The organism is Volucribacter amazonae, from assembly GCF_029783845.1.
Classification (GTDB): Bacteria; Pseudomonadota; Gammaproteobacteria; order Enterobacterales; family Pasteurellaceae; genus Volucribacter; species Volucribacter amazonae.
The window spans coordinates 115,343-173,013 of sequence record NZ_LWID01000001.1 but is presented as its reverse complement, the minus strand read 5'-3'; the positions used below and the strand labels follow the sequence as shown (position 1 = coordinate 173,013).

Annotated in this window: 55 protein-coding genes and 1 other annotated feature (2 of these 56 running past the window's edge); of the genes, 43 read left to right on the top strand and 12 right to left on the bottom strand. The window is 36.7% G+C overall.

Annotated elements, in window-relative coordinates; all coding sequences use genetic code 11:
• On the top strand, positions 1–218 hold the 3' end of the coding sequence (locus tag A6A20_RS00860) for a UbiX family flavin prenyltransferase (RefSeq protein WP_279571701.1). It extends 379 nt beyond the left edge of the window; 218 of the gene's 597 nt are visible here — the last part of the coding sequence; the start codon falls outside the window, past its left edge; it ends in the stop codon at positions 216–218.
• Between the two features lie 30 nt (positions 219–248).
• Positions 249–1,214, top strand: coding sequence for a helix-turn-helix transcriptional regulator (locus A6A20_RS00855; protein WP_279571700.1), 966 nt, complete (start codon positions 249–251; stop codon positions 1,212–1,214).
• Between the two features lie 30 nt (positions 1,215–1,244).
• Here A6A20_RS00855 and A6A20_RS00850 read toward each other — a convergent pair whose 3' ends face one another.
• From A6A20_RS00850 to A6A20_RS00830, 5 genes are all read right to left on the bottom strand, one after another.
• The gene (locus A6A20_RS00850; RefSeq protein WP_279571699.1) at positions 1,245–3,122 is read right to left on the bottom strand and encodes a DUF262 domain-containing protein; all 1,878 of its coding nucleotides are present in this window, start codon (positions 3,120–3,122) and stop codon (positions 1,245–1,247) included.
• Between the two features lie 2 nt (positions 3,123–3,124).
• Positions 3,125–4,492, bottom strand: coding sequence for a DUF262 domain-containing protein (locus A6A20_RS00845; RefSeq protein WP_279571698.1), 1,368 nt, complete (start codon positions 4,490–4,492; stop codon positions 3,125–3,127).
• Between the two features lie 62 nt (positions 4,493–4,554).
• The gene (locus A6A20_RS00840) at positions 4,555–8,154 is read right to left on the bottom strand and encodes a GmrSD restriction endonuclease domain-containing protein (RefSeq protein WP_279571697.1); all 3,600 of its coding nucleotides are present in this window, start codon (positions 8,152–8,154) and stop codon (positions 4,555–4,557) included.
• A 132-nt stretch (positions 8,155–8,286) separates the two neighbouring features.
• Positions 8,287–8,607 carry a hypothetical protein gene (locus A6A20_RS00835; protein ID WP_279571696.1) on the bottom strand — a complete coding sequence of 107 codons (321 nt, stop codon included), beginning with the start codon at positions 8,605–8,607 and terminating at the stop codon, positions 8,287–8,289.
• Between the two features lie 41 nt (positions 8,608–8,648).
• Positions 8,649–9,452 (bottom strand): ion transporter, encoded by an 804-nt coding sequence (locus tag A6A20_RS00830; protein ID WP_279571695.1) that lies wholly within the window; start codon positions 9,450–9,452, stop codon positions 8,649–8,651.
• Positions 9,453–9,758: 306 nt separating this feature from the next.
• Positions 9,759–9,888 (top strand) — a sequence feature (His leader region).
• 38 nt (positions 9,889–9,926) lie between these two features.
• Here A6A20_RS00830 and hisG point away from each other — a divergent pair.
• The 12 genes from hisG to A6A20_RS00770 all read left to right on the top strand — a co-directional run bounded on the left by hisG (position 9,927) and on the right by A6A20_RS00770 (position 21,102).
• A complete protein-coding gene (hisG, locus tag A6A20_RS00825) occupies positions 9,927–10,826 on the top strand; it encodes an ATP phosphoribosyltransferase (RefSeq protein WP_279571694.1) in 900 nt (299 codons plus the stop codon).
• Positions 10,827–10,847: 21 nt separating this feature from the next.
• Positions 10,848–12,134, top strand: a complete 1,287-nt coding sequence (hisD, locus tag A6A20_RS00820) for a histidinol dehydrogenase (protein ID WP_279571693.1) — start codon at positions 10,848–10,850, stop codon at positions 12,132–12,134.
• A 109-nt stretch (positions 12,135–12,243) separates the two neighbouring features.
• Entirely contained in the window at positions 12,244–13,302 is a 1,059-nt protein-coding gene (gene hisC, locus A6A20_RS00815) for a histidinol-phosphate transaminase (RefSeq protein WP_279571692.1), read from the top strand.
• A 33-nt stretch (positions 13,303–13,335) separates the two neighbouring features.
• Positions 13,336–14,424 carry a bifunctional histidinol-phosphatase/imidazoleglycerol-phosphate dehydratase HisB gene (gene hisB / locus A6A20_RS00810; RefSeq protein ID WP_279571691.1) on the top strand — a complete coding sequence of 363 codons (1,089 nt, stop codon included), beginning with the start codon at positions 13,336–13,338 and terminating at the stop codon, positions 14,422–14,424.
• A 67-nt stretch (positions 14,425–14,491) separates the two neighbouring features.
• Complete coding sequence (locus A6A20_RS00805; protein ID WP_279571690.1) at positions 14,492–15,529, top strand: PDDEXK nuclease domain-containing protein; 1,038 nt, start codon at positions 14,492–14,494, stop codon at positions 15,527–15,529.
• A gap of 12 nt (positions 15,530–15,541) precedes the next feature.
• Entirely contained in the window at positions 15,542–16,195 is a 654-nt protein-coding gene (locus A6A20_RS00800) for an MOSC domain-containing protein (RefSeq protein ID WP_279573709.1), read from the top strand.
• 14 nt (positions 16,196–16,209) lie between these two features.
• Positions 16,210–16,806 (top strand): imidazole glycerol phosphate synthase subunit HisH, encoded by a 597-nt coding sequence (gene hisH, locus A6A20_RS00795; RefSeq protein WP_279571689.1) that lies wholly within the window; start codon positions 16,210–16,212, stop codon positions 16,804–16,806.
• A 23-nt stretch (positions 16,807–16,829) separates the two neighbouring features.
• Positions 16,830–17,579: a 1-(5-phosphoribosyl)-5-[(5-phosphoribosylamino)methylideneamino]imidazole-4-carboxamide isomerase gene (gene hisA / locus A6A20_RS00790; RefSeq protein WP_279571688.1), complete on the top strand. Its 750-nt coding sequence runs from the start codon at positions 16,830–16,832 to the stop codon at positions 17,577–17,579.
• Positions 17,561–18,334, top strand: coding sequence for an imidazole glycerol phosphate synthase subunit HisF (gene hisF, locus A6A20_RS00785; protein WP_279571687.1), 774 nt, complete (start codon positions 17,561–17,563; stop codon positions 18,332–18,334). The genes hisA and hisF overlap by 19 nt, the downstream gene beginning before the upstream one ends.
• 23 nt (positions 18,335–18,357) lie before the next feature.
• Positions 18,358–18,975: a bifunctional phosphoribosyl-AMP cyclohydrolase/phosphoribosyl-ATP diphosphatase HisIE gene (gene hisIE, locus A6A20_RS00780; protein ID WP_279571686.1), complete on the top strand. Its 618-nt coding sequence runs from the start codon at positions 18,358–18,360 to the stop codon at positions 18,973–18,975.
• A gap of 559 nt (positions 18,976–19,534) precedes the next feature.
• Positions 19,535–20,266 (top strand): tetratricopeptide repeat protein, encoded by a 732-nt coding sequence (locus A6A20_RS00775; protein ID WP_279571685.1) that lies wholly within the window; start codon positions 19,535–19,537, stop codon positions 20,264–20,266.
• A gap of 131 nt (positions 20,267–20,397) precedes the next feature.
• Positions 20,398–21,102 carry a tetratricopeptide repeat protein gene (locus A6A20_RS00770; protein ID WP_279571684.1) on the top strand — a complete coding sequence of 235 codons (705 nt, stop codon included), beginning with the start codon at positions 20,398–20,400 and terminating at the stop codon, positions 21,100–21,102.
• A 97-nt stretch (positions 21,103–21,199) separates the two neighbouring features.
• Here A6A20_RS00770 and fbpC read toward each other — a convergent pair whose 3' ends face one another.
• The 3 genes from fbpC to A6A20_RS00755 all read right to left on the bottom strand — a co-directional run bounded on the left by fbpC (position 21,200) and on the right by A6A20_RS00755 (position 25,513).
• Entirely contained in the window at positions 21,200–22,249 is a 1,050-nt protein-coding gene (fbpC, locus tag A6A20_RS00765; RefSeq protein ID WP_279571683.1) for a ferric ABC transporter ATP-binding protein, read from the bottom strand.
• A 24-nt stretch (positions 22,250–22,273) separates the two neighbouring features.
• Positions 22,274–24,343, bottom strand: a complete 2,070-nt coding sequence (locus A6A20_RS00760) for an ABC transporter permease (protein WP_279571682.1) — start codon at positions 24,341–24,343, stop codon at positions 22,274–22,276.
• A gap of 132 nt (positions 24,344–24,475) precedes the next feature.
• Positions 24,476–25,513: an ABC transporter substrate-binding protein gene (locus A6A20_RS00755; protein ID WP_279571681.1), complete on the bottom strand. Its 1,038-nt coding sequence runs from the start codon at positions 25,511–25,513 to the stop codon at positions 24,476–24,478.
• A 194-nt stretch (positions 25,514–25,707) separates the two neighbouring features.
• Here A6A20_RS00755 and udk point away from each other — a divergent pair, with 194 nt between their 5' ends.
• From udk to rlmKL, 4 genes are all read left to right on the top strand, one after another.
• Positions 25,708–26,355, top strand: a complete 648-nt coding sequence (udk, locus tag A6A20_RS00750) for a uridine kinase (protein WP_279571680.1) — start codon at positions 25,708–25,710, stop codon at positions 26,353–26,355.
• 12 nt (positions 26,356–26,367) lie between these two features.
• Complete coding sequence (gene dcd, locus A6A20_RS00745; protein WP_132692366.1) at positions 26,368–26,952, top strand: dCTP deaminase; 585 nt, start codon at positions 26,368–26,370, stop codon at positions 26,950–26,952.
• A 15-nt stretch (positions 26,953–26,967) separates the two neighbouring features.
• On the top strand, positions 26,968–28,146 hold the full coding sequence (locus tag A6A20_RS00740; protein ID WP_279571679.1) for a hypothetical protein: 1,179 nt from the start codon (positions 26,968–26,970) through the stop codon (positions 28,144–28,146).
• A 197-nt stretch (positions 28,147–28,343) separates the two neighbouring features.
• Positions 28,344–30,497 (top strand): bifunctional 23S rRNA (guanine(2069)-N(7))-methyltransferase RlmK/23S rRNA (guanine(2445)-N(2))-methyltransferase RlmL, encoded by a 2,154-nt coding sequence (rlmKL, locus tag A6A20_RS00735; protein WP_279571678.1) that lies wholly within the window; start codon positions 28,344–28,346, stop codon positions 30,495–30,497.
• A gap of 83 nt (positions 30,498–30,580) precedes the next feature.
• Here rlmKL and nrdB read toward each other — a convergent pair whose 3' ends face one another.
• Together nrdB and asnS are read right to left on the bottom strand one after the other, a co-directional pair.
• Positions 30,581–31,711 (bottom strand): class Ia ribonucleoside-diphosphate reductase subunit beta, encoded by a 1,131-nt coding sequence (gene nrdB, locus A6A20_RS00730; protein ID WP_279571677.1) that lies wholly within the window; start codon positions 31,709–31,711, stop codon positions 30,581–30,583.
• Positions 31,712–31,767: 56 nt separating this feature from the next.
• A complete protein-coding gene (gene asnS, locus A6A20_RS00725) occupies positions 31,768–33,171 on the bottom strand; it encodes an asparagine--tRNA ligase (protein WP_279571676.1) in 1,404 nt (467 codons plus the stop codon).
• Positions 33,172–33,404: 233 nt separating this feature from the next.
• Here asnS and A6A20_RS00720 point away from each other — a divergent pair, with 233 nt between their 5' ends.
• The 3 genes from A6A20_RS00720 (at position 33,405) to xthA (ending at position 36,329) form a co-directional block, all read left to right on the top strand.
• The gene (locus tag A6A20_RS00720) at positions 33,405–34,622 is read left to right on the top strand and encodes an ROK family protein (protein ID WP_279571675.1); all 1,218 of its coding nucleotides are present in this window, start codon (positions 33,405–33,407) and stop codon (positions 34,620–34,622) included.
• Positions 34,623–34,725: 103 nt separating this feature from the next.
• A complete protein-coding gene (bioD, locus tag A6A20_RS00715; protein WP_279571674.1) occupies positions 34,726–35,436 on the top strand; it encodes a dethiobiotin synthase in 711 nt (236 codons plus the stop codon).
• Between the two features lie 92 nt (positions 35,437–35,528).
• Positions 35,529–36,329: an exodeoxyribonuclease III gene (gene xthA / locus A6A20_RS00710; protein ID WP_279571673.1), complete on the top strand. Its 801-nt coding sequence runs from the start codon at positions 35,529–35,531 to the stop codon at positions 36,327–36,329.
• Between the two features lie 114 nt (positions 36,330–36,443).
• Here the strand turns inward: xthA and A6A20_RS00705 are convergent, their stop codons facing one another.
• Positions 36,444–37,196 (bottom strand): SDR family oxidoreductase, encoded by a 753-nt coding sequence (locus tag A6A20_RS00705; protein ID WP_279571672.1) that lies wholly within the window; start codon positions 37,194–37,196, stop codon positions 36,444–36,446.
• A 166-nt stretch (positions 37,197–37,362) separates the two neighbouring features.
• Here A6A20_RS00705 and A6A20_RS00700 point away from each other — a divergent pair, with 166 nt between their 5' ends.
• From A6A20_RS00700 to A6A20_RS00610, 19 genes are all read left to right on the top strand, one after another.
• The gene (locus A6A20_RS00700; RefSeq protein ID WP_279571671.1) at positions 37,363–38,238 is read left to right on the top strand and encodes an EamA family transporter; all 876 of its coding nucleotides are present in this window, start codon (positions 37,363–37,365) and stop codon (positions 38,236–38,238) included.
• Positions 38,239–38,537: 299 nt separating this feature from the next.
• Positions 38,538–39,443 carry a transporter substrate-binding domain-containing protein gene (locus A6A20_RS00695; protein ID WP_279571670.1) on the top strand — a complete coding sequence of 302 codons (906 nt, stop codon included), beginning with the start codon at positions 38,538–38,540 and terminating at the stop codon, positions 39,441–39,443.
• 63 nt (positions 39,444–39,506) lie between these two features.
• Positions 39,507–40,148 (top strand): amino acid ABC transporter permease, encoded by a 642-nt coding sequence (locus A6A20_RS00690; RefSeq protein ID WP_279571669.1) that lies wholly within the window; start codon positions 39,507–39,509, stop codon positions 40,146–40,148.
• A gap of 10 nt (positions 40,149–40,158) precedes the next feature.
• Entirely contained in the window at positions 40,159–40,842 is a 684-nt protein-coding gene (locus tag A6A20_RS00685) for an ABC transporter permease subunit (protein ID WP_279571668.1), read from the top strand.
• Positions 40,817–41,581: an amino acid ABC transporter ATP-binding protein gene (locus A6A20_RS00680; protein ID WP_279571667.1), complete on the top strand. Its 765-nt coding sequence runs from the start codon at positions 40,817–40,819 to the stop codon at positions 41,579–41,581. The genes A6A20_RS00685 and A6A20_RS00680 overlap by 26 nt, the downstream gene beginning before the upstream one ends.
• Positions 41,582–41,633: 52 nt before the next feature.
• Positions 41,634–43,016 carry an aspartate aminotransferase family protein gene (locus tag A6A20_RS00675; protein ID WP_279571666.1) on the top strand — a complete coding sequence of 461 codons (1,383 nt, stop codon included), beginning with the start codon at positions 41,634–41,636 and terminating at the stop codon, positions 43,014–43,016.
• Between the two features lie 13 nt (positions 43,017–43,029).
• On the top strand, positions 43,030–43,287 hold the full coding sequence (locus A6A20_RS00670; RefSeq protein WP_279571665.1) for a hypothetical protein: 258 nt from the start codon (positions 43,030–43,032) through the stop codon (positions 43,285–43,287).
• Positions 43,287–43,850, top strand: a complete 564-nt coding sequence (infC, locus tag A6A20_RS00665; RefSeq protein WP_481584976.1) for a translation initiation factor IF-3 — start codon at positions 43,287–43,289, stop codon at positions 43,848–43,850. The genes A6A20_RS00670 and infC overlap by 1 nt, the downstream gene beginning before the upstream one ends.
• Before the next feature lie 106 nt (positions 43,851–43,956).
• Positions 43,957–44,154 (top strand): 50S ribosomal protein L35, encoded by a 198-nt coding sequence (gene rpmI, locus A6A20_RS00660; protein WP_132688461.1) that lies wholly within the window; start codon positions 43,957–43,959, stop codon positions 44,152–44,154.
• A gap of 58 nt (positions 44,155–44,212) precedes the next feature.
• Positions 44,213–44,566: a 50S ribosomal protein L20 gene (rplT, locus tag A6A20_RS00655; RefSeq protein ID WP_005546410.1), complete on the top strand. Its 354-nt coding sequence runs from the start codon at positions 44,213–44,215 to the stop codon at positions 44,564–44,566.
• 217 nt (positions 44,567–44,783) lie between these two features.
• A complete protein-coding gene (rnm, locus tag A6A20_RS00650; protein WP_279571664.1) occupies positions 44,784–45,629 on the top strand; it encodes an RNase RNM in 846 nt (281 codons plus the stop codon).
• Positions 45,630–45,753: 124 nt separating this feature from the next.
• Positions 45,754–46,377, top strand: coding sequence for an L-threonylcarbamoyladenylate synthase (locus A6A20_RS00645; protein ID WP_279571663.1), 624 nt, complete (start codon positions 45,754–45,756; stop codon positions 46,375–46,377).
• Positions 46,378–46,421: 44 nt separating this feature from the next.
• Complete coding sequence (gene rluB, locus A6A20_RS00640) at positions 46,422–47,360, top strand: 23S rRNA pseudouridine(2605) synthase RluB (protein WP_279571662.1); 939 nt, start codon at positions 46,422–46,424, stop codon at positions 47,358–47,360.
• Between the two features lie 18 nt (positions 47,361–47,378).
• Positions 47,379–48,350, top strand: a complete 972-nt coding sequence (cysB, locus tag A6A20_RS00635; RefSeq protein ID WP_279571661.1) for an HTH-type transcriptional regulator CysB — start codon at positions 47,379–47,381, stop codon at positions 48,348–48,350.
• A gap of 628 nt (positions 48,351–48,978) precedes the next feature.
• Positions 48,979–49,965: a TAXI family TRAP transporter solute-binding subunit gene (locus A6A20_RS00630; protein ID WP_279571660.1), complete on the top strand. Its 987-nt coding sequence runs from the start codon at positions 48,979–48,981 to the stop codon at positions 49,963–49,965.
• 2 nt (positions 49,966–49,967) lie between these two features.
• Positions 49,968–50,453 (top strand): DUF1850 domain-containing protein, encoded by a 486-nt coding sequence (locus A6A20_RS00625; RefSeq protein ID WP_279571659.1) that lies wholly within the window; start codon positions 49,968–49,970, stop codon positions 50,451–50,453.
• Positions 50,446–52,419 carry a TRAP transporter permease gene (locus A6A20_RS00620; protein WP_279571658.1) on the top strand — a complete coding sequence of 658 codons (1,974 nt, stop codon included), beginning with the start codon at positions 50,446–50,448 and terminating at the stop codon, positions 52,417–52,419. The genes A6A20_RS00625 and A6A20_RS00620 overlap by 8 nt, the downstream gene beginning before the upstream one ends.
• Before the next feature lie 177 nt (positions 52,420–52,596).
• On the top strand, positions 52,597–54,285 hold the full coding sequence (gene glnS, locus A6A20_RS00615; RefSeq protein WP_279571657.1) for a glutamine--tRNA ligase: 1,689 nt from the start codon (positions 52,597–52,599) through the stop codon (positions 54,283–54,285).
• A 209-nt stretch (positions 54,286–54,494) separates the two neighbouring features.
• Positions 54,495–54,944 carry a YcgN family cysteine cluster protein gene (locus A6A20_RS00610; protein ID WP_279571656.1) on the top strand — a complete coding sequence of 150 codons (450 nt, stop codon included), beginning with the start codon at positions 54,495–54,497 and terminating at the stop codon, positions 54,942–54,944.
• Between the two features lie 122 nt (positions 54,945–55,066).
• Here A6A20_RS00610 and A6A20_RS00605 read toward each other — a convergent pair whose 3' ends face one another.
• Positions 55,067–55,876: a 5'-nucleotidase, lipoprotein e(P4) family gene (locus tag A6A20_RS00605; protein ID WP_279571655.1), complete on the bottom strand. Its 810-nt coding sequence runs from the start codon at positions 55,874–55,876 to the stop codon at positions 55,067–55,069.
• Between the two features lie 215 nt (positions 55,877–56,091).
• On the opposite strand from A6A20_RS00605, the gene A6A20_RS00600 reads away from it, so the two are divergent.
• The 3 genes in view from A6A20_RS00600 to A6A20_RS00590 are tightly spaced (at most 21 nt apart) and all read left to right on the top strand, a layout consistent with a single transcriptional unit that may run on beyond the window.
• Positions 56,092–56,673 carry a LemA family protein gene (locus tag A6A20_RS00600; protein WP_279571654.1) on the top strand — a complete coding sequence of 194 codons (582 nt, stop codon included), beginning with the start codon at positions 56,092–56,094 and terminating at the stop codon, positions 56,671–56,673.
• A 21-nt stretch (positions 56,674–56,694) separates the two neighbouring features.
• Positions 56,695–57,138 carry a TPM domain-containing protein gene (locus A6A20_RS00595; RefSeq protein WP_279571653.1) on the top strand — a complete coding sequence of 148 codons (444 nt, stop codon included), beginning with the start codon at positions 56,695–56,697 and terminating at the stop codon, positions 57,136–57,138.
• Positions 57,131–57,671, top strand: partial view of a TPM domain-containing protein gene (locus A6A20_RS00590; RefSeq protein ID WP_279571652.1) — the 5' portion only. The gene runs 215 nt beyond the window's last position; only the first 541 of its 756 coding nucleotides appear in the window; it begins with the start codon at positions 57,131–57,133; its stop codon lies off the right edge, out of view. The genes A6A20_RS00595 and A6A20_RS00590 overlap by 8 nt, the downstream gene beginning before the upstream one ends.

The window sequence follows — 57,671 nt, the reverse complement described above, 5'->3', positions numbered from 1 at the left end:
TACGAGAAACCCCTTTGCACTTAGGGCATTTACGCTTAATGACCCAAGTGGCAGAAATTGGCGGCAAAATTATGCCACTAATGCCCGCTTTCTATCATCGCCCTCGTAGTTTATCAGAACTCATTGATCAAAGCGTCAATCGCCTTTGCGATCAATTAGGCATTCAATTACCTCAGGATTTGTTTATACGTTGGGGCGATTATAATAGCCCTAGATAAGTATTTCGTAGTTTAATGAGGTAAAAGAAAATGGTTACCCGCAAGAAAGATATTGATAGTTTACAAGTCTATTTAAAAATATTACAGCTTATTCCTCGTAAACCTAGAAAAATCAGTTCCAGTGAAATTGCACAGGCTTTACAACATAGCGGTCTTCATCTCCGAGATATTCAGCGAAAATTAAAATATTTAACAGAAAATTTTGATCAATTAGAATGCGATGATAGCTGTAAACCTTATACTTATAGTTGGTTAGAAAAAGCAAAAGGTTTTAATGTTTCTGAATTAAATGAACAGCAATCTTTAGTTTTAAGAATAGCCGAACAACAATTAAAATATTTATTGCCAGCCACTATTATTGATGGAATGAAACCCTTTTTTCAACAAGCTCAGCAAGTTTTGGCTGGAAATAATCAACAAGCAAAATTGGGCAACCAATGGTTAGGTAAGGTTTGCGAAGCCCCTACCAGCTTGCCCTTAGTGCCTGCCAATATTGATGAACAGGTATTTAATCAAGTTAGCATTGCCCTCTTTCATAATAAATGGCTAAAAATTCAATATCAAAATCAGTTTGGCAAATGCCATAATGGGAGCGTTATGCCCCTCGCTATCGTACAACAAGGAGCAAGTATTTATTTGATTGTACGCTATGAACATTTTTCCGATGAACGTTTGCTCGCTTTACATCGTATTCAACAAGCAACCGTTTCTACTCTTTCTTTTGAACGCCCAAAGGATTTTGATTTGAATAAATTTCAAGCAGATGGACGTTTAAGTTTTGGCAAGGGAGAGAAAATTAAATTGTCTTTTTATATTGACCGTTGGGCAGGCTTTCATTTAACCGAAACACCTTTATCTCAGGATCAAGTTATTTTACAACAAACGGAAGATTATTATTATATTCAAGCAACAGTGGCGGATAGTGAAATGCTAAATTGGTGGATCAGTAAATTTGGCGATGAAATTTGGGGAGTAACTAAGCAAAAAATAATATAGGGACAAATAATGTCCCTAGCTAATTATTAATCAAAGAGTTATTAGCTCATCATATTCTTCTAGTTGTTCTGGTTTATGATTAATTAACTTAATCATTTCTTTAGAATGATTTTTTATTTCATCAGCCTCCCAATTATCCTCGGTTAGCATTATAGCTTGCTTAATACTGACACATTGTAATTCGTTATGTTGATACTTCCTTTTTTTATCTTCAATACTATTATTACTCAAACTGGCGTTTTGATTATGAGGAATTAAACAAAGATTTCCAAAATCATTAATAAGGTTATCTTGTTTTTCCTTTTCACCTAATTTATTTTCTTTACTTTGTGGTAAATAATGCTCAATAGAATTTCTACTGGTTACAAAGCGGAAATTATTAATATCAAGATAGGTTTTAATGTTATGAAATTCATTATCATCTTTGTTATCTTGATATTTTTGCCATAATAAATAATCAAGATAGAAAAATACATAATGGGGTGTATTAGTACCTTGATGAAGAAAATTATCCTCTATTTTATTTGTTTCTTTTATTTTTTCATATTGTTTATAAGCAAAATGTTGTAAAAATTTAATATAGTCTTTCGCTTCTATTTTATTTTTGAAAGACAAATATTTTAAGGTGTAATATAACCAGTTTTTATAGGTTTTCGCTCTAAAAGAAACGTCAAACATTGATAACAACATAATAATATTATTATGTTCTTTCTCATTCTCAAAGGTGTTTTTGTACTCATCTTTATTATTATAACTATAAAGAACAAAGTTTCTTGCATTGTTATTCTCTAATTTAATAATATAGCTATCAAAAAGTAAACGATATTTTAATAACTTAATAATAAAGTTTTTAACCTTATCCTCGGATTTACTTTCGTTATCATTTTTGTTTTTAGTAAAATAATCATCAAACTTATTAATAAGTTTTGTATTATCCAACGGTATATTTTTTTCTTCTTCTGTTTTTCCTTTTGTCTCTGATACAAACAATTTTAATACGTGCATTAAAAAGTTTGGAAAGTCAATAATAGAATAGTATTTTTCTAATTCTGTTTGTTCTGCTTGTTCTTCATTATTTTCATCCTTTTCACCTGTTAATATATCTAATATAGTTTTTTTATTATTATGCTCTGTTTCTGATATATTCTCAAACTTTTTTGATAATTGACAAAAATCATTAATATTGTCAATATTAATTTTATCCTCTTTTTTAATTTTATGCTCAATATAATTATTCATATTAGCACAACAATCCCAAATATAAGCGAAACAGGCTTGTTCTTGCTTGCTTTTCAGCAAGCCCATTAATCTGGCTTTAATAATTTCGCTTTGTTCCAGTTGCTCACCACGATTATTCATTATTTCAAAATAATGGTTAAGATCTGTATCCTTTGCTAGTTTATTTCTAAATAGAATTACTTTATTAGATAAAAACTGGAAAAACTTATCTTTATCCTCTGGTAATAAAAGATTTGACTGTAAATAATTGACGATTAATTGATAAGCAAGGCTAATGTTATTTTTAGCTAACGGGTTGTTAGCGTTATCTTGATTTTTTAATCCTTCTAATTCATCATTTGAAGTCGCTCGGTGTTCAAATGATAAATTAATTTCAAAACGATAGTCTTCATTAACTTTCAGGTTTTCTATTGCAAGAGATAATATCTTAAGCGTGGTTAATCGTTGTTGCCCATCAACCACTTCATAACTGTTGTTTGATTGGGCATCACTGACCACTAGACTACCAATATAATAATTTTTTTCTGACGAGCGTGTACACGCATTTTTTATATCACTAAGTAATTGCTCAATTTCATCTTTCCCCCAAGCATAGTTACGTTGGTAAATAGGAATAATGTAGTTATCTTGATTTTTTGATAATTCTTTAATTGTTAGTTTCTCTAGCATTGTTAGAGCTCTCCATTAATAATATTTTCTAAATAGTCTAAATCGTTTCGTTCTACTTTATTTATTTTGGTTATTGGATAACGTAGAAATTCCTCAGCGGAACTGGCATTTTCTAAATATCTTAATAAGCTATTTTTATTAGGGTAAAGCAATTTGTCTTCTATGATATTATAGAATAATGTTCCATTTTCTAATCTTAGTTTATAACACCATCTAAAACAGAGATTTACTGCCTCATCAAGTTTGTTATAGCCAAATTTATCATAATATCGGAAAATTAAGCATTTAAATAATTCCCTAATATAACCATCTCCTGTTCTATGAGATCCGTTATAACTATGAATAAAATCGAATAGACTTTTATAATTTTCTTTTTTATATTTTTCACTATTTTTTAAATTTTTCAATAAATAAAAGTCCTTAGATAAATAGCCTTTCTCTTGATTAAACAGAAAATGATATACCTCAATATAATGTATGACATATTCAAAAAACAACTCGCCATTAATAATAGGCTGATTCACTGAAAAATATGATTGACTAAATTTTTTATCCACTAAGTAATGAAACTGTGCTTGTATCTGATGTATCGCTCTGCTGGCATAAATAGCCAGTAAATAAGGATCATTTTGCTCAGGTTTAGCCCCTTTAAACATATCAATATGTTGACGAGAAAAATAATGAAGATATTTTTCATTTTTATACCATTTACGTAATGGGTATAGCATATCGCCAATGACCTGCTTTAGATTTGCTTCAGTCGCATCAGCGGCTTCTTCCCACTTTTTTACATATTGCAGTTTATTTTTTTCATTATCAAATTTTTCTCTTAAATGATAGGCTTTTAATAAATCATAAGCCTCAAGGGGTTTTCCCCTTGAATTTTGTGAGTCAAAAAGCTGAAAGGCTTCATCAAGATCGGTAATTTCAATATAACCCATTTTATAGTTTTCAATTTTCTCAAGAAATGCTTGTTTTTTAACCTTATCAGCTAGACGAAGATTGATAAATGATGTGATTAACTGATAATTATTTATAATTTGTTGCTTGTTTTCAGCATTTAGGTTATCTCTTCCTTGTTTTAATAGTGGTAGTTCTTTATCAGGCTTTAAAGCATAAAATAAAAGCGATAAACTAATTAATCGCTGTTGCCCATCAACAATTTTTAAACTATTTTCATTGTTATGAATAATAATCGTACCTAATTGATAATCTCTATCTTTGTCAAAATGAAAATAGAGATCATCTAATAGTTGATGAATGTGCTTTTCGCTCCATTTGTAGGGGCGTTGATAATTAGGAATAGATAAGTTTTTTTCTTTAAGAATTTCTTGTATTGTTTTTGTTCCAGTCGTTGTTTTTTCTGTCATAGATATGCTTCTCTACAGGTTGCTGATTAGTTTATTATAAATATTATTTGTAATTTTGTCTCTTAATCTAATAACAGATTATTGCTTATATTAAATCCCCTTAACATAACAATAACCTGTATTTTCTCCGCTAAATTAGGTTGAAGTGATGTTGTAATAAAGCAAGGTAGATCTTCCTGATTGCTATATTGTTCTATCCGTTTATAGAGAATATTCTGGATTTCTATATATTCCTCATATGAAAAATATGTGCCAGCAGAGATATGAACTGTTATCAGTTTTACGCTAGCTGGATCAATATCTTGCAATAATGGACTTGTAATTGCTTGCTGAAAAGCCTTTCCTATTGCTCCTTCAACATTATTTATAATATCGGAATAACCCACCATTGCATATCCTTCGCGGGGATCGTAATAATGGTCATGCCAAAGTGCACCATATGGTATATTAGGTGAAATTTGAGGGGCAGAATAAGCTGTAAGTATTTGCTGAATGATTTCATTAATAGCAGCCATATTTTGAGAAAAAGTATCATTATAAATTTTGTTATGGGGAATTAATGCTAATTTTTCAGTAGGTATTACATGCAATACTTCAATTTCATAGTTATTGGCAAAATCATCAATATGTTGATAATATTCATGATCTTGATTAAAGGATAAAGGGGGAACAAGTACCGTTATAGGTGAAAAAGCAAACATAGGTAAAATTGCTTTTGTAATGTCACAATCTATACTGGTAATCACAATACTAATATAGTCTATTAGGCTAATATTTTCATTAGCCTCATTCATCGCCTGATGAGCTTGCAGGGCTAATGCAATATTCTGTTCAGTGTTGACGCCTTTACTTACACCTTTTACAACAATTTCATCAATTTTTATTGTTTTGGCTAAACTCTTTTCTAATCGTTTGCTATCTGTACCTATAGCATGAAAATTAATTTTAGTATCAGCACCTTCAACTAATATTGAAGATTGATTTCTAATAAGATTATTTACCACCTCAATTCCCATTTCGCCAATGCCAATAACATTAATTGAAGGCCAACAACAGTTATATTCTTCATTTTTAAACATGAACTTTCTCATTTTTATTAAATGATCAGCACTTTCATACAATGTCCAGTTTTCATAACTAAACATTATGGCTTGCTTAATGCTGAGGCAATTTAATTTCATTTTTTCTGTTATATCATATTGATTGCGTTTTTCTTGCCAAGTTTTGTTATGTAAACAATAGTATTGCTGTTGTGGTATTAAAAATAAATTACCAAAATAATCTTTACAATCTCTTGTGAATACTTCATCCAAGTATTGTCCGTTTATTTCATAATATTCGATTATATAGTTATTGTCTGTAAAGCTAAAATTATCAATATCAATATATTTTTTTACCTTATCCTCAATATTTTTAAAATATTCTTTTTCTGTTTTATAATCTAACCATAATAAATAATCCAGATAGAAAAACAAAAATTGTGGTATATCTTTACCTCTATAAAAATTTTTCCGGTTTTTAAATTCATTATGAGCTAGCTCCTGCAGCTGAATAATGTATTGCTGTGCAGTTATTGAATGATTATCCCTATTATAAATATGACTAACTATTTTATATAGCCAATGTATATAGTTGTCTTCCAGAAAATTAGTATCTTTTCTTTCTTGAATTCCGTCATTTTTACAAGAAAGATAAAGCACCGATAATAACATAGTAATATGCTTATTTTCTTCTTGATTATCAAAAGTATTTGTGAGTAAGTTTTTGTTGCTATTATAATGATAAAGAACAAAGTTTTTATTGTTGCTATGATCAATTTTTATAATATAGTTATCAAAAATCATACGTAATTTAAATAAATGAATAATAAAATCCATTGCTTGACCATCAAAATATAGTAGAAAATAGTTATCAAATCTTTCCATTATTTCTGCTGTATTTAGATCTATATCTTTGCTAGTATTGTTGTTTTTTTCTTTAAAAATTTCCAGTGCTAACATTAAGAATTGAGGAAAATCAATAATTGATTGATATTTATGCAAATTATTATTTTTATGATTGATTGTTAGATTATTACCATTATTCTCTATCATTGCTTGATTAGTTAATATATCTTTACCACAGCCCTGTAAATCACGTTGGTTAATTTTCTCTTTTTCCACCAAATCAAAAATTAATTGGTATTTTTGTCGTTTATTATCCTGTTGATCATTACTTATCGGATAATGATAATTATCTTTGGTTATTATTTTATGAGTTAATATTTCTTTACCGCTATATTCTAAATAACCTTGGTTAATATTTTCTTTGCCAAATAAAATATTGTTGAGAGCATTAAGGAAAGCATCATTATTTGGTTCAATTTCCTGTAAAAGATAGCTATCCATATTGGCACAATAATCCCAAATATGGCAAAAGGATTCTTTCTGGGTTTTATTAAGTTTACTTATAAACTTTGATTTAATTACTTGTTGAACTGTTAATTGTTTAGTTTGTTGATTTATGATGTTAAAATAATGTTTAATATCAATATGGCTAGCAAGTTCCATATGAAATAGATTAACCTTATTGAAGATAAATTTTATATAATCTTCTTCTATTCCTTTTATATTAGAACTAATATCACTATAATATAAATAGTTCTTTATAATATCATACAAATTCTGCAAGTAATGCGTATTTTTTTCTTTGATTTCATCTATACTTTTAGAACTTAAGAAACTTTCATTTGATAATTTTGTAAATATATTATTGTATTCTTGTTGATAAGGGAAAGATAATTCAAAATTAAATTCTAATGCACGTTTATCCTTTTTATTCCAGCATAAGCAAAATATTATTAATAATTTTAGTATAATGAGATAATATTGCCCGTCGATTACTTCATAGCAATTATCTTGCTTCTTATTTAACAATAAAGTAGCAAAATAAAATTCTTCACCTTTCTTATAAGCATTATTTAAATCATTCAACAGTTGTTCTATTTCTGATTTTTGCCAATCATAATGATGTTGGCTAAGTGGGATAATATATTTTTTATTGATAAGTTGGTTAATTGTTAATGAATATGCTTTATGAGGACTAATATTTTGTTTATTATCAATGGTTTTTGTTGAATAGTGGAGTTCTAATAATCCATTATTGGCGATAATCTTATTGGTCGTATTTTGTGATTTAAGGATTTTAATGGCTTGTGATAAATTTGTTGTTTCAATATAGCTTATAGTATATTTTTTGATATGATCGATAAATTCATATTTTAACTGTTCATGATCAAATTGTTGATCAATAAATGATTTTATAAGATTATAATGATTGATAATTTTTTGGTGATTTTTATCATTAAATATTTCTCTTTTTAATGCCAATAAAGATTTTCCAAGTTCAGTATTATTATCTAATCCATAAAATAATATGGCTAGAATAATCAAACGCTGATAGCCGTCAATAATATTTAAAGTATTGTTTTTTTTGTTTCTATGAATAATCACTGTACCTAATTGATAAGTGGTTTTTTTCTTAAAATGGAATAATAGATCTATAAGAAGTTGATTAACATAATCATCTTCCCAAAGATAATCATATTGATAATTAGGAATAGATATATTTTTATTTTTTAATATTTGCTGTATAGTTTTTACCTTAATTTTTGTGTTTTTCATAAACTTACCCTTGTTGATTTCAGATTTTTTATAGTAATATTATTTTATCGTTTATAACTTGTTTATATAGAAATGTTTTATCTTTTGAGGGAAATAAACTCACTGCATATTTGAACAGTGAGTTTATATTTTTTACCAAAGAGCGAGTATAATTTGCCCATAAACCACTAATATTGAATTGCCATTGAGGCTATAGGTATTATTACGATTAGCACCTACACGAGGTTTAATATTACCTCGTCCATCAAGTTCCCAAGTATTTTTTGAATTAACTCCTACCCGAGGTTTTAAGGTACGCCCATCAAATTCCCAGCTATTGGAAGCGCTTGCTCCTGTTCTAGGTTTTAGGTAACGTCCATCAAATTCCCAAGTATTTGAAGAAGTTGCACCATATTTAGGTTTTAAGGTTTTACCATCGCAAACCCAATCTTTAGGTAAATGAATATCAGGCATAAATTTCTCCTTATGTTTAGAATGATTAATGTTTATTTGATTTAGTTTGGATCTATTTTATTTTTTAATTGCTTTATTTCCTCCTGTAATTGTTGTAGCTGATTAATCATATTTTGATAAACTAACTCTGTTTTTTCGCAAACTTCTTTTTCTTCATTACCTTTTATCTCATTAATACAATCTACGATAATGCCAATAACAATATTAAGTACAATATAAGTAGCGATAATAATAAAACTAATAAAAACTATCCAAGAATAAGGATGGTGTTGCATTACTGGGCGGACAATGCCAGATGACCAACTATCAAAGGTCATCATTTGAAATAAGGTATAATAACTTTCATTGATTGTGCCGAATAATTCTGGAAAATCGTGGGCATATAAGTTTGTTACAATAACGGCATAGACATAGTAAACTACCATTAACAGAATACCCACACTAAAAATTGAAGAGAGTGTTTTTAACAACACTTGTGTAATAAATTGAATTTGTGGAATGATAGAAATAAGCCGTAATATACGGATTATTCGTAAAAACCTAAATACAGAAGCAACCGAGGTTTCTGGTACTAAAGAAATAATAACAACGATAAGATCGAAAATATCCCAACGCCGTTTAAAAAATCTCATTTTATAAGTGTAAATTCTAAGAATAAATTCAATGACAAAGATAATTGTACAAATTCGATTAAGTGCGGTTAATAAATCATTATAATTTTTTTCAATAGTTGGATAAGTGGATAATCCAATAACCGCAGCATTAACAATAATGACCGTTAAAATAAAATCGTGGAAAAATTTTCCTCGTACAAATGTATTTAAGTATTGATGTTTAGCTTGCATAAATAACCTATTTATTCAATGTTTGTAACAAAGTATAGTATGGGTAGCGACAAATTCTGTCGTATTAAATGATGTATTTTCATTAAATTTTTTATTTAATGAGATTAAGGCTAAAACTTCCAGATTGTAAAAAAAAAACGATTGGCGTCAATATAAGTAAAGAGGAAATTTGGCGGTTAATTGATATTTTTTTGTGATAAAACCCAAAAAAATCTATGAAAAAACACTTGCAATTTTATTTTAATCGGCGTATGTTAAAAACCACTTAACACAAAAGGACAATATTATGATTTTCAAACGCACTGCTCATCATCACCATCATACCTGATTATCTTTCAGGCGTTTGGTGTTGCTTGGAAGATAGGACTTCCGAGCAATGCGTATAAATTAACAATTTTACCACCCCTCGGAAGTGAACTTTCGAGGGGTTTTTGTTTGGTTAACATAAATGTTTCAGTAATAAAAAAGGAAAAAATGATGACAAATAATCGAATTAGAATTGCGATGCAAAAATCAGGACGTTTAAGTCAAGAATCACAGGCATTGTTAAAACAATGTGGGGTAAAAATTAATTGGAATGAGCAACGTTTAATTGCTTATGCGGAAAATATGCCCCTTGAGATTTTGCGAGTGCGTGATGATGACATTCCCGGTTTAGTGTTTGATGGCGTGGTTGATCTGGGTATTATTGGCGAGAATGTGTTGGAGGAAGAAGAATTAGCACGAACTTCTGCGGGCGAACAGGTCAGCTATAAAAAATTACGCCGTTTGGATTTTGGCGGTTGCCGTTTATCAATTGCATTACCAAGAGAAATGCCTTATCAAAGCATACAAGATTTAAATAATGCACGTATCGCCACTTCCTATCCAAATTTGTTAAAACGTTATATGCAACAGCAAGGTGTGAAATTTAAAAATTGTTTATTAACGGGGTCAGTGGAGGTTGCGCCAAGTGCAGGATTAGCCACCGCCATTTGTGATTTAGTGTCATCAGGAGCGACGTTGGAGGCGAACGGTTTGCGAGAAGTGGAAGTGATTTATCGCTCTAAATCTTGTTTAATTCAGCGAGCTTTGCCCTTAGACGAGGAAAAACAGGCATTAGTGGATCGGTTATTAACACGTATTCAAGGGGTACAACAAGCGAATGAAAGTAAGTATATTATGTTGCACGCTCCAAAAGATAAATTGGCGGAAATTACGGCATTATTGCCTGGCGTAGAAAATCCTACTATTTTGGCGTTAGCGGAAGATAGCAATAAAGTGGCAATGCACGTGGTTAGCCAAGAAAATCTATTTTGGGAAACGATGGAACGCTTAAAAGAAATTGGGGCAAGTTCTATTTTGGTTTTACCGATTGAGAAAATGTTAGAGTAATTAACGGAAAAGGAATTGATTATGCAAATGATTAACTGGGCGGAATTAACCTTAACACAGCAACAACAAGTTTTAACACGTCCTGCGATTTCTGCGGGGCAATCGGTAAAAAATGCGGTGGATAATATTCGTGTTTTCGTTGAACAACAAGGCGATCAAGCCTTATTGGCATTGGCGGAGAAATTTGATGGTTGTAAACTCAATGAATTAGTGGTTACGCCACAACAAATTGAACAAGCCAGTCAACGTATTAATGATGAGTTAAAACAAGCTATTCAAAACGCCTATGCCAATATTTATGCCTTTCATCAGGCTCAACAACCACAAGAGGTGGATATTGAAACGCAAAAAGGCGTGCGTTGCCAAGTGATAACGCGTCCTATTAATAGGGTGGGCTTGTATATTCCGGGTGGTTCTGCGCCGTTATTTTCTACGGTGTTAATGTTGGCAATTCCGGCGAAATTGGCAGGTTGTAAGCAAATTGTGTTATGTAGTCCGCCGCCTATTGCCGATGAAATTTTATATACGGCGAATTTATGTGGTGTGGATAAGATTTATACTGTCGGTGGGGCACAGGCAATTTTTGCCATGGCACAAGGCACGCAAACTGTTAGCAAAGTAGATAAGATTTTTGGACCAGGTAATGCTTTTGTTACGGAGGCAAAACGTCAAGTGCAACAATTAGGTACAGCGATTGATATGCCAGCTGGACCGTCAGAAGTGCTAGTGATTGCAGATAAATTTGCTGATGCGGAGTTTGTGGCAAGTGATCTCTTATCCCAAGCGGAACATGGTGCAGACAGCCAAGTAATGCTGGTTACTGACAGTAAACAGCTCGCCCAAAATACTCTTGATGCTATTGAACGCCAATTAGCACAATTACCACGAGCAGAAACTGCTCGCAAGGCATTGCAGCATAGTCGTATTTTGCTAGCAAAAGATTTAAATGAATGTATTGCCATTAGCAATCAATATGCCCCAGAGCATTTGGTGGTGCAAGTGGAGAATGCTCGCCAATTATTACCATTGTTAGATAATGCGGGTTCTATTTTCCTCGGTGCTTATTCGCCAGAAAGTATGGGCGATTATGCCTCAGGCACTAATCACGTTTTACCCACTTATGGCTATACCAAAACTTATTCCAGCTTAGGATTGGCGGATTTTAGCAAACGAATGACGGTGCAAGAATTAACCCCACAAGGTTTTGCCGATTTAGCCAAAACCGTTGAGTTAATGGCAACAGCAGAACAACTGGAAGCACATAAACAGGCGGTAAGTATTCGTTTGGCAAAATTGGCTCAAAAATAATGGAAAAATGACCGCACTTTAACCAATAAAAGGATTAATATAGTTGTTTCAATTTAACATAAGACAAAGTGGGACGACTATATAACAGCAAACACAATAGGAAAACAATATGACTATCTCAGCACTTTCAAGAAAAAATATTCAAGCATTAACCCCTTATCAATCCGCTCGCCGTTTAGGGGGAAAGGGCAATATTTGGCTTAATGCAAATGAATATGCATTATCGCCAGATTTTAATTTAAGCCAACGCCAATTTAATCGTTATCCTGATCCGCAACCGCAAGCGGTAATTGACAATTATGCACGCTATGCCGGTGTCGCCACAGAAAATGTGTTAGTGAGCAGAGGAGGAGATGAAAGTATTGAATTAATTATTCGGGCTTTTTGTGAAAATGACGAGGCTATTTTATATTGCCCCCCTACCTATGGAATGTATGCAGTAAGCGCGGAAACTTGCGGAATTGAGCGTAAAATTGTGCCATTAACTGCTGATTTTCAGCTAGATTTGGCGAATATTGAGCAAAATTTAGAAAAAGTCAAAGTGGTGTTTGTATGCAGCCCTAATAATCCCACTGGCAACTTGCTTAATCGGCAGGATTTGCTACGTTTATTAGCGATAACGCAAAATAAAGCCATTGTGGTGGTTGATGAGGCTTATATTGAATTTGCACCGCAAGCTACTTTAGCTAACGAACTAGCAAATTATCCTAACTTGGCGATTATTCGTACCTTATCCAAAGCCTTTGCCTTAGCAGGCTTACGTTGTGGTTTTACCCTTGCTAATCCAGAGTTAATCGCTACCCTACAAAAAGTGATTGCCCCTTATCCGTTACCAGTACCTGTGGCAGATATTGCCGCACAGGCGCTTACCCCACAGGGTATTCAACAAATGCAAGAGAGAGTACAAGATGTCCTGGAGCAACGCCAATGGTTAGCCGATCAATTACAGCAATTATCCATTGTAGAACAAGTTTACCCAAGCCAAGCAAATTACCTTTTGGTGAAATTTAAAGAGGGTCAACAGGTGTTTAAGGCCTTATGGCAACAAGGCATTATTTTGCGTGATCAACATAATGCTTTAGGCTTGGAGAATTGTGTTAGGATTACGGTAGGGATTGCAGAAGAAAATGCACGCGTGCTTACAAGTCTTAAAGAATTAGATAAATAAATGAGAATAAAATGGATAAATTAAGGAAAAACTATGCAACCAACATTATTTATTGATCGTGATGGTACATTAATTGATGAACCTAAAACAGATTTCCAAATTGATAGTTTGGAAAAATTAAAACTTGAACCTATGGTTATTCCAGCGTTGTTGCGGTTGCAACAAAAATATCGTTTGGTTATGGTGAGTAACCAAGATGGTTTAGGTACAGCCTCTTTTCCGCAAGCGGATTTTGATAAGCCGCATAATGCGTTAATGGCGATATTTAATTCACAAGGCATTATTTTTGATGATGTGTTAATTTGCCCCCATAAGCCAGAAGATCAATGTCAATGCCGTAAACCGAAAACGAAATTATTGCATAAATATATTTCACAACAACGTTTTGATCCGCAAACGAGTTTTGTGATTGGCGATCGTCTTACCGATGTACAGTTAGCAGAAAATCTAGGTATTCAAGGGTTGCAGTATCACCCTGAAAAACTTAATTGGTCGTTGATTGTGGAAAAATTATTGCCAAAATCCACCGCACTTTCTGAAGATCGTCAGCCACGTTATGCCGAAGTGGTGCGTACCACTAAAGAAACGGATATTAAGGTGCAGGTTTGGCTTGATGAAACAGGCGTCAATCAAATTAGCACAGGCGTGGGTTTCTTTGATCATATGCTAGATCAAATTGCTACCCATGGCGGTTTCCGAATGAATGTACAATGCAAAGGGGATTTGCATATTGATGAGCATCATACGGTGGAAGATACCGCATTGGCTTTGGGAACAGCGTTAAAACAAGCCTTGGGCGATAAACGAGGGATTGCCCGTTTTGGTTTTGTGTTACCCATGGACGAATGCCGAGCGGAATGTGCGTTAGATTTATCAGGTCGCCCTTTTATTAAATTTAAGGCAAAATTTAAACGAGAAAAGGTAGGAGATTTTAGTACCGAAATGACAGAACATTTTTTCCAATCTTTAGCTTTTAGTTTATTAGCTACTTTGCATTTAAAAGCCACTGGGGAGAATGATCATCATAAAATTGAGAGTTTGTTTAAGGTGTTTGGACGAACCTTAAGACAAGCTATTCGGGTTGAGGGAGATGAGTTGCCAAGTTCAAAAGGGGTATTGTAGCAAGTGCGGTGGATTTTGGCGGTATTTTTAGTGAGAAAATAGGTAAACCTTAATGAGGGCATAGGTAATGATGAAAATTGCTAATCAGCATCTTATTGATGACATAAAAAAGATAATTGAACAATCACGAGAAAATGCCGTCCGTGCTATTGATTTTCAGCGAGTGTTGATGTACTGGCATATAGGACAACGCATTTTTGAGCAAGAACAGCAGGGGCAAGAGAGAGCTGATTATGGTAGTTACTTAATTATTTACCTTGCTAAGCAGTTAGAGCCTGAATTTGGAAGTGGATTTGGACGGCGGCAATTAGAGTTGTGTCGGCAGTTTTATCGTATGTTTCCAATTGCGAACGCACTGCGATCGCAATTAAATTGGACACAATATAGAATGTTATTGCGGATAGATGATGCCCATAAAAGAGAGTTCTATATCGCTGAAACAGTTAAAAATAATTGGAGTTCCCGTCAATTAGAGCGACAAATTCATAGCAGGTTATATGAAAGGTTGTTGTTGAGCAATGATCGTCATACCTTACTTGCAATGGCAAGAAACGAAACTATACCTATTGATGCCAAACAGATTATTAAAGATCCAATGGTGTTAGAGTTTTTGGGGTTGAAATATGAAAGTGATTATTATGAGAAAGATTTAGAAAAAGCAATTATTACCCATTTACAAGATTTTCTGCTTGAATTAGGTAACGGTTTTTCTTTTGTTGCAAGGCAAAAACGATTACATTTAGATGGCGATGATTTTTTTGTAGATCTTGTTTTTTATAATCGTTTATTGCAATGCTTTGTATTAATAGAGATAAAAACGCATAAATTAACCCATCAAGATTTAGGTCAATTACAAATGTATGTGAACTATTTTGATCGTATTGAAAAACTACCACACGAAAATCCAACAATTGGAATTTTACTTTGTGCGGATAAGAATGATACTGTTGTTAAATTTAGTTTACCTGATAATCAAAAACAAATTTTTGCTAGTGAATATCAGCTTTATTTACCGTCAGAACAGCTATTATTAGATGAAATGCAGAAAGAAATCAAAAATTTCCAACAAAAAGTAGCAGAGCAACAAGCCTATTATGGTATTTAACATTAAGGAATAATTATGGCTCAAATATTAGTGATTAAAATTGGTAAAGTGCAAACATTAACCTTTGCCGATGGTTCAGTTTATGAAACGGCAATTCGTAAGCAACCTGTTAGTCAGGTGGTTATCAACGAATTGGGAGCAGAAGGCAATGAGGTGGCGTTGACAAAACATCATGGTGGTGTTGATAAAGCTCTATTATTTATGGCAGATCGTAGTTTTACTCAGTTAAATCAGTTGTTAGCCGAAAATTTTAGTTATGATAATACCGCTATTTATGGTGAAAATTTTGTGGTTTCTGATTTGAATGAAGATAATGTTTGTGTGGGCGATCGTTTTCAGATTGGTGATGTAGTGCTTGAAGTGTCGCAACCGAGAAAACCTTGTGAGCGTTTATCTAAAAATACCAATAATGAGGAAACACAACGTACGGTATTTAATTCAGGCTTGACGGGTTGGTATGTGCGGGTTATCCAAACAGGGCTTATTCGGCAAGGTGATGAGGTTATTTTGTTAGATCGTCCTTATCCAGCCTTGACTATTCGCCATTTAAATCGCTTATTATCAAGTCAATCAGATCGACAATCGTTAGAACAAGCCTTAGCTTGTGATGTATTGGCGGTGGCATTTAAACGTTCGTTACAATCACAATTAGCCAAAATTAAGTAATATAAGGACAAAAAATGGCAAAAATCATTATTATTGATACAGGTTGTGCCAATCTTTCATCGGTAAAATTTGCCTTTGATCGGTTAGGTTATTCAGTGGATATTAGCCGTTCGCCTGAGCAAATTTTGCAAGCAGAAAAATTATTATTGCCTGGAGTAGGAACGGCATCAGCGGCAATGAAAAATTTAGCGGATCGGCAGCTTATTGAATTAATCAAAAAGGCGACCCAACCTATTTTGGGGATCTGTTTAGGTATGCAATTAATGACGCAATATTCTCGCGAGGGGGGAGTGGAAACTTTAGGCATTATGCCAGTTGAAACAGAGTTGTTACCTAATCATAAGGGATTGCCCTTACCTCATATGGGTTGGAATCAAGTTAATTTAACCCAAGATAATCCCTTATTTGAGGGGATTAAACAGGGAAGTTATTTTTATTTTGTGCATAGTTATGCGGTATTGCCCAATGAATACACCATTGCTATTAGCGAGTATGGCGAATTATTTTCGGCGGCATTACAAAAAAACAATTTTTATGGTGTACAGTTCCACCCTGAACGTTCAGGCAAGGTGGGGGCAATGCTGTTGCGTAATTTTGTGGAAAATATTTAATTTTTAGGAATAGATAAGGAAAAATGATGAAAAAATCATTAATTATCCCAGCATTAGACTTAATTGATGGGCAAGTAGTGCGTTTACATCAAGGGGATTATGCGAAACAAACTACTTACACCGATGACCCTATTGAACAATTTGCCAATTATTTGGCACAGGGCGCAGAGCAGTTGCATTTGGTGGATTTGACAGGGGCAAAAGATCCTGATCAGCGACAAACCACCTTAATTGGTAAAATTATTGAAAAAACACAAGCCAAGATCCAAGTTGGTGGCGGTATTCGCACTGAAAAAGATGTGGCAGATTTACTTGCTGTGGGGGCAAATCGTGTGGTGATTGGCTCAACGGCGGTAACCGATCCTGATTTAGTTAAACAATGGTTTAGCAAATATGGGGCGGAGAAATTTGTGTTGGCGTTAGATATTCGCATTGAACAAGGGCAAAAGTGGGTAGCGATCAAAGGTTGGCAAGAAACTAGCCCATTGAGTTTAGAAAATTTGGTGGAAAATTACCGCACTTTTGGTTTAAAACACGTACTTTGCACCGATATTTCACGCGATGGGACATTGCAAGGCTCAAATGTAGCCTTGTATCAAGAACTCTGTGCGAAATTTCCAACGATCCAATTTCAATCTTCAGGGGGAATTGGGACATTAGCTGATATTGCGGCATTAAAAAATACAGGCGTTGCAGGTGTGATTGTTGGGCGAGCATTATTAGAGGGCAGATTTAGCGTAAGGGAGGCGATTGAATGTTGGCAAAACGCATAATTCCTTGTTTAGACGTAAGAAATGGACAAGTGGTTAAAGGGATACAATTTCGTAACCACGAAATTATTGGCGATATTGTGCCTTTAGCACAACGTTATGCCGAAGAAGGTGCGGACGAATTAGTGTTTTATGATATTACCGCGTCAAGCGATGGGCGTACAGTGGATAAAAGCTGGGTGGCTAAAGTTGCCGAAGTGATTGATATTCCTTTTTGTGTGGCAGGGGGCATTAAACGGCTTGAAGATGCTGAACAAATTTTTGCCTTTGGGGCAGATAAAATTTCCATTAACTCGCCAGCATTAGCAAACCCAGATTTAATTAATCAATTAGCGGATCGTTTTGGCGTACAAGCCATTGTGGTGGGCATTGATAGTTGGTTTGAGCAACAAACAGGGAAATATTGGGTCAACCAATATACGGGCGATGAATCTCGTACTCGACAAACTCACTGGCAATTATTGGACTGGTTGCAAGAAGTACAACAACGAGGGGCGGGCGAAATTGTCCTTAATATGATGAATCAAGACGGTGTGCGACAAGGTTATGATTTAGTGCAATTAAAACAAGCAAGAGCCGTTTGTGATGTTCCATTGATTGCTTCAGGTGGAGCAGGGGAAATGGTGCATTTTCGTGATGCTTTTGTAGAAGCAAAGGTTGATGGTGCATTAGCGGCAAGTGTGTTTCATAAACAAATTATTCAAATTCCCCAACTAAAAGATTATCTTGCGGAGCAAGGTGTAATAGTACGTCAATAATCATTTCAAAATAGGATAAAACAATGAATATAACTCAAATTGATTGGCAAAAAGTTAATGGTTTATTGCCTGTGATTGTACAAAATGTGAATACTTGCGAAGTATTAATGTTAGGCTATATGAACCAAGAAGCATTGAACAAAACCTTAACAGAGAAAAAAGTAACTTTTTATTCTCGCACCAAACAACGTTTATGGACAAAAGGCGAAAGTTCAGGGCATTTTCTTAATGTGGTGGATCTGAGCTTAGATTGTGATCAAGATAGCTTATTAATTTTAGCTAAACCTATTGGCGAAACCTGTCATACTGGGGCGGAAAGTTGTTTTCATCAATTCAATCAACAAAATGTATTGGATTGGACATTTTTTAGTAAATTAGAGCGTTTAATTGCCGCAAGAAAAGGAGCTGATCCAGCTAGTTCCTATACCGCTGAACTTTATGCAAAAGGCACAAAACGTATCGCTCAAAAAGTTGGCGAAGAGGGCGTTGAAACTGCATTAGCGGCGACTGTAAAAGATCGTGAAGAAACTATTTGCGAGGCAGCAGATTTGGCTTATCATCTTACTGTACTTTTACAAGATGCGGATCTTAGCTGGGCTGATGTGATTGCTAAATTAAAACAGCGTCATCAGGCAAAATAACTGAATATATTGTTGTTTTAATAGAAAATAATATAAGGTGGTATGCTGATATTGTTAAAGTGCGGTCAGTTTTGGAAAAATTTTCCAATAATCTCAATATTTCCGATCATTCTCCTTTGAAAATTTCCTGTGAAATTTAGAAGACAAAGAACTGAGGACAGAATAATCTTAACTATCAATAAATTAGCGTAGCCACTTCAGTCCTCTGTCTTCCGTCTTCTGTCCTCTGAACGGCGAAAACCGTTATCCAAATCGGAGAAATGAAAGTGAAAAAAATCCCAAAACTCACCGCACTTTTTAGAACAATCAACCTCCTAAATCCCCACCTTAACCGCCAAAGCAAGCCACATTTTATCTTTCCATTTCAACCTGAGTTTAATTTCCAATCGCATTGACTTTCCCCTATTTTTGTTCCTTGAAATTTTACGCAAATTTTTGCAAAAAATTGTGATTTTTAGCTTGACACAAACCGTTTTTTTTTTTCAATAGGCAAGTTTACCTAATGCCATTAGGTAAATAAAAATATTGATATTAATCGATAAACACATGGAGATTTTTTATGAAAAAACACCAAATTTTGTTTAATAAGTTAAAAAAAGCGAACTTATGTTTTAGTTTAGTGCTAATCAGTGCCTTTTCTGTGCTGAGTTTACCTAGTCAAGCTAACCAACAAACAGAGATTGCTCAATTACAACAACAAGCAGAACAGGGTAATGCTGATGCACAACTTACATTAGGCAGTCGCTATGAATTAGGGATGAATGTAAAACAAGATTATGCTCAAGCTATAGAATGGTACCGTAAAGCGGCTGAACAAGGTAATGTTCTGGCACAAATTATATTAGGCAATCGCTATGAATTAGGGATGAATGTAAAACAAGATTATGCTCAAGCTATAAAATGGTACCGCAAAGCGGCTGAACAAGGTAATGTTGGCGGACAGTTTGTTTTAGCTACTATGTACTCTAATGGTCAAGGGGTTAAACAAGATGATGCACAAGCAGCGCAATGGTATCAAAAAGCAGCGGAGCAAGGTATGGCTGAAGCACAATTTAAGTTAGGGAATATGTATCATCAAGGACAAGGGGTAAAACAAGATTATGCGCAAGCCGCACAATGGCTTCGCCAAGCAGCGGAGCAAGGTCATGCTGAAGCACAAAATAATTTAGGTTTGATGTATCTTGAAGGACTAGGGGTTAAAAAGAATCTGACTCAAGCTAAAAAATGGTTGAAGCAAGCCTGTGATAATGGTTTCCAACTTGGGTGTAATAATTTAAAACAATTAAACTAATATCCTTTAATGCTTTGTTTTAACTTTATCTTTATCCCAAAGTGCGGTTAAAAATAATTTTTTGGCTGCACTTTTTTAATAAGCAATTTATCTAATATCTATTAGGTCAATAAATATAAACGGAGATTTTTATGAAAAAATATCAAATTTTCTTTAATCAGCTAAAGAAAGCCAATTTATTTTTTAGCTTAATACTAATCAGTGCCTTTACTGTAGTCAGTTTGCCTAGTCAAGCTAATCGAATAGTTTCACAGCAAGAGCTTGATGCTGCATCAGCCATTATAAAAGGAGTAAATTATCAACTCGAGAAAGATTATACTAAAGCAGTAGAAGAGTATCGCAAAGCTGCTGAACTAGGCAATGCTGACGGACAATATCTTTTAGCCGAAATGTACTATTTTGGTAAAGGCGTTAAACAAGATTATGCCCAAGCAGCACAATGGTATCGCAAAGCGGCGGAGCAAGGTAATGCTAAAGCACAATTTAATTTAGGGCTTATGTATGCTAATGGACAAGGGGTAAAACAAGATTATGCCCAAGCAGAGCAATGGTGGCGTAAAGCAGCGGAGCAAGATGATGCTGAAGCACAATTTAATTTAGGGGTGATGTATGCTAAACGAGGGGTAAAACAAGATTATGCTCAAGCCCTACAATGGTATCGTAAAGCGGCGGAGCAAGGTGTGGCTGAGGCACAAACTAATTTAGGGCTGATGTATGCTTTAGGAAAAGGTGTTAAAAAGGATCTTACCCAAGCTAGAAAATGGGTTAAAAAAGGTTGTGATAATGGCAACCAAAATGGTTGTAATATTTTAAAAGAATTAAAAAAATTAAACTAATATCCTTTAATGCTTTATCCAAAGTGCGGTTAAAAAAATCATTTTTTTGACCGCACTTTTTATTGGCGAAAAACGACGACTTCGCTATCACAAATCATTAGGCTTTTAACAAGAAAATACCTTGTTGTGAAAAATGAAGATAAGCCGAGTTAATATGCGGATTGAAATCTTCTGGGCGTGCATTAATTAATAATTCTTGGTTATGCCAAAGTGCAACAATTTCCCAATAATTTCCCATATAGACCGCACTTTTAATGGTGCAATATTGTTTTTCTTCGCCTTGTTGGCTTAATTTAATGGCTTCAGGGCGTATGCCCACTAAACATTTTCCATCGGCAACGGCGAATTGTTGCGGATTATTGAGCGAGATCTGGTAACCATAAATATCTAAGGTGTTTTGCTGGAGGGTGGCGGGTAATATACTGGATTCGCCCATAAAATTGGCGAGAAATAAGGAATTTGGGCGTAAATAAAGCTCTTCTGCGGGAGCTTTTTGCATAATTTTGCCTTTATCCATTACAATCACTTCATCGGAAACCGCAAAGGCTTCGGTTTGATCGTGCGTAACATATAAGGAAGTAATGCCTAAGCCTTGTTGTAATTCACGAATTTTTTCACGCATAGAACGGCGTAAATTGGCATCTAAGTTACTTAAGGGTTCATCAAAAAGTAGCACTTTCGGCTTGAGAATTAAGGCTCTGGCTAATGCCACACGTTGTTGCTGACCGCCAGAAATTTGATCCACAAAACGATCTTCAAAGCCTGCTAAATCCACTAATTCTAATACTTCTTTTACTCTCTTTTGGCGTTCGGATTTGTTGATGCCTTGCATTTTTAGCCCGTATCCCACATTTTCGCCAATGGACATATGAGGAAAGAGAGCATAGGATTGAAACACAATACAAATATCTCTTGTTTGGATCGAGGATTGGGTAACGTCTTCGCCATCAATAAATATCTGTCCAGAAGTTGGGCTTTCTAGCCCTGCAACGAGGCGTAATACCGTGGTTTTACCGCAACCTGAGGGACCCAGTAAGGTAACCATACTGCCACGTTTGATACTTAGGTTTAGGTTATCAATAACGGTGGTTTTACCAAAGGATTTTGTTATGTTTTTGAGTACGAGAAAATCATTATTTTGTTGCATAATATTGAACCTTTTATCGCAAAATTAGAGTTGTTTTTTCGCTTTTGAACGAGCAATTCTGCTATCCCCTACGATCCAATCAAAGAAAAGGATAATTGCCATCATTACGATAATTAAAATTGAGCCATAGGCGATAGCAATACCATATTCGCCATCTTCCACACGATTAAGAATATATGAGGTGGCAACACGAGTATCCGCTGTGACTAAAAATACAATGGCACTGACGGTAGTCATTGCCCGAACGAAACTGGTTACCAAGGCAGAAATTAAAGCAGGTTTTAGTAAAGGTAAAACCACAAAGAGGATTGTCTTAAATGAGCTTCCTTTTAAGGATAATGAGGCTTCATCTAATGATTTATCAAGTTGACCTAGCCCAGCAATGGCAGCTCGCATACCCACAGGCATATTACGCATTACCATTGATAAAACAATGATAATGCCTGTTCCTGTGAGATAAATCGGGGCGTCATTAAAGGCTAATATATAGGAAACCCCAGCCACCGTGCCAGGCACTGAGAAAGATAATAACGTGAGAAATTCTAAGGTTTTCTTGCCTTTAAATTCTCGTCTGACGGTAATATAGGCAATAAGTAAGCCAAACAATGCAGTAATAGGGGCAGCGGTTGCGGCAAAAATGACAGTATGAATGAGTGAAGGCCAAGCCCCATCGTTAAAGCCTTGTCCGAACAACATCATATAGTTTTTGAGCGTTAGGGTGTAATCTACGCCCCAATTTACGGTAAAGCTACCGTAAAATATACTGCCGTAAAGTGCAACGTTAAAAATAACCCAACAAGCTAAAATAAAGCTAATCAAGGATTTCATCAAAGAGGGGAGTTCTTGTACATCGCCACGATAAGATTTTCCAGAAACGGTAACATAAGAGCGGTTGCCAATCCAAGCATATTGGATAATGAAAATACCTAAGGAAAAAATTAATAATAATGTGCCTAATGTACTGGCAGAGGCATAATCTAATTGTGAACCTGCGATATAAAAGTAAATTTGTGAGGAAATCACATCAAAACTTCCGCCTAGTACCAATGGGGTACTAAAATCCGCCACAGATTGAATGGTTACCACTAAAAATGAGTTAGCCAGTGCAGGTTTTAATAGCGGAAAAATCACGCCTAAAAAGGTTTGGTATCTGTTGGCTCGTAAGGTATAAGAAGCCTCTTCTATTGAGGGATGAATGGATTTTAACGCCCCTTCTAAGATCATAAATGACATTGGGGTTAATGCTAATGTATGGGCGATGACAATACCAGTAAAACCATATAACCAGTTGCTGTTAAAGCCTAAATAATCAACGAGATATTCGGTTACATAACCTGAACGCCCTAACATTAGGGTTACGCCAAGTCCAACTACAAAGGGCGGTGTAACGATGGGCAAAATGGAAAACACTTTACCAATAAATGCGGTACGCTTAGCAATGCGTGTGGTATATAAGGCAAAAAATAAGCCAAAAATAGTAGCTAAAAGCCCTGTTGTACCAGCTACACTTAACGAGTTGATAATTATGCGTAAGATATAAGGCTGCTGGATAATTTGTAAGGCTTGGGTAGGTACAAATTCAGAACCGTTATAAAAGACCGAAATAAGGATAGCAAAAGTAGGGTACACAATAAAAAAGAAGATTAATAAAATAATGCTGATCAGGGAGGCAAGAATAAATTTATCGCCTTGCATTATTTTCATTTTCGCTAGGGCATTGGTGCTAATGGCGATTAATGATATAACCAGAATAAATATGGCGTAGCCTAAATTGATTTTTTCAATAATGGCGGAAATAAAAATAAACAGGAAAATACTGATAGCAAGAATAAATTCATATTTGCCCTGTTTAGATTTATCTTGATATTTAGTGGTAATAGAAAGAATGGGGAATATAGATAATAAAGCAAACCATACCCAGCTTAGATTAAACGAACTCCAACCCATTGCTTGATAGATTTCCTCAGAGGTGGACTCACTAAAACCATAATGTAATGCCATAGAAGGAAGGAAAATAAAACCAAGTAGAGCAAATATTATCCAAAATAGATTAGCATTAAATATTGATATGGCATTTGAAATTGGTTTTTGCATAACAACTCCGAGTAACAATAAATTATTTGAATATTCTAAATGTTATTTTGTATTGATTAAATATCTTAATAATAAAAATTTTATATTAAATAAGGCGATAAATATCGCCTTAACTATTTGTTTATTCATTAATTATTTTGCTAATTTTACATCATTTACCCATTTTTCAATTAAACGTTTACGTTCATCGGCTGAACCAAATTTCTCAAAATCATAATTAATTAAGTTTAATTGTAATGGATCAAAAGCGTTAGGTGATTGTTCTGCAGTAGTATTGACTAAAATTTGGTGTGCTTCCCCTTTTTGCCAAGCTAACTCTTGCCCCTCTTTTGAAAGCACAAAATCAACAAATAATTTTGCATTTTCAAGATTTCTCGCCCCTTTTAAAATACTGACACCACCGAGTTCATAGCCAGTGCCTTCACAAGGTACGATTAATTCAAGTGGTGCACCTTTTTCTTTTTCTAAAGCATAGTCATGTAAAAAACCAATGCCTATTGTGGCTTCACTACGAGCGGCACTACGAGAAGGTGTAATACCTGATTTTGTATATTGAGAAATATTGGGGTGTAGCTGACGAAAATAGTTAAATGCTTGTTCTTCGCCCCAAAGCTGAGTAAAGGTTGCGATGGCTGTATAAGCTGTACCTGAACTTTGTGGGTCTGCTATTTGTATTTCTTGTTTTAAGCGTGGATCGGTTAAATCTTTCCAGCATTGTGGTAATTTTTCAATGCCTAATTTCTTTAACCTTTCGGTGTTGACACCAAAACCGAGAATACCCATATAGGTAACGGAAGATAAATTCCCTTTTATTTTGGCAGGATCTTGGAATTGTGGAACAATTTGATCTACCATCGGAGAGCGATAGGCTTGCAATAACCCTAATTCTCCAGCTTGTGAATGAGGATCTAGTGTACCTCCATACCAAACATCAGCTTGCGGATTATTTTTCTCCGCTTCAATTTTCGCAAAAGTGCTACCAGAACCATTGCGAATAAAAGAGGTTCTAACCTTATATTTTTCGCCAAAGGCTTTTGTTTGTGTTTCACACATAATATTGGTGGCACTACAATAGACAACTAAACGCCCAGCAGCATGGGCATTAGATGGCGAAAATAACGTCGTAAAAACTGCAGAAGCGACTAGACAGGATAATGCGTTGAATTTCATAACTTGTCCTTACTTAAGTTAATAGGTTATTTAACAGGAGAAATGTTTTGGCATTGTAAACAAATTGAAAAAGAAATAATGTGAGTTATTTCACAGAAAATGAAATGTGATTGCGTAAAAAAGCAATTTTCTTACTGCCAAACCCCGATTTTTTCTTTATAATTCAGGACAAATGATTATTAATGGAAAAATGTATGCCGAGTTCTACTACGCCTTCTTGTGTGATTATTGCTATTGCAGGTGCTTCCGCCTCAGGTAAAAGCCTAATTGCTTCAACCATTCATCGTGAGCTTTGTGATGAGTTAGGTTGTGAGGAAATTGGGATTATTTCTGAAGACAGTTATTATAAAGATCAAAGCCATTTAGCTTTTGAAGAACGCATTAAAACTAATTACGATCACCCTAATTCAATGGATCGTGATTTATTGATTAGCCATTTACAAGCCTTAAAAAATGGGCAAGCGGTAGATATTCCAGAGTATAGTTACGTTGAACATACTCGAACAGGGAAAGTCAATCATTTTGAGCCAAAGAAAATTATTATTTTAGAGGGAATATTATTGCTTACCGATGAACGTATCCGTAAGGAAGTCAATGTTTCTGTATTTGTTGATGCTCCTTTGGATATTTGTTTTATTCGCCGTTTGCAACGTGATATGCAAGAACGTGGACGTTCATTAGAATCCGTGGTTGAACAATATCGTAAAACAGTACGCCCAATGTTTTTACAATTCATTGAGCCATCTAAGCAATATGCGGATATTATTGTGCCTAAAGGCGGTAAAAATAGAATTGCCATTAATATTTTGAAAGCGCAAATTATGCACTTATTAGCGGATTAATGGGAGGGAGAAATGCGATTATGTGATACCGATATTGAACGTTATTTAGAACAAGGTTTAATTTCCCTTACTCCACGTCCAAGCAATGACAAGATCAATGGTGCAACCATTGATGTTCGTTTAGGCAACTCTTTTCGTGTATTCAAAGAATATTCTGCCCCTTATCTTGATTTAAGTGGGCCAAAAGAAGAAGTGGCAGCTCAATTAGATTTAGTTATGAGCGAAGAAATTATTATTGAGGATAATCAGGCCTTTTTCTTGCACCCTGGCACATTAGCCCTTGCCACCACCCTTGAGTCAGTAAAATTGCCTGCCAATATTATTGGTTGGCTTGATGGTCGTTCATCATTGGCTCGTTTAGGTTTAATGGTGCATGTAACAGCACACCGTATTGATCCCGGTTGGGAGGGTAAAATTGTGCTTGAATTTTATAATTCAGGTAAGTTGCCATTAGCCTTACGCCCTAATATGGTGATTGGAGCGTTAAGTTTTGAGGTGCTAAGTGGCGAAGCGGCAAGACCTTATAATCGCCGTTCTGATGCTAAATATAAAAATCAGCAAGCGGCAGTAGCAAGCCGAATTAATGAAGATCAATAATTAAGGTTGTCTAAAATGAAAAAAGTTATTGCTCTATTTGTAGGTTTAGTTTGTATAGTAATAACTTTGTTTTATATTAAAGTACAAAACCTCAAAGCGGATCTGGCTGAGGCATTGCAACATCAACAAATCGTTGTATCCTCGCCGAATTTAAGTCTTCAATTTTTCCCACTGGCGTTGGTGGCAGAAAATGTTAAAATTCAACCGCCCTTGCTGACACCTTGGCAGGTTGATATTCCTCGTATTGAATTACAAATTGATTTCTTTTCCTTATTGCAAAACCAGATCAAAGTTGATCAGATCCATATAATTAATGGCAAATTGTTTTCCTCTCAGCATAATGCCTCAGATCCCGTTGAGAACATAAATTTAATCCTAAAACCCACCGCACTTTTTTTAACCGAGTTATTTTCGTCCACAATAAATCAAGGGGATTTTGCGACACAAGGACGTTTTATTTATAAAAAGCAACCTTATCAATTTCATTTGGTAAGAGGAAAATGGTTTATAAAACAGCCACAAGGCTATCAATTTTATGCTGATGAATTAGAGATTAATCAGGCAACCTTAGAGAAGGTAGCAATTCAATATTTACCATCTCGCATTTATTTCCGTTCACAGCAGGGTAATATTGATTTTTATCGTCAGCAAAAGGGCTATGCTTTAGTAGGCGAAAATGTGGATATTTATGCTTTTTGGGCAACCTTGGATATTCGTTCAATTCTTACAGGAAAAGGAAAATTAACAGGGTTTTTACAATTTGAGAATGCTAGACTACCCATAGGTGAATTATCCTTTGAGATTTATCAAGGCAAAATTAATGGGATTAACTTATTCAATTTAATGGCACAATATTTCCCTATTAATTATGATGAACAACAGCTTGCTCGCCAGCAAATTAATACAGATTTTGATATAGGGCGAGCATATTTGGTTTGGGATCAGCAAAAATTATGGGTAAAAGATTTGGCGATTCAAACCTCAGCGTTACAATTAACAGGGTTAGGCGAAGTGGGATTGTTGAATGGGCAATGTGATTTTCAGGCTCATTTAACTCTTAATCAGCCCAAATATTCAACCTTACGTTTACCTATTCATTTTTTTGGCGATTGTCATTCGCCACAATATAAAATTGAAATGGATAAAGAGTTACGCAATAACCTTAAGCAAATGCTAAAACGGCATTTACGTTAAAAGGGATATTTTGCCGTTTCGCTTGTCTACGGATACAATAAAAAACTTATTATATAATAGCCAATAAACGGATTTTTTATTGAGAATATAGCCGTTCCACTTTAAAATAACACAGCGTTGGCACGCCTTTTGTATTCTTTGTACTATTTTTGGCGTAGTGCCTTGTCTTATTTTAAATTGAAACGATTATAACTACTATGAGATCTTTATTTGCAACCACAGCTCGTGGTTTTGAAGAATTATTAAAAGCCGAATTAATGGAGCTTGGCGCTGAACAATGCCGAGTTGTTCAAGGTGGCGTTCATTTTTCTGCCAATGACTATACTTTATATCGCACCTTACTTTGGTCAAGATTAGCATCAAGAATATTATTACCTCTGGTAACAAGCAAAATTTACTCTGAATTAGATTTATATTCCACCATTGTGAGTCAACCTTGGTCAACAATTTTTGATGAACGTTCACGTTTTGTGGTTGATTTTAATGGCACAAATCAAGATATTCGTCATACTCAATTTGGTGCAATGCGTGTAAAAGACGGCATTGTGGATTATTTCACTCGTCAAGGTAAAGCAAGACCTGAAGTAGATAAAGATAGCCCCGATATTCGTATCCATGTTTATCTTCATCGTGAAAATATGGTGGTGTCCTTAGATCTCAGTGGTAATGCCTTACATTTACGTGGTTATCGTGAAGAAACAGGCAAAGCCCCCTTAAAAGAAACCCTCGCAAGTGCCATTATATTGCGTTCAGGTTGGCAAAAAGGCACGCCATTGATTGATCCTATGTGTGGTTCAGGTACATTATTGATTGAGGCGGCGCAAATGCAAGGGAATATTGCCCCACAATTATATCGCCTACATTGGGGATTTGACCATTGGTTTGAGCATAACCCACAAGTTTGGCAACAGGTTAAAAACGAGGCAATAGCACAAGCAGAACAAGCTCAAGTGACTTCTAAAGGGCATTTTTATGGTTTTGATCTTGATAAAAATGTCTTAAAGAAAGCACAGCGTAACGCCAAACAAGCTGGAGTAGCCCATTTGATCCAATTTCAGCAAGCAGATATTGCAAGACTAACCAATCCCTTACCCACAGAACAAAAGGGAACCTTGATTTGTAATCCGCCTTATGGAGAACGTCTTGGAACAACCCCAGCATTAATTGCCTTGTATTCTGTTTTGGGAGAACGCCTAAAACAACAATTTCCACAATGGAATGTCTCTATTTTTAGTGCAGAACCGAGCTTATTAGATTGTTTACGTTTGCGTTCTTATCGCCAATTTAAAGCAAAAAATGGGCCGTTGGATTGTGTACAAAAAAATTATCAAATTTCTGACCGCACTTCTCCACTTAATGACAGCGAAGCCTTGCCACAATCATCAGCACAAGCACCTAAGGTGGCACAGGATTTTGCTAACCGTTTACAAAAAAATAGCAAAAAAATTGAAAAATGGGCAAAACAACAAGGGCTTGATGCCTATCGTTTATATGATGCGGATTTGCCAGATTATAATTTAGCGGTGGATCGTTATGCTGATCATATTGTGATTCAAGAATATGCCCCACCTAAAAATATCGATGAAAATAAAGCCCGTCAGCGTTTACTTGATGCGGTAACCGCAACCTTACAAGTTACTGGGATAGAAACCAATAAATTAGTGTTAAAAGTACGACAAAAGCAAAAGGGAAATAACCAGTACGAACGTCTTGCTCATCAAGGAGATTACTTTTATGTGCATGAATATGGGGCGAAATTATGGGTTAATTTAACCGATTATTTAGATACTGGATTATTTTTGGATCATCGCTTAACCCGAAAAATGGTTGGCGAAATGGCAAAGGGTAAGGACTTCCTTAATTTATTTGCTTACACAGGATCGGCGACAGTGCATGCTGCATTAGCAGGAGCAAAATCCACTACCACCGTTGATATGTCAAACACCTATCTAAATTGGGCGGAACAGAATTTATTGTTAAATGATATTCAAGGTACACAACATAAATTAATTCAAGCGGATTGCTTACAATGGCTAGATAAGGCACAACGACAATTTGACCTAATTTTTGTTGATCCGCCAACTTTTTCCAATTCTAAACGTATGGAAGATAGCTGGGACGTACAACGTGATCATATAAAATTAATCACCAAATTATTGCCTCTGCTTAGAACGCAAGGAACTATTGTCTTTTCCAATAATAAGCGTGGCTTTAAAATGCAACAGGATAAACTCGCTGAATTAGGCGTTAATGCTGTAGAAATTTCCGATAAAACCTTACCATTAGATTTTCAACGCAATAAACATATTCATAATTGTTGGTTGATAACAAGGCTTCATCTTGATAAGTAGGCGAGTTCACACCTTAATATCCTTAGAGAGGTATTAAGGTGTGTTTTAGGCACACAAAAGTGCGGTGTATTTTAAAATTATTTTTATAAGTCAAAATCCCCAAAATCATTCGCATCAACTTTAGCGTCAATTTGCCCAACTAAATAAGAGCTGACTTCAACTTCTTGTGGGGCAACTTGTACATTATCTGATACTAGCCACGCATTGATCCAAGGGATAGGATTAGATCGGGTTTTGAACGGCAATGGTAATCCTACGGCTTGCATACGGATATTGGTAATATATTCAACATATTGCACTAAAATATCCTTGTTCAAGCCGATCATTGATCCATCTTTAAATAAATAATCTGCCCATTCTTTTTCTTGTTCAGCAGCAGCAACAAAAAGCTCATAAGCCTCTTGGCGACATTCTTCAGCAATTTCAGCCATTTCAGGATCATCTTGCCCTGATGCCATAATATTTAAAATATGCTGAGTTCCTGTTAAGTGCAAGGCTTCATCTCGGGCAATAAATTTGATGATTTTGGCATTGCCTTCCATTAGTTTGCGTTCAGCAAAAGCAAAAGAACAGGCAAAGGAAACATAAAAACGAATGGCTTCTAGAGCATTAACGCTCATTAAACAGAGGTATAATTGGCGTTTTAGATTGCGTAAGCTAACCACGCATTGTTGTCCGTCAACAGTATAAGTACCTTCGCCATAGAGGGTATAAAGTTGCGTATCACGAATAAAATCATCATAGTAGGCGGAAATATCTTTGGCTCGTTTGATAATTTCTTCATTGGTCACTATATCATCAAAGACGACTGAGGGATCATTAACGATATTACGAATAATATGGGTGTAGGAACGAGAATGAATAGTTTCAGAGAATGTCCAAGTTTCAATCCAAGTTTCTAATTCAGGAATAGAAACCACTGGCAGTAAAGCAACATTGGGGCTACGTCCTTGGATTGAATCAAGTAGTGTTTGATACTTTAAATTACTGATAAAAATATGTTTCTCATGTTCTGGTAAACTAGCATAATCAATGCGATCTTGTGAAACGTCCACTTCTTCTGGTCGCCAGAAAAAGGAAAGCTGTTTTTCAATCAGTTTTTCAAAGGTTTCGTATTTTTGTTGATCATAGCGAGCGACATTGACATTTTGCCCAAAGAACATAGGTTCTTTTAGTTGATCGTTTTTGATTTGGGAGAAGGTTGTGTAAGCCATAGAAAATCCTTGCAAATTGATAAACAATATCCCCTCAAAAGAGGGGATAGGGATAATTAGAAGTTTGCGTTACGAGGGGAGCGAGGGAAAGGAATCACATCACGAATATTTTGTACCCCAGTAACATAGACGATTAAACGTTCAAAGCCTAAACCAAAGCCTGAGTGCGGTACTGTGCCATAACGGCGTAAATCACGATACCACCAATAATCCTCAGGATTTAAGCCCATTTCTAGCATACGTTTATCTAAAACCTCTAAACGTTCTTCACGTTGAGAACCGCCGATGATTTCACCAATTCCAGGGGCTAATACGTCCATTGCAGCAACTGTTTTGCCATCATCATTTAAACGCATATAGAAGGCTTTAATATCTTTAGGATAATTTTTTACTACCACAGGGGATTTGAAGTATTCTTCGGCAAGATAGCGTTCATGTTCTGAAGATAAATCAATGCCCCATTCCACAGGGAATTCAAAGGATTTGCCTGATTTTAATAAAATATCAATGGCATCAGTATAGTCAATTTGTGCAAAATCAGCTTTGACAAAGTGTTCTAAGCGGTTGATTACTTCTTTATCTACATGTTTCGCAAAGAATTCTAAGTCATCTCGGCGTTCGTTGAGTACTGCATTAAATACATATTTCAGCATATCTTCAGCTAATTTTGCATTATCCGCAAGGGTAGCAAAGGCGACTTCGGGTTCAACCATCCAAAATTCCGCTAAGTGTCGAGTTGTATTAGAGTTTTCTGCTCGGAAAGTTGGGCCGAAAGTATAAATTTTACTTAAAGCACAAGCATAGGTTTCGCCATTTAATTGCCCTGATACAGTAAGGAAAGCCTCTTTACCAAAAAAATCTTGGCTAAAATCCACCGCACTTTTGTCATCTCTAGGAAGATTTTCTAAATCTAATGTAGAAACGCGGAACATTTCGCCAGCCCCTTCGGTATCGGAAGCTGTAATTAACGGAGTTGCTACCCAATAAAAGCCTTGTTCATGGAAAAAGCGATGAATGGCTTGGGCTAAGCAATGACGCACACGAGCTACAGCACCAATAATGTTGGTACGAGGACGTAAATGAGCGACTTCGCGTAAATATTCAATAGAATGACGTTTTGCCGCCATAGGGTAAGTTTCGGGATCTTCAACCCAACCTGTTACTTCTACTTGTGAGGCTTGCAATTCAACAGCTTGCCCTTGTGCGGGAGATTCTACAACTGTTCCTGTTACAATAACAGAACAACCGGTGGTTAAGCGTAAAATTTCGCTGTCATAATTAGCAATATCATTATTTACAATAGCTTGAACAGGTGCAAAGCAAGAACCGTCATAAACAGCTAAAAAAGATAAACCTGCTTTAGAATCTCGGCGAGTACGTACCCAACCTCGTACAGTTACTGTATCGCCCACAGCCACTTTTCCCGTTAAAACATCTGCGATAGATGCAATTTTCGTCATATTAACCTCAAAATTTACTCAGTTTTCGTTAAAAATTAAGTTTCGGTAGTTTACCTCAATATCATTTTTTTACCAAAATCTAATCACAAAAAATTTGTGTTTTTCACAATAATTTTGTGACCTAGTCCACAGAATTTAGGGAAAATTATTGTCATAATCAGGATTAATAGGTATAACTAAAAAACTATCTTATGGAGTATTTTTTATTTAATAAAATTAATGGGTAATAGATTATGCCTAGAGTAAAAAAACAGATTTCAGTGGCAATGAAAGCCCAACAGTTGGGAATTATTTATCGTTTGGTTGAGCAATTTGAATTAATTTCTCGTATTGATCTTTCTAAATTATCAGGTTTTGCCCCAGCGAGTATTACAGAATTAACACGTCAGTTAATCCAAGCCAATTTTGTGATGGAACGTACTGTACAAACCAATATTGTACGAGGTCGTCCAGCGATTGGGCTTTGTTTATCGCCGTTTTATTGGCGAACGATTTGTGCAACTTTATTAGAAGATAGTTTTGAAATTAGCTTATGTGAATTGAATGATAATGTTATTAAACAAATGACTTTTGTCTTGACTGAGGAGAAACAGCAAGATTTAGCACAATTTATAACGCAATCTATCGGTCATTTTCTACAACAAATTCAGCAAGAAAGTGGAAGACTCTTGGCGGTCTCAGTAGTGGTTGCGGGAGAATTACATCATCATGGGCAATTTTTGAAAAAATTAGGGCGACATAATTTTGATGATCTAGATTTATTAGCATTATTTGAACCGCACTTTCCTTGTCCTATTTTGCTTAATGAATATTTCCAAACTTGGATTTTTGCAGAGTCCAGTTTAGGGAGTGCAATTAATAGTCATAATGTATTATTTTTACAATTAGATGATGTGATTAATATGAGTGTGTTAATTAAGGGAGAACCTGTTAATTCGGAACGTTATACCCGTATGAATATTAACAAAGTCGCCGTTCCTGCCTTTAGTGAATTGCATGATTTAATCAATCAAGATTTATCTGAAGTTGAGCGTCATCAGCTTTATCATCAAGTTACCCATCATAGTATTTATCAACTTGTTGATAAACTTTTTCCACAAAATGCACTGATTGATGGCGAACAAAAAATTCGTTTTGTTTGTGAACAAGCGAAACAAGGTAATGAAAATGCAATAAAAATTCTCTATCATATTGCAGATAGTGTATCTTATGTATTAATGAACTTGATTAATATTTTTTCCTCAGAAAAAATTATTATTAGCTCAAGTTTATTGGCAGCGAAAGAGATCTTTTTACCTCGTTTACAGCAAAAACTAAAAGAAAACTTGTTATTAGATAATCTTGAAGTTGCTATTGGCACGAGTCATTATGCGTTGAATAGCCCTATCGTAGCCAGTTCAGCAATAAAAAAACATATTTATAATGGTGATTTATTGAAAAATTTAAAATAAAGTTAGCGATCTTGTTGATATTTAACAAAAACTTGTGTTAGCTCAATTTTTTTCAGAATAAATTCTTTTAAAATCCCCCTACTTGAATAAAGGGGATCATAAAATGAGTAGTTTTTTTATTACAGGAACTGACACCAATGTGGGTAAGACCATTGCAAGTCGTGCAATAATTCAGGCATTGCAACAGCAAAATGTGCAAATTGTTGGTTATAAACCCATTGCTTATAATGCGGATAGCAGTGTTTATGCAACGCCCCCACAACAATATCAAGATAATCTTGATGTTAAAATATTAATGCACAGTAGCCAACAGAACTTGCCCTATGAACAAGCGAACAGTTATACCTTTGAACAGTCGCAAATGCTTACACTTGCTTGTCAGGATCTTGTGGATCTCAATAAAATTAATCAAAATTTAGATCATTTGATAAAAACTTATCAATCCGTATTGGTGGAGGGAACCTTTGGCTGGCTGACTCCGATTAATCGAGAAATGAGTTTTGCTGATTGGGTAAAACAACGCAATATGCCAGTAATATTAGTTGTTGGTATAAAAGAGGGCTGTATTAATCATGGTTTATTAACCGCACAAGCTATTGCTCAAACGGGCGTGCCTTTGTTAGGTTGGGTGGCAAATCGGATTAATCCTTGTCTTGGGCATTATGCAGAAGTGATTGACGTATTATCTAACAAAATTGATGCACCATTATTGGGCGAAATTCCTTATCTTTATAAACCAGAAGAACAAGCGCTAGGGCATTATCTTACCAATATAGAACGTTTAAGTTATTTGCAAACAGCATTGGTAGGCTAACAGGATTATTTTGTAAACTATTTTCCGATTTTTGATAGGAAATCCTTGTACTATCAGGTAGAATTAGCCATTTTTGTGTATAGGATTTTATCATGAAAGTAATCTCTTTTAATATTAATGGATTGAGAGCAAGACCGCATCAGTTAGAGGCGGTGGTTAAACAATATCAGCCTGATGTATTGGGTTTGCAAGAAATTAAAGTTGCGGACGAGGCATTTCCTTATGAGTTAGTGGAACATTTAGGTTATCATGTATTTCATTATGGGCAAAAAGGGCATTATGGTGTTGCTTTGCTCACTAAACAACAGCCTAAAGCAGTAAGAAAAGGTTTCCCAACTGATGGAGAAGAAGCACAAAAACGGATTATCATGGCGGATTTTGATACGGAAATGGGATCTTTGACAGTAATCAATGGGTATTTTCCACAGGGCGAATCACGCCAGCATGAAACCAAATTCCCGGCTAAACAAAAATTTTACCAAGATTTGCTTCATTACTTGCAACAAGATTTGCCGAGTGAAAACGTGATTATTATGGGCGATATGAATATTAGCCCAACGGATTTAGATATTGGTATTGGGGAAGAGAGCCGTAAACGCTGGTTGCGTACAGGGAAATGTTCTTTTTTACCCGAAGAACGTGAGTGGTATCAGCGTTTGTATGATCTAGGATTAGTTGATACTTTTCGTCATTTAAATCCTACTGTGAACGATCAGTTTTCGTGGTTTGATTATCGTTCAAAAGGTTTTGATGATAATCGAGGCTTACGCATTGATCATATTTTGGCAAATCAAACTTTAGCACAACGTTGTGTGCAAACAGGCATTGCATTAGATATTCGTGCTATGGAAAAACCTTCCGATCATGCTCCTGTCTGGGCGGAATTTAAATAATTTAGTGGCGAGCTGTGCTAACGCTGTATTATTTTAGCTACAAATAGTATCAAATAAACCGAAAACGTTTATTCTCGTTTTCGGTTTAGCGTTAATCTACCACAAGTGATGATATTATCCCTCTTTTTTCTTTACCACTAACCCCGCTGAGGCTTGGGCGACAGGCATGATTTCAATACGGTTAATATTCATATGTGGTGGGCATTGAGCGATCCAAGCAACGGTATTCGCAATATCTTCCGCTGTAATATAATCCACATTGGCATAAAGTGCTGAGGCTTTAGCATCATCGCCATGGAAACGTACATTAGAAAACTCAGTGCCACCACATAAGCCGGGTTCAATATTGGATACACGCACGCCTGTTCCCACTAAGTCGGCACGCAAATTTAAACTAAATTGTTTCACAAAGGCTTTCGTACCGCCATAAACGTTGCCACCTGGATAAGCATAAGAACCTGCGATTGAACCTAGATTAACAATTAAACCTTGATTGCGTTTTACCATGGTTGGCAAAATAGCGTGGGTAATGGTGACTAATCCTGTAATATTCGTGGCGATCATCTGTTTCCAATCTTCAAGAGAGGCATTTTGTGCCGCTTCAATCCCTAAGGCTAATCCTGCATTATTTACTAATATATCAATATCTTGCCATTTTGCGGGCAGGCTAGCAATAGCCTCTAAGGTGGCTTGTTCATCACTAATATCAAAGGCAAGCGGTAAGCAATTCTCGCCTAATTCTTGTTGTAATGCTAACAGACGTTCGTGGCGGCGAGCAGTTACGATCACTTTGTAACCAATTTTGGCTAATTTACGTGCGATGACTCGTCCAAAGCCTGCACTTGCTCCAGTAATTAATGCAATCATGATTTTCTCCTTTACTTAGTTGTGTTATATCAGCCTTAACACTATAAAATAAAATATGATTAATTTTCAATATAAATCTTAATAAATTAATTATTATTTAAATATGTTTGATATTTTTTGTGTTTGTGATAGCGTTATTGATGTTTTTTTAGATAGAGGTTTCGCTATGCAACAACGAGATAAATTTGCCGCTTTGTTGGTTATCGCCATTTGGGGAATTAACTTTTATTTTATGAAGTTGGGGATAGAGGAGATTGATCCCTTGTTGCTCGGCTGTTTGCGGTTTTTATTGGTGGTATTTCCTTTTATTTTTTGGCTTAAACGCCCACAAGTAAGCTGGAAATTACTCTTGTTATACGGTTTGATCAGTAATTTTGCCCAATTTGCTTTTATGTTTAGTGCTATTGCCACAGGATTACCAACAGGCTTGATTGCATTGATTGTGCAATCACAAGCCTTTTTTACGGTGTTGATTGCGGTATTTTGTTTGGGCGAAAAAGCTCGCCCTAATGAATGGCTTGCGATTTTAGTGGCGATTATTGGTTTTATTTGCATAGGAATTGGGCAACAACATAGTTATGTGCCGATGTTGGGATTATTCTTGGTACTTGGTTCGGCATTATCTTGGGCATTGGGCAATATTGTCGTGAAAAAAATTGGGCGAACAGATCCTTTTGCTTTGGTGGTATGGGGCAATTTATTCACGCCAGTTTGGTTTTTATTATTCGCCTATTATCAAAACGATATGGAATATATTCGCCAGAATATCTATCAACTTAGTTGGCAAGTGTGGCTTTCAGCGGGGTTTTTGGCTTATTTCGCAACGATTATCGGTTATGGATTATGGGTAAAGCTATTGGCGAAATATCCCGCCTCTCAGGTTACTCCTTTATCGTTGGGTGTGCCTGTAATTAGTTTGCTATTTGGCATTGTGTTATTGCAAGAACGATTAAACTTCTATCAATGGTTAGGTGTGGTTATTGTGGCATCGGCGTTGGTTATTCATTTATTTGGGCGAAATTTATTTTGCAAGAAAAGTTAATAGCTTCAGTTTTTCTCTATCAAAAGTGCGGTCAGTTTTGAGAATTTTTATCAATTTGATGAGATTGTTGAAAATAATTAAAAATCTGACCGCACTTACTTTATTGAGATTAGCTTAAAACTAACAAAATCTTATTTTTATTGTGGTATTTTCATTTTATCGATTAAAAAATTGTATTTTTATTAAATTATTTTTCATTTCATTGTTGATCTTTTAATTTTAATTTGATATAAACTATCCATGCCTTGAATTTATTAGATTGTTTTTAATTTTTAATGCTTATTTGTAAGGAGTATCCAATGAAAGAGATTAAAAGTAAGATTTCATCTAAAAAGACTGTGAGTGGATTAGCGAGTATCTCTGCAAGCTGCCGAAAAGGTTTGGTGTTGGTGTTATCGGCGTTATGGCTTGGACAAGCTGCGGCGGTAAGCCTTGATGAAGTAAAACAGCGAGGCTATTTGTCGGTGGCAACGGAAGATGATTATGCCCCTTTTGAAATGATTAAGGACGGTAAGCCAGCAGGATTTACGGAAGACTTAATGGTGGAATTAAAAGCCTATGCTCCCTTTGCAATTAAACAAGAAATTATGCCTTGGACAGGCTTATTGCCAGCGGTATTAGCAGGTAAATATGATGCCGCCATTACGGGAGCAGTGGTGTCGCCAGAACGTTTGCAACGGTTTAATTTTGCTCCGCCAGTGATGACTGCAACCCATTATGTGGTGTTACGCACTAAAGATGACAGCGTGCAATCGGCGGCAGATTTGGCAGGAAAGACCTTAGGCGTGCAAGCAGGCAGTGTGGCATTAGCACGTTTACCCGAATTAGAGGTGATGCTAGCGGAAAGTGGTGGCAAGTTAGGGAAAGTGGTGGAATATACTTCTTATCCTGAGGCTTATGCAGATTTAGCCAATGGACGTTTAGATTATGTGGTAAGTGCTTATGCAGGGGCGAAAACCTTAACGACTCAACGTCCTAAGGTCTTTAAAATGGGTATGGCGGTTTCAGGAGCAGGTTATCACGCTTGGCCTGTACCTAAAGATAGTCCAGAAGTATTGGCATTCTTAACGGCATTTATTGAGCATATTCGTGCTAATGGCAAATTAGCGGAAATTCAACAAAAATGGTTTGGCGAAAGTTTACCTGATTTACCGACTACCCCCATTACTTCGGAGCAACAATACTTAGAGATGATTAGTCAATAAATCTATGTCCTAGCTTAATCCTTTAAGCTAGGGGATCGCCCCCCTTTAGTCGTGAGGTAGAAGATGGAAATTGGTGAATGGATAATGTTATTAGAAGGTGGTTTAACCACGCTATGGCTTTGTGTATTAGCCATTGTTATCGGATTAGTATTAGGGTTAGTGATTGCCTTGTTACGGTATTTTAAGGTGCCTTTTATTGCTCAATTAATGGCAATTTATACCAGTTTTGCCCGAGCAATTCCGTTAGTTACCCTTGTATTATTTATTTTTGTAGGCTTTCCAGCTTTAGGTATTGAATTGGATCGGAATGTTGCGGCATTAATGGCATTGGTGATTAATACCTCGGCATTTAATGCGGAGATTTGGCGTAATGCTTTTCACGCTTTTTCACGAGAGCAATTAGAAGCAGCTAAAGCGGCAGGTATGACACCGATGCTTACCTTTCGGCGGATAATGTTGCCACAAATGTGCTTAACCAGCTTACCGGGTTTGGTAAATGAAATGAGCTTTTTGGTTAAAGCAAGCCCTGCTGTAGCGGTTATTGGGGTTGTGGATCTTACAAGGGTAACCAATCGTATCGCTGCGGTAACTTATGAACCTTTACCGCCAATTTTGGCAGCTTGTGTGCTGTATATGTTGATGATCGGTATTATGTTGAAATTACAACGTTGGGCAGAACGCTATGTGCATCGCTTAGCAGCCTAAGGAGAGAATGATGGACGCTTGGACAATATTATGGGCAGAACGAGAACAGTTTTGGACAGGATTTATTACTACGTTAAATTTGTTTGTGCAGTCTGCAATAGTGGCATTTTTACTGGGCATTGTCTGTTTATTTTTGCTGGAGGGTAAGCTCAATCCATTACGCCGTTTATTATTGCTTGCGATTGACACAATGCGTACCTTACCTTTTTTGATTTATGTGTATTTATTGTATTACGGTTTACCTGCATTAGGTATCACAATGGACGCTTGGACGGCGGGGTTAATTGGCTTGATTACCTATCATGGGGCGTATTTTGCCGAGATTTTTCGTGGATTGCGAGCGACGTTACCACAGGGACAAGTGGAGGCGGCATTAAGTCAGGGGTTTGGTCGCAATAAGATGGTGTATTTATTGATTTTACCGCAATTATTGTTGCGTTCCAGTAGCTTATTGGCTAACCAATTTGTTTATTTACTCAAAGACACTGCATTTTTAACCATTATTACGGTAAGGGAATTAACGGGGGTTGCCGCAGCGGTACAAGCCAATTATTTCATTCCTATTGAAGCCTTTGTGGTGGCGATGGGATTGTATTGGATTTTAAGTTTAATTATTGATTATGCAATGAAATTACTGAATAAATCAGCCATAAGTAGAGGGTTAAGTTATGAGCAAAGCAACATACGCCGTTGAGATTAAAAATATTTCAAAAAGTTTTGATGGAATAGAAGTGTTAAGAGATATTTCCATTCAAGTAGAAAAAGGACAAACCATTAGTATTTTAGGTCCTTCTGGTTCAGGAAAATCAACTTTATTACGTTGTATTAACTGGTTGGAACAACCTGATCGTGGCAAGATTTTTATTACGGGAGAGCGGATTGGCATTACGGAGCAAGGTAAACCGCAGTCTAATAAAGATTTGGCAAGGATACGAGCCAAAACAGCAATGGTTTTTCAAAGTTTTAACCTTTGGCCACATTTAACTATTTTAGGCAATGTGATCGAAGCCCCTGTGCATGTATTAGGTGTTGATCGCCAACAAGCCATTGACGAGGCTATGGTGTTATTGCAAAAGGTGGGAATGGATCATAAAGCTGATGCTTATCCATTTTCATTATCAGGTGGACAAAAGCAACGAGTAGCGATTGCGAGAGCGTTGGCGATGAAACCGGAAGTCATTTTATTTGATGAACCCACTTCTGCATTAGATCCGCAATTAGTTGATGAAGTGTTAGGGGTGATGAAAGCTCTCGCTAAAGAGGGGTATACCATGATTGTGGTTACCCATGAAATGGAATTTGCTCGTCAAGTGAGCCATGAAGTGGTGTTTATGGATAAAGGTTTAGTGGTGGAACGGGCTGAACCGGAAATCTTTTTCAGTCAACCCAAATCCCCACGTTTACAAGAGTTTTTAGCACGCTATTTAGCGTAATTAACCAATATATTTTCAATCATTAAATGATATTTAGTCTAAGGAGAATTATATGACAGATTTACACAACCCAGCCGCTCAAGCTGCTAAAGATCCTGTTCGTGGTAAACAAGTATTACAAGATGATCGTAATCATGTTTTTCATTCTTGGTCAGCACAAGATAAAATCTCGCCAGTACCTATTGCTGGCGCAGAGGGCAGTGTGTTTTGGGATTATGAGGGCAAAGAATATTTAGATTTTTCTTCACAATTAGTGAATGTGAATTTAGGGCATCGCCACCCCAAATTGATTAAAGCAATCCAAGATCAATTAGCGGTATTACCAACCATTCAACCTGCAATGGCAAATGAAACCAGAGGAAAGTTGGCGAAATTAATCGCAGAAGCAGCCCCGGGCAATCTTAACCACGTTTTCTTCACGAATGGTGGGGCAGATGCCAATGAAAATGCGGTGCGTATGGCAAGATTGCATACAGGAAAACGTAAAATATTGACTTTCTATCGTTCTTATCATGGTGCAACCTCAACAGCGATTTCCTTAACGGGCGATCCAAGACGCTGGGCGAATGAAACCACAGCAGATCCAGCAGTAGTCCATTTTTATGGGCCTTATGCTTATCGTTCTGCTTTCCATTCAGAGAATGAACAACAAGAATGTGAGCGAGCGTTAGCCCATTTAGAAAGCACTATTCAATTTGAGGGCGCTGGCACGATTGCCGCCGTTATGCTAGAAACAGTGGTAGGAACCAATGGGGTATTAGTGCCACCTGATGGCTATTTAGCCGGTGTGCGTGCTATTTGTGATAAATATGGTTTAATGTTAATTTGCGATGAAGTGATGGTTGGATTTGGACGAACAGGCAAATTATTTGCGGTAGAAAATTTTGGAATTGTGCCAGATTTATTAACTTTTGCTAAAGGGGTAAACTCAGGTTATGTGCCGTTAGGTGGTGTGATAATGACCGATGCGATTTTTGATACCTTTAGAGAGCGAGTGTACCCCGGTGGCTTAACCTATTCAGGACACCCACTTGCTTGTGCCCCCGGTGTCGCCACGTTTGAGGTGTTTGCCGAAGAAAATATCTTACAACGGGTGCAAGATCTTGAAAAACGTATTATTAAGCCAAAATTAGCGGAAATTAAAGCGAAACATAAATCAGTAGGTGAATGCCGAGGTATTGGTATGTTTTGGGCGATTGAGTTAGTGAAAAATCAACAAACCAGAGAAAAAATTGTCCCTTATAACCCAACGACAGAGCAATATCGTCCTGTGTTAGAAACCGTAGCAGAATGTAAGAAAAATGGGGTATGGCCATTTCATCATTTTAATCGCATTCATATTGCTCCGCCATTAACCATTGATGAACAGGATTTAATCAAGGGGTTAGAGGTTATTGATCAAGCCTTAGCTATTGCCGATAGCTATGCGGATTAATTTTGATTAAATAGTGAAAATCCCTTTTAAACGAATAATAGGCGTTAGGGGATTTTTTTCTATTTGGATTAGAGGCGGAATTAAAAGTGCGGTCAGTTTTGAAAATATTTTTTCTTTGAAGCAGGTAATTTCGCCTAAAATCTACTTGCCAACCTTAGGATTTTTATTTAAAATTTGCCCGTTTTTTGTCATAAAAATGGCAAATCTTCTTGCTTTTGGTCTAACAAGGATTGCCTATGGGCTAGCAAGCAAGGCTAACCGTTATTATTAATTGACTTAGAGGAACATATTATTAAAACTGCAAAACGAGCTCCAGCGAATAATCGCCCTAACCGTATCAATGAAGAAATTAGGGTGAAAGAAGTCCGCTTGATTGATCAACATGGTGAACAAGCAGGTATCGTATCTATTCAACAAGCATTAGAGCAAGCTGAGCAAGCTGAATTGGATTTAGTGGAAATCAGCCCAAATGCAGAACCGCCAGTTTGTCGTATTATGAATTATGGCAAATACCTCTATGAAAAAGATAAAGCGGCAAAAGAGCAGAAGAAAAAGCAGAAAGTTGTACAAGTGAAGGAAATTAAATTCCGTCCGGGTACAGACGAAGGCGATTATCAGGTAAAACTACGCAGCCTGATTCGCTTTTTAGAAGATGGGGATAAAGCCAAAATTACTGTTCGTTTTCGCGGACGTGAAATGGCTCACCAAGAAATTGGCTTAGAAGTCCTTGAGCGAGTGAAAAATGATCTTGCGGATATTTCAGTGGTGGAATCTGCACCCGGGAAATTAGAAGGTCGTCAAGCGGTTATGGTATTAGCCCCGAAAAAGAAATAATTAGTGCTTTTAGCAAGTAATAATAGATTGATTGAACTTCGGTTTAATCAATTTTTATTCGCCTAATTATAGTATATTAACTTAAACAATGCGGAGTTTTTAAACAATGCCTAAAATTAAAACAGTACGTGGTGCTGCTAAACGTTTTAAAAAAACAGCGTCTGGTGGCTTTAAACGTAAACAATCTCACTTACGTCATATTTTGACTAAAAAATCTACTAAGCGTAAACGTCATTTACGTCATAAAACTATGGTAGCGAAAGCAGACCAAGTTTTAGTAGTTGCGTGCTTGCCTTATGCCTAAGCACTTGTCGTACGATTAGTTAACTTTAGTTTAAAATAGATAGATAGGAGATTAAATAATGGCTCGTGTAAAACGTGGTGTTATTGCAAGAGCACGTCATAAGAAAATTCTTAAGGCTGCTAAAGGTTATTATGGTGCACGTTCACGTGTTTATCGTGTTGCATTCCAAGCGGTAATTAAAGCTGGTCAATATGCTTATCGCGACCGTCGTCAACGTAAACGCCAATTCCGTCAATTATGGATTGCTCGTATTAACGCAGCAGCCCGTCAAAACGGTTTATCATACAGCAAATTCATCAATGGCTTGAAAAAAGCTTCTGTTGAGATCGATCGTAAGATCCTTGCTGATATTGCAGTATTTGACAAAGTCGCTTTTGCTGCTTTAGTTGAAAAGGCAAAATCTGCACTTTAATAGTATAGTCGTTTCAATTTAGAATGAGACAAGGCGGTACGCCGACAGTACAAGTAGTACGGCGAGGCGTACCAATGCCGTATCATTTTAAAGTGGGAAAACTATATAAAGTGTAATTGATTGTGATGAGGGAACATAATGTTCCCTTTTTTCGTATATAGCAGTAACCTATCTACTTTATTGATTAATTTATAGTCGTTTTAATAGGCAGTACAAGATGATTTATGATTTACATAGCCATAGTACCTTTTCTGACGGCGTTTTAACCCCTACTGAGCTAGTGATACGAGCAAAACAGCAAGGTGTGGATATTTTGGCATTAACCGATCATGATACTGTAGCAGGGTTGACTGAGGCACATAGTGCGGCACAGCATTATGGCATTAGGCTAATTAATGGTGTGGAAATTTCAACGCTTTGGCAAAATAAAGAGATTCATATTGTCGGACTTGGTTTTGATATACAACACTCGGCAATACAGCGTTTATTGTCCATTCAGGCACAGTTACGTCAACAACGAGCGTTAATGATTGCCGATAAATTACAATTATTGGGCATTGAACAAGCCTTTATTGGGGCAAGTGCTTTAGCAAATGGGGAGGTTACTCGAGCCCATTATGCCCGTTATTTAGTGAATATAGGCAAAGCGAAAGATATTGCTCAAGCCTTTAAACGTTATCTCGCTCAAGGCAAACCCGCTTATGTCAAACCGCAATGGTGCGAGATAGCAGGTGCGATTAGTGCTATTCATCAAGCAGGCGGATTGGCTATTCTTGCCCACCCTTTACGTTATAATATGACCAATCGCTGGATCAAGCGTTTAATAACAGATTTCTGTCAATGGCAAGGCGATGGGCTAGAAGTGGCTGGGTGCGGACAAAGCTCGCAACAGCGTGAGTTATTATTAAGATGGGCGAAAGAATTTGATTTATTGTGTTCGGCAGGATCGGATTTTCATTTTCCTTGTGCTTGGATTGAGTTAGGCAAGTCCTTAGCTTTGAATTGTGATGATAAGTTTGTCCTTCAACATGCTATTTTTCAAGAAAAAGATAAAAAAGTATAGTATTTAAAGTAATAGGTATATAATGTGATAACTTTTGGTTATATAGTCGTTTCAATTTAAAATAAGCCAAGCTGTGCCAACAGCGTATTATTTTGAAGGGGACGTATGACGTCTAGATGATATTATGAGTCAATTTTTTTATATACATACAGAAAATCCGCAAGTGAGATTAATTAATCAAGCGGTAGAAATTTTGAAAAAAGGTGGGGTAATTGTTTATCCTACGGATTCAGGTTATGCCTTAGGTTGTATGATCGGCGATAAACATGCTATGGAAAGGATTGTGCGTATTCGGCAGCTACCAGAGGGGCATAATTTTACTTTGGTTTGTAGTGATTTATCTGAATTGTCTACCTATTCAGTAGTAAATAATACTGCTTATCGCCTAATTAAAAATAATACGCCGGGGCGTTATACCTTTATTCTCACAGCCACCAAGGAATTACCACGCCGTTTAATGACTTCAAAACGTAAAACCATTGGTATTCGTGTGCCTGATAATCAAATTGCATTAGATTTATTGCGTACTTTAGGCGAGCCAATTTTGTCTTGTTCGTTAATGTTACCTAATGATGAATATTTAACTTATTCTGATCCTGAAGAAATAAGAGAACGTTTAGAGCATCAAGTGGATTTAATTATTCATGGTGGATATTTAGGACAGCAACCTACCACTGTCGTGGATCTGACAACAGATAGTCCAACGATTTTAAGAGAAGGGAGCGGATCTACCGAGCCTTTTATTTAAATATTTTGCATACAATGACGCTTGCGAAAGCGACAAGAGGTTATATGAAACAACAAAGAAATCCTACTCCCCATAAATCAGCTAAACCGGCAACGGGGAAAAAAACGCTTACCACCTCAACAGTAAAAGGGGAAAAGCTACAAAAAGTGTTAGCACGAGCAGGGCAAGGTTCACGCCGAGAACTTGAAACCCTAATTGCAGAAAATCGTGTGAGTGTTGACGGTAAGATCGCCAGCTTAGGTGATCGTATTGAAGTAAACGAAAATACTAAAATCCGTATTGATGGACATTTAGTGAATCTAAAGCCTGTACAAAAAGAAATTTGTCGCGTATTAATGTATTATAAACCTGAAGGGGAACTTTGTACTCGCCACGATCCCGAAGGGCGAGCAACAGTATTTGATCGTTTACCCCGTTTAACTGGCGCTAGATGGATTGCAGTAGGACGTTTAGATATTAATACTTCAGGGTTGTTATTATTTACTACCGATGGCGAGTTAGCCAACCGATTAATGCACCCAAGCCGGGAAATTGAGCGAGAATATTCTGTGCGAGTTTTTGGCGAAGTTGATGAAGCTATGTTACAACGTTTGCGTAAAGGCGTACAATTAGAGGACGGACCAGCAAAATTTAACCGTATTAGTGTTAGTGGCGGTGTTGGAATGAACCAATGGTTTGATGTAACCTTAATGGAAGGACGCAATCGTGAAGTAAGACGATTATGGGAATCACAAGGGGTGCAAGTAAGCCGTTTAATCCGTATTCGTTATGGTAATATCAAATTAATCAAAAGTTTACCGCGTGGTGGTTGGCAAGAGGTGGATTTAGCTACGGTAAATTATTTACGCCAGTTAGTGGATTTACCCCCAGAAACAGAAAGTAAATTAGATTTGACCAAAACCAAACGGCGTCCTAAAACAGCGAAAATACGTCGAGCAGTTAAACGTTATTCAGAAATGAGCAAACGTTATAAAAATAAATAATTGAATGGGTAAATGGCTATGAAAATCCAACAACTTCGCTATATTGTTGAAATCGTCAACCAAAATTTGAATGTTACTGAGGCGGCTAATGCGTTATATACCTCACAACCCGGTATTAGTAAACAAGTACGTTTACTTGAAGATGAATTGGGTTTAGAAATTTTTGAACGCAATGGTAAACATATTAAAAGTGTTACCCCCGCAGGGGAAAAGATCATTACAATTGCACGAGAAATTTTAGTAAAAACGCAAGCAATTAAATCCATTGCTAATGAATATACCCGCCCTAATCATGGTGTACTTCGTATTGCTACAACCAATACCCAAGCTCGCTATATGTTACCAAGCATTATTCAACGCTTTTGTAAACAATATCCCGAAGTGAGTTTGCATGTTCATCAAGGATCGCCAACACAGATTTATGATGCCTTATTATCTGGCGAAGTGGATCTTGCGATTACCACTGAGGCACAATATTTGTTTGATGATGTAGTGCTATTGCCTTGCTATATGTGGAATCGTTCGGTTATTGTGAAGTCCGATCACCCTTTGGCACAATGTAAAAATTTAACCATTGAAGAATTAGGTAAATATCCCTTAGTAACCTATACTTTTGGTTTCACAGGTGTATCCGATCTTGATTATGCCTTTAATAAAGCAGGGATTTTGCCTAACATTGTCTTTACTGCCACTGATGCTGATGTGATTAAAACTTATGTCCGTTTGGGACTTGGGGTAGGCATTATGGCATCAATGGCACATACGCAAGCGGATTCTGATTTACTTGCGTTAGATGCAAGCCATTTATTTAAAGCCAGCACCACCCAAATAGCCTTTAAACACAGCACCTTCTTACGCAATTATATGTATGATTTTATTCAATACTTCTCACCACATCTTACCCGTACTCAGGTGGAGAAAGCAGAAAAATTGCGTGATAATACAGCGATTCAAAAATTATTTGATGGAATTACCTTAGAAGTCAAATAAGTAGCTTTGCGTTCATCTTTTGTGAAATAAAGTGCGGTCAAAAATACAAAAATTTTTGACCGTTTTTTTATTTTAATTGACTATAAAACTAAGAAAGCAAATAACGCTCCCTTACCCCTTAAAAAGCCCCAGCCTAAACTTAGAACGATAGAATAATTTTGGCTGTTTGAGCGTAGCGAGTTCCAAAATTATTCGTATATCGTTCTTAGTGAAAGGCTGGATAAAGGCTTTTTCTAGGGGCGTGTTTCTTTGCCTACTTTCTTTACACGAGTAAAGAAAGTAGGTCGTCCCCTTTGTAAAAGGGGGCGAAAACCGTTAGCAATAACGGAGAAATGAAAGTGAAGAATAATTTAAAAACCAACCGCACTTTAACAATCTTATTGTTATCATCTTGCCACATTTTTAATTGGAACGACTATAAAATAAGCAAAAAGTGCGGTCATTTTTAAATGAATTTTTATTCATAAATAATGAATATAAAATCATTTAACATTCTACTTTACAAGATTATTATTCTCGTGATAAAAAAGGAAAACACAACAATTATAGTCGTTTCAATTTAAAAAGTGGAACGGCTATATTAGATAACAAAGATTATCACAACATTAAAATAATACAGGAGTAAATTATGACAAATAAACTGGTAACTCTTACCACCACAGCACTGTTGGCTCTTAGCCTAATGGCTTGTGGCGAAAAAAATCAAACGGACGTGGCGAATGATGATACAAATAAAGTGCAAAGTCGCTTTGTTACTATTGCCACAGGTGGGGCTTCTGGGCCTTACAACATTATAGCTTCTACTTTGGCGGAGATTTATTCTAACCAGTTAGGCACGAATTCCAAGACCCAAACCACAGGGGCATCGGTGGAAAATTTAAATTTGCTTAACCAGAAAAAAGTGGAAATGGCGTTTGTGATGAGCGATGTGGTTAATGATGCCTTGCAAGGTACAGGTAATTTCCCCAATAAAATTGATAATGTTGCTCAAGTGGCGGCGTTATATCCTAACTATGTACAGATTGTAACTTCAAAGCAATCAGGGATTAAAACCATTAGTGATTTAAAGGGTAAACGTATTGCTACAGGCGCACAAAATTCAGGCGTTGAGCTAAATGCACGCACCTTATTAGCAGGATTTGGCATCAGTTATGATGATATTCGTGTGGATTATCTCGGTTATGCTGAAGCAGCTGATGCGTTAAAAGCAGGAAGTCTTGATGCGGCATTTTTAACCAGTGGTTTGCCAAATTCAGCATTAATGGAGTTACAACAGGGATTTGATTTGCAAATTGTGGAAATTCCTGCCGAAGGTTTGCGTCAATTAGCTGAAAATAGCCCTTATTTTAATGCTATGGATATTCCTGCTAATACTTATGGTAATCCAGAACCAATTCCAACGGCGGCGATTAAAAATGCGTTAGTGGTGCGTCAGGATCTTAGTGAAAATGATGTGTATTTATTGACAAAAACCTTGTTTGAAAACCTAGATCGCTTGCAAACTTCCCATCAGGCAGCGAAAGATATTAGCTTGCAAGAGGCACAACAAGGCTTAGTCGCACCATTACACTCTGGGGCGAAAAAATATTATGATGAAGTCAATAATAAGCAATAAGCATGGTTAAACCTATTAACAAGTTTAAGTGGATTAGGTTGTTATTATGCTTAGGCTTGTTCCTTATTTTAGGTTATCCAATACCATATTTGCGTTTACAAACGGATCATTACACTTGTTATTTATATGCCACAGAATTTCAGTTAGTTTGGCGACATTCGGTAGAAAAGCAATGGTGGATTGAATATTATCGGCAACAGGATCAACAATTATTGTTGTATCAAACATTATTGCAAACCTTTGGGGCTGGAACGCCTGCCACTGGAAAAATAATAGAGAAAATCCCTCGTGGTTTTGTGGGTTACCAACAACAACTAATGTTGCCCGAGTTAAATTGGGTAGTGTCGCCCAATATGCAAGGCAGTTTACAAACTAATAATGGAACAGTGCCTTTAGCTCAAATGTTGCCCGCTTATTCTGTGGTCAATATCAAGTGGCAAAGATCCCCATTAGCCATTTTTTTATTAGGGAGATCCTGTTATGAATGAACAAACTTCAACAGTAGCTCAACCGTCAGCGGAACAAATTTTAGAAAAATACGATAGAGAATCTGTTACTCGGCAAAGCAACAATCGATTTACCAAAGGACTTATTAGCCTTATTGCGGTTTTGTATTCTTTATTTCATCTTTATATTACATTTTTTCCTATGCCAACTTTATTACAGCGTGCAATCCATGTTGGTGTAGGATTGGTGCTTATCTTTTTAATTTATCCTGCCACACAGCAAAGCCGTCAAAAGGGCGTAAGATGGTATGATTGGCTCTTAGTATTGGTTGCCGCAGCTGGCGTGTTGTATTTAATTAATCAATATCAAGCCATTATGACAGTTCGTGGCGGCATACCTAATCATTTGGATATTATCATGTCAGTACTGACGGTAATTGCGGTTCTTGAGGCAACTCGCCGAGTAACAGGCTGGGTTCTGATTATTTTTGCTCTGATTTTTCTGATTTATCCTTTTATTAGCTCAATGGATTTTATGCCAGATCGCCTATTAACACGCCCTTATGATCTTGCTGATGTTTTTGGGCAGTTATATTTAAAAACCGAAGGGCTTTATTCTTCAGCAACTGGGGCATCAGTGAGTTTTATTTTCTTGTTTATCCTATTTGGGGCATTTCTCGCACGTTCAGGTATGGGGCAGTTATTCAACGATCTCGCTATGGCGATTGCTGGCGATAAACAGGGCGGCCCAGCTAAGGTTGCGGTAATCTCAAGTGGCTTTATGGGCAGTATTAATGGTGCAGCAGTGGCAAATGTTGTGAGTACAGGCGCTTTTACCATTCCTTTGATGAAAAAAGTGGGCTATCATCGCAATTTTGCTGGTGCGGTTGAGGCGAGTGCGTCAGTGGGCGGGCAAATCCTGCCACCTATTATGGGGGCAAGTGCTTTTATTATGGCTGAAACCACTGGGGTCAGTTACGGTACGATCGCTCTTGCCGCATTATTGCCTGCCTTGCTTTATTATCTTGGCGTGATTTCGCAAGTGCATTTTCGGGCAGGTAAACTCAATTTAAAAGGGATTTCACGTGATCAGTTACCGCAACTAAAACAAGTGATGAAACAACGTGGACATATGTTGTTACCCATTGTTGCCTTAGTGTGGTTCTTAATTGAGGCAATGCCTATTGCTTATGCTGCTTGCTATACCATTGGTATTACTGTGTTAGTGAGCCAATTACGCAAAGAAACCCGTATGGGAATAAAAGACATTATTGCCGCCTTAGAAGATGGGGCAAAACAGTCTTTATCCGTCATGGCAGCTTGTGCGGTAGTAGGGATTGTGATTGGTGTAGTCAATTTGACCAGTTTCGGTAGCATTATTACTTCTTCTATCGTTACCTTAGGGGCAGGCTCATTATTTTTAACCCTCTTTTTAACGATGCTGGCTTCAATGATATTGGGTATGGGGCTACCTTCCATTCCTGCCTATATTATTACTGCGACAATGGCTGCTCCAGCATTGGCAACCTTTGGTATTCCTGTGCTAGTCGCTCATATGTTTGTGTTTTATTTTGGTATTTTCGCTAATATTACTCCGCCTGTAGCTTTAGCGGCTTTTGCTGGGGCAGGAATTGCACAGGGCGATCCCATGAAAACAGGCTGGCAGTCTTTACGCCTTGCCTTAGCAGGTTTTATTGTGCCTTTTATGTTTGTGTATAATCCCAATATGATGATGATCGATACCACTGATGTGGCGGTGATGGCGAGAACTTTCCCATTACCTCATATTATTGATATTATCAGCGTAACCTGTTCATCAATTATTGGGGTATTAGGGCTATCCGCCGCCGTAGAAGGCTATTTCAAGCACCCAATGAATGGATTACAACGCCTTATCTTAGCTATTGGTTCATTTATGTTGATTGTGCCTGAAACCATTACGGATATTATCGGTATCGTACTCGTGGCGATCATTATTTTCTTTAATCTTCGCCAACATAAGGGATAGTTTTACGGTATTTATTGCAAAATAATCTCAAAATTGACCGCACTTGCAATAAAATTTAAAAGTGGGACAACTATAAATTTATGGGGTTAATCTTGACGATTTGCCCCTTTGTCATTTGTTCAGAAACCCTGTACAATAGTTTAATTTTTTGAAATAAAGATAAATATTGAGGCAATAATGAATATCCCTGTTGATAATGAAAAAAATCGTGCGGAAAAAGGCGTTGAGGAACATAAACCCAGTAATTTTATCCGCCAAATTATTGATGAAGATTTAGCCACTGGTAAACACACGAAAGTACATACTCGTTTTCCCCCAGAACCCAATGGTTATTTGCATATTGGACACGCCAAATCCATTTGTTTAAATTTTGGTATTGCAGAGGATTATCAAGGATTATGCAATTTACGTTTTGATGACACCAACCCAGTGAAAGAAGATGTGGAATATGTAGAGTCCATTAAACAAGATGTAGAATGGCTTGGTTTTCATTGGGCAGGTGAGCCACGTTATGCGTCAGATTATTTTGACCAGCTTTATGGCTATGCCATTGAATTAATTGAAAAAGGTTTGGCTTATGTGGACGAATTAACCCCAGAGCAAATGCGTGAATATCGTGGTACGCTAACCGAAACGGGCAAAAATAGCCCTTATCGTGATCGTTCTGTGGCAGAAAATTTAGCCCTATTTGACAAAATGAAAAAGGGCGAATTTGCTGAGGGAACGGCGTGTTTGCGTGCTAAAATTGATATGGCATCGCCGTTTATGGTTATGCGTGATCCTGTGTTATATCGGATTAAATTTGCTCATCATCATCAAACGGGAGATAAATGGTGCATCTATCCAATGTATGATTTTACCCATTGTATTTCCGATGCTATTGAGCGTATTACCCATTCCTTATGTACCCTTGAGTTTCAGGATAATCGCCGTTTATATGATTGGGTATTGGAGCATATTTCCATTGAACGCCCGTTACCTCATCAATATGAATTTTCTCGTTTAAATTTAGAGGCTACCTTAACTTCTAAACGTAAGTTATTGCAATTAGTCAATGATCAAATTGTTGACGGCTGGAATGATCCAAGAATGCCGACTATTTCAGGCTTACGTCGTCGTGGTTATACGCCAGCCGCCTTGCGTGAATTTTGTCGCCGTATTGGGGTAACTAAACAAGATAATGTGGTGGAATATAGTGCATTAGAGGCTTGTATTCGTGAAGATTTAAATGTTAATGCCCCTCGTGCAATGGCGGTTATTGATCCGTTAAAAATTGTGATTGAGAATTTTGTGGGTAAAGAAATGTTGACCGCCCCTAATCACCCAAATCGCCCAGAATTAGGCGAACGCCAATTACCTTTTACCCAAGAAATTTATATTGATAAAGCCGATTTTCGTGAGGAAGCCAATAAACATTATAAACGCTTGGTGTTAGGCAAAGAGGTGCGTTTGCGTAATGCTTATGTGATTAAAGCTGAGCGAGTAGAGAAAGACCAAAATGGCGAAATTACCACCGTATATTGCAGTTATGATCCTGAAACCTTAGGCAAAAATCCTGCGGACGGACGCAAAGTAAAAGGGGTAATTCATTGGGTATCAGCACAGGATTGTTATCCTGCCGAGTTTCGCTTGTATGATCGCTTATTTAGCGTGCCAAATCCCTCTGCTGAGGAAGATTTATATCAAGCACTTAATCCAACCTCTTTGCTGGTGAAACATGGGGTTGTGGAGCAAAGTTTACTCAAAGCCGAAGCGGAACAAGCCTATCAATTTGAACGTGAGGGCTATTTCTGTTCCGACAGTAAAGACTCGCACCCAGAACATTTGGTATTTAACTTAACAGTCAGTTTAAAAGAAAGTTTTTAAGTTAATGAACTAACGGAATAGCGAGATCCCGATCTCGCTATTTTCGTTTAACACTATAGTCGTTTCAATTTAAAATAAGACAAGGCGGCACGCCGAAGGCAGTACAAGTAGTACGGCGAGGCGTGCCAACGTCGTATTACTTTAAAGTGGGACGACTATAATAAAGTGTGGTCAGTTTTTCAAAAATTTTTATGTATGCAGAGCAGTCTATGGTAGCAAATCATCTTAGCCCACAATTTTGGCAACATAAATCCCTAATGGAAATGAATGAACAAGAATGGGAAGCCCTATGTGATGGCTGTGGTAAATGTTGCTACCGAAAATTTATTGAGGGCAGGGGAAAGCGAAAACGCCTTTATTTTACCCGTATTGCTTGCAATTTACTTGATTTGAAAACAGGGAAGTGCGGTCATTATTCGCAACGTTTTCGCCTTGAACCCGATTGCACCAAATTAACCAAAGCCAATTTACCCGATTTTACTTGGCTACCCAGTACCTGTGCTTACCGTTTATTATACGAGGGAAAACCGCTTTACCCTTGGCACCCCTTGCTAACAGGCGATCCTAACAGCACGCAAAAAGCTCAAATTCCCATTGCTAACGGTATTCACGAAAAAGACGTGATTGACTGGTTTGAGTTTGTGATTGAGGGGGATTGATATAGTCATTTCAATTTGTAGCCGTTTCACTTTAAAATAAAACAAGGTGGCACGCCGAAGACAGTACAGATAGTACGGCGAGGCGTGCCAACACTGTTTTATTTTAGAGTAGGGAAACTATATTATTCTCCATTCCAAGCCTTAATGGCATTATTGCGAATATTGAGTTTGTTTTGTGCATCGCCTCTAAAGTAGTTTGGATCTAAGCCACCTTCCCAATCGCCATAATTTGGATTAGGTAACATAATGAATTTTTTACCAAAAAGGCTGGCGTTATGTTGGACAAATTCACGCCGTTCTGCATTGGATTTACGATATGTGGCATCGCCAAAGTCATTCAGGTTATCGCCAATATAAAGCACGATATCATAACCCTGTTGCTCAATTTGTTCAAAACGTGGCGTTTTATTTGATTTGTCTTTTTTCAAATAAAGGGTATGTTCATTAACATTGCTAAATCCAAGACGGTGCATATCATCAATGGTTCCTGCTTTCTCTACGTCATCACGCCGATTTGAAACGAAAAACACCGTTCCGCCAGTGGCATTCACATAGTTGACAAATTCAACCGCACCGGGGATTGCCCCTGATTGGCGAGCATCAACCCATTTTGTCCAAGTTTCCCCTGTAAAGGGTTGACCGTTTTTAATTTGCCAGCCAGCGTAAGGGCTATTGTCAATTAGGGTTTCATCAAGATCAATGGCAACTGCTTTTTTCTTGCCTTTGCTTACTTTAGCTTGATCATAGGCGAGTTTAGCGGTATTGAAGGCTTGGTAGGCAAGGGCTTGATATTCGCCAGATTGTTGTAACCAAACAATGCCTAGGGCAGCTTGGTTTTGTAATTGGCTTTCGGCACGTTGCTCGCTGTTGGCACAGGCACTGAGTAACGCCACACAGCTTGCTACAATAAGGGCTGATTTTAGAGGTTTCATCTTGTTTCTCCGTTTGTGTGTCAATGAAATGTTAATAATTTATAGTCGTTTCAATTTAAAATAAGACAAGGCGGTACGGCGAGGCGTACCAACACTGTATCATTTTAAAGTGGAGCGACTATATCAAATAAATTGGTAAAGTCAGAGATAAATTAAGCAATTTTGTGATATAGTTCTCAATTCTTTAAAAAAATCAAATTTATTGAGGTATTAATATGAAAAAATGGCTAGTTATTGCCTTAGTTGCCATTGTGGCGGTTTTCACAGTGATGGGAAGTTATAATAGTTTGGTGCAAGCGGAAGAAGAAATTGATTCCGTTTGGGCAAATGTGGAATCTTCTTATCAACGTAGAGCCGATTTAATTCCTAATTTAGTCAATACTGTTAAGGGGCAGGCGAATTTTGAGCAAGAAACCTTAACTCGGGTTATTGAGGCGAGAGCCAATGCTTCACAAACGAAAATTGACCCTGCCAATATGACAGAACAGCAATTAGCCGAATTTCAACAGAGCCAAAACCAAGTGGGATCGGCATTATCTCGTTTATTGGTAACCGTAGAGCGTTATCCTGAATTACAGGCAAATCAAGGATTTATGAATTTACAAGCCCAATTAGAAGGCACAGAAAATCGTATTAATAAAGCCCGCAATGATTTTAATGCGGCTGCGAGAATTTATAATCAAAAAGTGCGTCAATTTCCAACGAAATTGGTGGCGATGCTATTTGGTTTTAAAGAAAAACCTTATTTTAAATCTAGCGAAGGCGCAGAAAATGCACCTGTGGTAAGTTTTAATTAATGCAGAGAAAGGTTCGCCAATATGCCACTATTTCGTAAAGCCATTCCCATTGATAAACAATCTATTGAACAAAAAATAAGTGAGATAGAACAGCAAACTTCAGCGGAACTCAGGGTTTATGTTGAACGTAAAATGGTGAAAAATAACGCTGTTTTAGACCGCACTTTGGCGTTATTTGAACAACTAAATATGCAAAATACGTTACAACGTAACGGAGTGTTGATTTATGTAGCATTTGATGATCATCTTTGTGGTGTGTTGGGCGATAAAGGGATACATCAATATGTGGGCAATGGGTTTTGGCAACAGGTAAATCAGCAAATGATCGAGCATTTTAAGCAACAGCAATATACTCAAGGCATTATTTGTGCCTTAGAGGTCATTGGGACTGAATTAGCGAAGTATTTTCCTATTCAACCTGATGACGTTAATGAATTACCAAATGAGGTGATTATTAATGATTAGAGCAATGTGGCAAAAAAGTGCGGTGCTTTTTGCTTTTATTTTTGCAGCAGTGCAAGCCCTTGCGGTGGAATTGCCTAATCCGCCCAATCCTTTTCGTTATGTGAATGATTATACCCATACCTTATCGCAAGCTGAACTTGCTCAGTTGGAAAAGGCGTTACAGCAATATAGCCAGCAAACTAGCTCACAAATTGCGGTGGTTATGTTGCCCACAGTAGGGGATAGGGATATTGCACAATATGCTTTTGCCCTTGGTGATAAGTGGGGCATTGGGCGTAAGCAGTTAGATAATGGGGTATTAATGCTAATTGCGAAAAATGATCGCAAGATTTTTATTGCCACAGGACAAGGACTTGAGGGGGCATTGCCCGATGCTTTTTTATCCCAATTAATCCGCCAACAAATTACCCCTTATTTTAGAGAAAACCAGTATGCACAAGGTATCGCTAATGGTTTATCGGCGATTATTGCGGCTAGTCAAGGCGAATATGCTGCTTATCAAGCTGAACAATCTTCGGATTTAGCAGATTTTC

What these genes read in the sequence shown, in the direction of transcription:
- A6A20_RS00855 (WP_279571700.1), top strand. Translation starts at nt 249, where the DNA reads ATGGTTACCCGCAAGAAAGATATTGATAGTTTACAAGTCTATTTAAAA.
- A6A20_RS00850 (WP_279571699.1), bottom strand. Translation starts at nt 3,122, where the DNA reads ATGCTAGAGAAACTAACAATTAAAGAATTATCAAAAAATCAAGATAAC.
- A6A20_RS00845 (WP_279571698.1), bottom strand. Translation starts at nt 4,492, where the DNA reads ATGACAGAAAAAACAACGACTGGAACAAAAACAATACAAGAAATTCTT.
- A6A20_RS00840 (WP_279571697.1), bottom strand. Translation starts at nt 8,154, where the DNA reads ATGAAAAACACAAAAATTAAGGTAAAAACTATACAGCAAATATTAAAA.
- A6A20_RS00835 (WP_279571696.1), bottom strand. Translation starts at nt 8,607, where the DNA reads ATGCCTGATATTCATTTACCTAAAGATTGGGTTTGCGATGGTAAAACC.
- A6A20_RS00830 (WP_279571695.1), bottom strand. Translation starts at nt 9,452, where the DNA reads ATGCAAGCTAAACATCAATACTTAAATACATTTGTACGAGGAAAATTT.
- hisG (WP_279571694.1), top strand. Translation starts at nt 9,927, where the DNA reads ATGATGACAAATAATCGAATTAGAATTGCGATGCAAAAATCAGGACGT.
- hisD (WP_279571693.1), top strand. Translation starts at nt 10,848, where the DNA reads ATGCAAATGATTAACTGGGCGGAATTAACCTTAACACAGCAACAACAA.
- hisC (WP_279571692.1), top strand. Translation starts at nt 12,244, where the DNA reads ATGACTATCTCAGCACTTTCAAGAAAAAATATTCAAGCATTAACCCCT.
- hisB (WP_279571691.1), top strand. Translation starts at nt 13,336, where the DNA reads ATGCAACCAACATTATTTATTGATCGTGATGGTACATTAATTGATGAA.
- A6A20_RS00805 (WP_279571690.1), top strand. Translation starts at nt 14,492, where the DNA reads ATGATGAAAATTGCTAATCAGCATCTTATTGATGACATAAAAAAGATA.
- hisH (WP_279571689.1), top strand. Translation starts at nt 16,210, where the DNA reads ATGGCAAAAATCATTATTATTGATACAGGTTGTGCCAATCTTTCATCG.
- hisA (WP_279571688.1), top strand. Translation starts at nt 16,830, where the DNA reads ATGATGAAAAAATCATTAATTATCCCAGCATTAGACTTAATTGATGGG.
- hisF (WP_279571687.1), top strand. Translation starts at nt 17,561, where the DNA reads ATGTTGGCAAAACGCATAATTCCTTGTTTAGACGTAAGAAATGGACAA.
- hisIE (WP_279571686.1), top strand. Translation starts at nt 18,358, where the DNA reads ATGAATATAACTCAAATTGATTGGCAAAAAGTTAATGGTTTATTGCCT.
- A6A20_RS00775 (WP_279571685.1), top strand. Translation starts at nt 19,535, where the DNA reads ATGAAAAAACACCAAATTTTGTTTAATAAGTTAAAAAAAGCGAACTTA.
- A6A20_RS00770 (WP_279571684.1), top strand. Translation starts at nt 20,398, where the DNA reads ATGAAAAAATATCAAATTTTCTTTAATCAGCTAAAGAAAGCCAATTTA.
- fbpC (WP_279571683.1), bottom strand. Translation starts at nt 22,249, where the DNA reads ATGCAACAAAATAATGATTTTCTCGTACTCAAAAACATAACAAAATCC.
- A6A20_RS00760 (WP_279571682.1), bottom strand. Translation starts at nt 24,343, where the DNA reads ATGCAAAAACCAATTTCAAATGCCATATCAATATTTAATGCTAATCTA.
- A6A20_RS00755 (WP_279571681.1), bottom strand. Translation starts at nt 25,513, where the DNA reads ATGAAATTCAACGCATTATCCTGTCTAGTCGCTTCTGCAGTTTTTACG.
- udk (WP_279571680.1), top strand. Translation starts at nt 25,708, where the DNA reads ATGCCGAGTTCTACTACGCCTTCTTGTGTGATTATTGCTATTGCAGGT.
- dcd (WP_132692366.1), top strand. Translation starts at nt 26,368, where the DNA reads ATGCGATTATGTGATACCGATATTGAACGTTATTTAGAACAAGGTTTA.
- A6A20_RS00740 (WP_279571679.1), top strand. Translation starts at nt 26,968, where the DNA reads ATGAAAAAAGTTATTGCTCTATTTGTAGGTTTAGTTTGTATAGTAATA.
- rlmKL (WP_279571678.1), top strand. Translation starts at nt 28,344, where the DNA reads ATGAGATCTTTATTTGCAACCACAGCTCGTGGTTTTGAAGAATTATTA.
- nrdB (WP_279571677.1), bottom strand. Translation starts at nt 31,711, where the DNA reads ATGGCTTACACAACCTTCTCCCAAATCAAAAACGATCAACTAAAAGAA.
- asnS (WP_279571676.1), bottom strand. Translation starts at nt 33,171, where the DNA reads ATGACGAAAATTGCATCTATCGCAGATGTTTTAACGGGAAAAGTGGCT.
- A6A20_RS00720 (WP_279571675.1), top strand. Translation starts at nt 33,405, where the DNA reads ATGCCTAGAGTAAAAAAACAGATTTCAGTGGCAATGAAAGCCCAACAG.
- bioD (WP_279571674.1), top strand. Translation starts at nt 34,726, where the DNA reads ATGAGTAGTTTTTTTATTACAGGAACTGACACCAATGTGGGTAAGACC.
- xthA (WP_279571673.1), top strand. Translation starts at nt 35,529, where the DNA reads ATGAAAGTAATCTCTTTTAATATTAATGGATTGAGAGCAAGACCGCAT.
- A6A20_RS00705 (WP_279571672.1), bottom strand. Translation starts at nt 37,196, where the DNA reads ATGATTGCATTAATTACTGGAGCAAGTGCAGGCTTTGGACGAGTCATC.
- A6A20_RS00700 (WP_279571671.1), top strand. Translation starts at nt 37,363, where the DNA reads ATGCAACAACGAGATAAATTTGCCGCTTTGTTGGTTATCGCCATTTGG.
- A6A20_RS00695 (WP_279571670.1), top strand. Translation starts at nt 38,538, where the DNA reads ATGAAAGAGATTAAAAGTAAGATTTCATCTAAAAAGACTGTGAGTGGA.
- A6A20_RS00690 (WP_279571669.1), top strand. Translation starts at nt 39,507, where the DNA reads ATGGAAATTGGTGAATGGATAATGTTATTAGAAGGTGGTTTAACCACG.
- A6A20_RS00685 (WP_279571668.1), top strand. Translation starts at nt 40,159, where the DNA reads ATGGACGCTTGGACAATATTATGGGCAGAACGAGAACAGTTTTGGACA.
- A6A20_RS00680 (WP_279571667.1), top strand. Translation starts at nt 40,817, where the DNA reads ATGAGCAAAGCAACATACGCCGTTGAGATTAAAAATATTTCAAAAAGT.
- A6A20_RS00675 (WP_279571666.1), top strand. Translation starts at nt 41,634, where the DNA reads ATGACAGATTTACACAACCCAGCCGCTCAAGCTGCTAAAGATCCTGTT.
- rpmI (WP_132688461.1), top strand. Translation starts at nt 43,957, where the DNA reads ATGCCTAAAATTAAAACAGTACGTGGTGCTGCTAAACGTTTTAAAAAA.
- rplT (WP_005546410.1), top strand. Translation starts at nt 44,213, where the DNA reads ATGGCTCGTGTAAAACGTGGTGTTATTGCAAGAGCACGTCATAAGAAA.
- rnm (WP_279571664.1), top strand. Translation starts at nt 44,784, where the DNA reads ATGATTTATGATTTACATAGCCATAGTACCTTTTCTGACGGCGTTTTA.
- A6A20_RS00645 (WP_279571663.1), top strand. Translation starts at nt 45,754, where the DNA reads ATGAGTCAATTTTTTTATATACATACAGAAAATCCGCAAGTGAGATTA.
- rluB (WP_279571662.1), top strand. Translation starts at nt 46,422, where the DNA reads ATGAAACAACAAAGAAATCCTACTCCCCATAAATCAGCTAAACCGGCA.
- cysB (WP_279571661.1), top strand. Translation starts at nt 47,379, where the DNA reads ATGAAAATCCAACAACTTCGCTATATTGTTGAAATCGTCAACCAAAAT.
- A6A20_RS00630 (WP_279571660.1), top strand. Translation starts at nt 48,979, where the DNA reads ATGACAAATAAACTGGTAACTCTTACCACCACAGCACTGTTGGCTCTT.
- A6A20_RS00625 (WP_279571659.1), top strand. Translation starts at nt 49,968, where the DNA reads ATGGTTAAACCTATTAACAAGTTTAAGTGGATTAGGTTGTTATTATGC.
- A6A20_RS00620 (WP_279571658.1), top strand. Translation starts at nt 50,446, where the DNA reads ATGAATGAACAAACTTCAACAGTAGCTCAACCGTCAGCGGAACAAATT.
- glnS (WP_279571657.1), top strand. Translation starts at nt 52,597, where the DNA reads ATGAATATCCCTGTTGATAATGAAAAAAATCGTGCGGAAAAAGGCGTT.
- A6A20_RS00610 (WP_279571656.1), top strand. Translation starts at nt 54,495, where the DNA reads ATGGTAGCAAATCATCTTAGCCCACAATTTTGGCAACATAAATCCCTA.
- A6A20_RS00605 (WP_279571655.1), bottom strand. Translation starts at nt 55,876, where the DNA reads ATGAAACCTCTAAAATCAGCCCTTATTGTAGCAAGCTGTGTGGCGTTA.
- A6A20_RS00600 (WP_279571654.1), top strand. Translation starts at nt 56,092, where the DNA reads ATGAAAAAATGGCTAGTTATTGCCTTAGTTGCCATTGTGGCGGTTTTC.
- A6A20_RS00595 (WP_279571653.1), top strand. Translation starts at nt 56,695, where the DNA reads ATGCCACTATTTCGTAAAGCCATTCCCATTGATAAACAATCTATTGAA.